The sequence below is a fragment of the Halomonas campaniensis genome, assembly GCF_002211105.1.
GTDB lineage: Bacteria > Pseudomonadota > Gammaproteobacteria > Pseudomonadales > Halomonadaceae > Vreelandella > Vreelandella campaniensis_A.
Window position 1 is genome coordinate 71629 of record NZ_JPUA01000022.1, and the last position, 47198, is coordinate 118826.

General features: G+C 56.3%; 43 protein-coding genes (1 of these 43 running past the window's edge). 20 read left to right on the forward strand and 23 right to left on the reverse strand.

Going from position 1 to position 47198, the window contains the following annotated elements; translation table 11 throughout:
* Positions 1 to 833 carry the 3' portion of an MFS transporter gene (locus JI62_RS07770; protein ID WP_088699611.1) on the forward strand. The gene continues 334 nt to the left of window position 1, outside the view, so the window shows 833 of its 1167 coding nt (coding positions 335-1167); its start codon lies beyond the left edge, outside the window; the stop codon is at positions 831 to 833.
* 7 nt (positions 834 to 840) lie between these two features.
* Here JI62_RS07770 and JI62_RS07775 read toward each other — a convergent pair whose 3' ends face one another.
* The 8 genes from JI62_RS07775 to JI62_RS07810 all read right to left on the reverse strand — a co-directional run bounded on the left by JI62_RS07775 (position 841) and on the right by JI62_RS07810 (position 7709).
* Entirely contained in the window at positions 841 to 1740 is a 900-nt protein-coding gene (locus JI62_RS07775; RefSeq protein WP_088699612.1) for a LysR substrate-binding domain-containing protein, read from the reverse strand.
* A 127-nt stretch (positions 1741 to 1867) separates the two neighbouring features.
* Positions 1868 to 3151 (reverse strand): MSMEG_0569 family flavin-dependent oxidoreductase, encoded by a 1284-nt coding sequence (locus tag JI62_RS07780; protein ID WP_088699613.1) that lies wholly within the window; start codon positions 3149 to 3151, stop codon positions 1868 to 1870.
* A 53-nt stretch (positions 3152 to 3204) separates the two neighbouring features.
* Positions 3205 to 3492 (reverse strand): MSMEG_0570 family nitrogen starvation response protein, encoded by a 288-nt coding sequence (locus JI62_RS07785; RefSeq protein WP_205737498.1) that lies wholly within the window; start codon positions 3490 to 3492, stop codon positions 3205 to 3207.
* Positions 3492 to 4493 (reverse strand): sll0787 family AIR synthase-like protein, encoded by a 1002-nt coding sequence (locus tag JI62_RS07790; protein WP_088699614.1) that lies wholly within the window; start codon positions 4491 to 4493, stop codon positions 3492 to 3494. The genes JI62_RS07785 and JI62_RS07790 overlap by 1 nt, the downstream gene beginning before the upstream one ends.
* Positions 4490 to 5098, reverse strand: a complete 609-nt coding sequence (locus JI62_RS07795) for an MSMEG_0567/Sll0786 family nitrogen starvation N-acetyltransferase (RefSeq protein WP_088699615.1) — start codon at positions 5096 to 5098, stop codon at positions 4490 to 4492. Before JI62_RS07795 ends, JI62_RS07790 begins: the two co-directional genes overlap by 4 nt.
* 34 nt (positions 5099 to 5132) lie before the next feature.
* On the reverse strand, positions 5133 to 6227 hold the full coding sequence (locus JI62_RS07800) for an MSMEG_0568 family radical SAM protein (protein WP_240513169.1): 1095 nt from the start codon (positions 6225 to 6227) through the stop codon (positions 5133 to 5135).
* Complete coding sequence (locus tag JI62_RS07805) at positions 6220 to 7212, reverse strand: Nit6803 family nitrilase (protein ID WP_240513170.1); 993 nt, start codon at positions 7210 to 7212, stop codon at positions 6220 to 6222. Before JI62_RS07805 ends, JI62_RS07800 begins: the two co-directional genes overlap by 8 nt.
* A gap of 14 nt (positions 7213 to 7226) precedes the next feature.
* Positions 7227 to 7709, reverse strand: a complete 483-nt coding sequence (locus JI62_RS07810; RefSeq protein ID WP_022521498.1) for an MSMEG_0572/Sll0783 family nitrogen starvation response protein — start codon at positions 7707 to 7709, stop codon at positions 7227 to 7229.
* Positions 7710 to 8069: 360 nt separating this feature from the next.
* Here JI62_RS07810 and JI62_RS07815 point away from each other — a divergent pair, with 360 nt between their 5' ends.
* Positions 8070 to 9467, forward strand: a complete 1398-nt coding sequence (locus JI62_RS07815) for a PLP-dependent aminotransferase family protein (protein ID WP_088699617.1) — start codon at positions 8070 to 8072, stop codon at positions 9465 to 9467.
* Between the two features lie 63 nt (positions 9468 to 9530).
* Here JI62_RS07815 and JI62_RS07820 read toward each other — a convergent pair whose 3' ends face one another.
* Complete coding sequence (locus tag JI62_RS07820; protein ID WP_088699618.1) at positions 9531 to 10469, reverse strand: carbon-nitrogen hydrolase family protein; 939 nt, start codon at positions 10467 to 10469, stop codon at positions 9531 to 9533.
* Positions 10470 to 10539: 70 nt separating this feature from the next.
* Between JI62_RS07820 and JI62_RS07825 the strand changes: the two genes are divergently transcribed.
* Together JI62_RS07825 and JI62_RS07830 are read left to right on the forward strand one after the other, a co-directional pair.
* Positions 10540 to 11475, forward strand: a complete 936-nt coding sequence (locus tag JI62_RS07825; protein WP_205737499.1) for a LysR family transcriptional regulator — start codon at positions 10540 to 10542, stop codon at positions 11473 to 11475.
* A gap of 185 nt (positions 11476 to 11660) precedes the next feature.
* Positions 11661 to 12317: a hypothetical protein gene (locus JI62_RS07830; RefSeq protein WP_240513171.1), complete on the forward strand. Its 657-nt coding sequence runs from the start codon at positions 11661 to 11663 to the stop codon at positions 12315 to 12317.
* Here the strand turns inward: JI62_RS07830 and JI62_RS07835 are convergent.
* Complete coding sequence (locus JI62_RS07835; RefSeq protein WP_088699620.1) at positions 12314 to 13345, reverse strand: zinc ABC transporter substrate-binding protein; 1032 nt, start codon at positions 13343 to 13345, stop codon at positions 12314 to 12316. The genes JI62_RS07830 and JI62_RS07835 overlap by 4 nt on opposite strands.
* A gap of 102 nt (positions 13346 to 13447) precedes the next feature.
* Here JI62_RS07835 and JI62_RS07840 point away from each other — a divergent pair, with 102 nt between their 5' ends.
* The 6 genes from JI62_RS07840 to JI62_RS07865 all read left to right on the forward strand — a co-directional run bounded on the left by JI62_RS07840 (position 13448) and on the right by JI62_RS07865 (position 19159).
* Positions 13448 to 14200 (forward strand): metal ABC transporter ATP-binding protein, encoded by a 753-nt coding sequence (locus JI62_RS07840; protein ID WP_088699621.1) that lies wholly within the window; start codon positions 13448 to 13450, stop codon positions 14198 to 14200.
* The gene (locus tag JI62_RS07845) at positions 14190 to 15023 is read left to right on the forward strand and encodes a metal ABC transporter permease (RefSeq protein WP_088699622.1); all 834 of its coding nucleotides are present in this window, start codon (positions 14190 to 14192) and stop codon (positions 15021 to 15023) included. The genes JI62_RS07840 and JI62_RS07845 overlap by 11 nt, the downstream gene beginning before the upstream one ends.
* Before the next feature lie 73 nt (positions 15024 to 15096).
* Positions 15097 to 15759: a DUF1826 domain-containing protein gene (locus tag JI62_RS07850; protein ID WP_240513172.1), complete on the forward strand. Its 663-nt coding sequence runs from the start codon at positions 15097 to 15099 to the stop codon at positions 15757 to 15759.
* Positions 15760 to 15918: 159 nt separating this feature from the next.
* The gene (folE2, locus tag JI62_RS07855) at positions 15919 to 16809 is read left to right on the forward strand and encodes a GTP cyclohydrolase FolE2 (RefSeq protein WP_088699623.1); all 891 of its coding nucleotides are present in this window, start codon (positions 15919 to 15921) and stop codon (positions 16807 to 16809) included.
* Between the two features lie 111 nt (positions 16810 to 16920).
* Positions 16921 to 18195: an O-acetylhomoserine aminocarboxypropyltransferase/cysteine synthase family protein gene (locus JI62_RS07860; RefSeq protein WP_088699624.1), complete on the forward strand. Its 1275-nt coding sequence runs from the start codon at positions 16921 to 16923 to the stop codon at positions 18193 to 18195.
* Between the two features lie 340 nt (positions 18196 to 18535).
* Positions 18536 to 19159, forward strand: coding sequence for a hypothetical protein (locus JI62_RS07865; RefSeq protein ID WP_088699625.1), 624 nt, complete (start codon positions 18536 to 18538; stop codon positions 19157 to 19159).
* Between the two features lie 65 nt (positions 19160 to 19224).
* Here the strand turns inward: JI62_RS07865 and speB are convergent, their stop codons facing one another.
* Positions 19225 to 20127, reverse strand: a complete 903-nt coding sequence (gene speB, locus JI62_RS07870) for an agmatinase (protein ID WP_088699649.1) — start codon at positions 20125 to 20127, stop codon at positions 19225 to 19227.
* A gap of 173 nt (positions 20128 to 20300) precedes the next feature.
* Between speB and JI62_RS07875 the strand changes: the two genes are divergently transcribed.
* Together JI62_RS07875 and JI62_RS07880 are read left to right on the forward strand one after the other, a co-directional pair.
* Positions 20301 to 21254, forward strand: coding sequence for a LysR family transcriptional regulator (locus JI62_RS07875; RefSeq protein WP_088699626.1), 954 nt, complete (start codon positions 20301 to 20303; stop codon positions 21252 to 21254).
* A gap of 96 nt (positions 21255 to 21350) precedes the next feature.
* Positions 21351 to 22022 carry a response regulator transcription factor gene (locus JI62_RS07880; RefSeq protein WP_088699627.1) on the forward strand — a complete coding sequence of 224 codons (672 nt, stop codon included), beginning with the start codon at positions 21351 to 21353 and terminating at the stop codon, positions 22020 to 22022.
* A 6-nt stretch (positions 22023 to 22028) separates the two neighbouring features.
* Here JI62_RS07880 and JI62_RS07885 read toward each other — a convergent pair whose 3' ends face one another.
* From JI62_RS07885 to pedF, 7 genes are all read right to left on the reverse strand, one after another.
* The gene (locus tag JI62_RS07885; RefSeq protein ID WP_240513173.1) at positions 22029 to 24197 is read right to left on the reverse strand and encodes an insulinase family protein; all 2169 of its coding nucleotides are present in this window, start codon (positions 24195 to 24197) and stop codon (positions 22029 to 22031) included.
* Entirely contained in the window at positions 24190 to 25887 is a 1698-nt protein-coding gene (locus JI62_RS07890; protein ID WP_088699628.1) for a PAS domain-containing hybrid sensor histidine kinase/response regulator, read from the reverse strand. Before JI62_RS07890 ends, JI62_RS07885 begins: the two co-directional genes overlap by 8 nt.
* The gene (ercA, locus tag JI62_RS07895; protein ID WP_088699629.1) at positions 25884 to 27047 is read right to left on the reverse strand and encodes an alcohol dehydrogenase-like regulatory protein ErcA; all 1164 of its coding nucleotides are present in this window, start codon (positions 27045 to 27047) and stop codon (positions 25884 to 25886) included. The genes JI62_RS07890 and ercA overlap by 4 nt, the downstream gene beginning before the upstream one ends.
* Positions 27048 to 27138: 91 nt before the next feature.
* Complete coding sequence (locus JI62_RS07900; protein ID WP_088699630.1) at positions 27139 to 28920, reverse strand: alpha/beta hydrolase family protein; 1782 nt, start codon at positions 28918 to 28920, stop codon at positions 27139 to 27141.
* 13 nt (positions 28921 to 28933) lie between these two features.
* Positions 28934 to 29878, reverse strand: coding sequence for a quinoprotein relay system zinc metallohydrolase 1 (locus JI62_RS07905; RefSeq protein WP_088699631.1), 945 nt, complete (start codon positions 29876 to 29878; stop codon positions 28934 to 28936).
* Positions 29875 to 30702, reverse strand: coding sequence for a quinoprotein dehydrogenase-associated SoxYZ-like carrier (locus JI62_RS07910; RefSeq protein ID WP_240513174.1), 828 nt, complete (start codon positions 30700 to 30702; stop codon positions 29875 to 29877). Before JI62_RS07910 ends, JI62_RS07905 begins: the two co-directional genes overlap by 4 nt.
* Before the next feature lie 20 nt (positions 30703 to 30722).
* Positions 30723 to 31217, reverse strand: coding sequence for a cytochrome c-550 PedF (gene pedF / locus JI62_RS07915; RefSeq protein ID WP_240513175.1), 495 nt, complete (start codon positions 31215 to 31217; stop codon positions 30723 to 30725).
* Positions 31218 to 31477: 260 nt separating this feature from the next.
* Between pedF and JI62_RS07920 the strand changes: the two genes are divergently transcribed.
* The 3 genes from JI62_RS07920 to JI62_RS07930 all read left to right on the forward strand — a co-directional run bounded on the left by JI62_RS07920 (position 31478) and on the right by JI62_RS07930 (position 34742).
* Complete coding sequence (locus JI62_RS07920; protein WP_240513176.1) at positions 31478 to 33379, forward strand: methanol/ethanol family PQQ-dependent dehydrogenase; 1902 nt, start codon at positions 31478 to 31480, stop codon at positions 33377 to 33379.
* A 72-nt stretch (positions 33380 to 33451) separates the two neighbouring features.
* Positions 33452 to 34138 carry a pentapeptide repeat-containing protein gene (locus JI62_RS07925; RefSeq protein ID WP_088699632.1) on the forward strand — a complete coding sequence of 229 codons (687 nt, stop codon included), beginning with the start codon at positions 33452 to 33454 and terminating at the stop codon, positions 34136 to 34138.
* 7 nt (positions 34139 to 34145) lie between these two features.
* Positions 34146 to 34742, forward strand: coding sequence for a rhodanese-like domain-containing protein (locus JI62_RS07930; protein ID WP_088699633.1), 597 nt, complete (start codon positions 34146 to 34148; stop codon positions 34740 to 34742).
* A gap of 24 nt (positions 34743 to 34766) precedes the next feature.
* On the opposite strand, the gene pqqE is transcribed toward JI62_RS07930, so the two are convergent.
* From pqqE to pqqA, 5 genes are all read right to left on the reverse strand, one after another.
* Positions 34767 to 35999 carry a pyrroloquinoline quinone biosynthesis protein PqqE gene (gene pqqE / locus JI62_RS07935; RefSeq protein WP_088699654.1) on the reverse strand — a complete coding sequence of 411 codons (1233 nt, stop codon included), beginning with the start codon at positions 35997 to 35999 and terminating at the stop codon, positions 34767 to 34769.
* 10 nt (positions 36000 to 36009) lie between these two features.
* The gene (gene pqqD / locus JI62_RS07940) at positions 36010 to 36294 is read right to left on the reverse strand and encodes a pyrroloquinoline quinone biosynthesis peptide chaperone PqqD (RefSeq protein WP_088699634.1); all 285 of its coding nucleotides are present in this window, start codon (positions 36292 to 36294) and stop codon (positions 36010 to 36012) included.
* Positions 36295 to 36326: 32 nt separating this feature from the next.
* The gene (gene pqqC / locus JI62_RS07945; protein WP_088699635.1) at positions 36327 to 37115 is read right to left on the reverse strand and encodes a pyrroloquinoline-quinone synthase PqqC; all 789 of its coding nucleotides are present in this window, start codon (positions 37113 to 37115) and stop codon (positions 36327 to 36329) included.
* Positions 37116 to 37183: 68 nt separating this feature from the next.
* Positions 37184 to 38107 carry a pyrroloquinoline quinone biosynthesis protein PqqB gene (gene pqqB, locus JI62_RS07950; protein ID WP_088699636.1) on the reverse strand — a complete coding sequence of 308 codons (924 nt, stop codon included), beginning with the start codon at positions 38105 to 38107 and terminating at the stop codon, positions 37184 to 37186.
* A 93-nt stretch (positions 38108 to 38200) separates the two neighbouring features.
* Entirely contained in the window at positions 38201 to 38272 is a 72-nt protein-coding gene (gene pqqA / locus JI62_RS07955; RefSeq protein WP_088699655.1) for a pyrroloquinoline quinone precursor peptide PqqA, read from the reverse strand.
* A 395-nt stretch (positions 38273 to 38667) separates the two neighbouring features.
* Between pqqA and JI62_RS07960 the strand changes: the two genes are divergently transcribed.
* The 5 genes from JI62_RS07960 to katG all read left to right on the forward strand — a co-directional run bounded on the left by JI62_RS07960 (position 38668) and on the right by katG (position 47048).
* On the forward strand, positions 38668 to 40239 hold the full coding sequence (locus JI62_RS07960) for a Re/Si-specific NAD(P)(+) transhydrogenase subunit alpha (protein ID WP_088699637.1): 1572 nt from the start codon (positions 38668 to 38670) through the stop codon (positions 40237 to 40239).
* 16 nt (positions 40240 to 40255) lie between these two features.
* On the forward strand, positions 40256 to 41698 hold the full coding sequence (locus tag JI62_RS07965) for an NAD(P)(+) transhydrogenase (Re/Si-specific) subunit beta (protein ID WP_088699638.1): 1443 nt from the start codon (positions 40256 to 40258) through the stop codon (positions 41696 to 41698).
* Between the two features lie 162 nt (positions 41699 to 41860).
* A complete protein-coding gene (locus JI62_RS07970; protein WP_088699639.1) occupies positions 41861 to 43624 on the forward strand; it encodes an ABC transporter transmembrane domain-containing protein in 1764 nt (587 codons plus the stop codon).
* A 31-nt stretch (positions 43625 to 43655) separates the two neighbouring features.
* On the forward strand, positions 43656 to 44663 hold the full coding sequence (locus JI62_RS07975) for an aldo/keto reductase (protein WP_088699640.1): 1008 nt from the start codon (positions 43656 to 43658) through the stop codon (positions 44661 to 44663).
* 231 nt (positions 44664 to 44894) lie between these two features.
* The gene (gene katG / locus JI62_RS07980; RefSeq protein WP_088699641.1) at positions 44895 to 47048 is read left to right on the forward strand and encodes a catalase/peroxidase HPI; all 2154 of its coding nucleotides are present in this window, start codon (positions 44895 to 44897) and stop codon (positions 47046 to 47048) included.
* Positions 47049 to 47198: the final 150 nt, after the last annotated feature.

Below are 47198 nucleotides of genomic sequence, written 5' to 3' on the forward strand. Positions count from 1 at the left end.
CCCAAACGGCAATCACTTACCTGGGCCAGGGCACGGTGCTGGAAAAGTATTTTGGCTGGTACACCACCTATTTATCGATTGGGCAGATGGTGGGGCCGCTACTGGCGGGCTGGATCATCGATTATCGTGGCGGTCCAGGTGCCGCGTTTTACGGCGCTTTTATTTCCTCTTTTGTGGCGCTGGTGGCCTTTTTTATGGCCAACCAGCGCACATCAAGCGGTGATCATAAGGGCGTTGGTTTTCTCATCAGCGTTGGGCAGCAGTGGCAACTGCTGAAAACCTCCCAAGGAGTGAAGCTATCGCTGATTATCTCCCTGGCGGCCATGCTGGCGTTGGGCGCGCATGGCAGCTACTTTCCGGTGTATCTTGAAAGTCTGGCACTTTCGGGAACCACGATAGGGCTGTTGGTCAGCTTGCGTGCACTTGCCTCCATGGCGGTTAGGCCGTTTACCAGTGCCATTGTCGCTCTGCTTCACGGCCGTTACGCCACTATGTCGCTCACCTTGCTGTTTATGGCGCTGGGGCTAATGTTGGTGGGGGTGACGGGGAATGTCTACTGGTTATGCTTGTTTTCCATTCTGGTGGGGCTGGGCGTAGGGCTCTCTCAGCCGCTCTCCATGGTGGTCATCGCAGAATCCGTACCGGAGCGTCAGCGCGCCCATGCCTTAGCGGTGCGCTTGATGGCTAATCGGGCCATGCAGTTTGCCGCACCGCTGCTATTGGGGATTGTGACTCAGCTTGGCGGCTTTACATTGGCGTATTTCGCCTGCGGGGTGCTGCTTCTATTGCACTGGTTGCTTTTTCAGCGCCTTAGAGGGCAGCAAGTTCAGTAAGCGTTCCTTAACTTAGCTGGCCCAAGGGGTGGCCAATCAGATCCTTCATCCACTCTAGAAACTTGATCAGGGCATCAGAAGGGCGGGCATCTTTAGGCCATGTTAGGTAGTACGCCTCGTCGGTGCGGCATACCGTGTCTGATAGCGCTACAAAGCTGCCTTCCTGCAGTTGGCGCTCGACAAACACCTTAATGGCGATGGCGGCGCCAATATTCATTGACGCCGCTTCATAGGCTAGCGCTGAGTTGTCGAACTTCATGCCAGCCTCTTCATCCAGGCCTTCTAAGCCGCTTTTTCCCAGCCATGTCTTCCAGTCGTCTGGGCGCGCCATGGAGTGTAGCCGACGCACCTTAGCGATATCGTTTTTAGCCAACCCCTCGGCTTCCCATAAAGCGGCGGACACAATGGGAATCAGCTCGATATCCACCAGCTTTTCAGCATGTAGTCCTGGCCAGTCACCATGCCCGGAACGGATGGCGGCATCGATGCCCTGTGTTTGGAAATCAACCGGCTTTAGCGAGGATGACAACTTGACCTCAAGCAGCGGATTTCTGTTATGAAAATCGGCCAGCCTGGGAATCAACCAACGCTGCGAGAACGTGGTGTAGGATTGGATCGAGAGCACATCACGCTTATTTCGACGTGATACTTTGCGCGAGGCATTTTCAAGTTCGCGGAAAGCGTTTTTAACCCCCGCGTAGAGCTCCGCACCCTCCTGGGTAAGCTCAATACCGCGATGCAGACGATTAAACAGCGCTACCCCAAGGTAATCCTCTAATACTTTCACTTGGCGGCTAACCGCTACCTGGGATACATGCAGTTCGTCTGCCGCACGGGTTAGGCTGCGTAGACGTGCGGCTACCTCAAACGCTCTGAGCGGATTGAGGGGGAGTAGTGGATGGCTCATAGGGTTACCAATCGTGTCGCTGACAGCTGACGTGTGGGGAGGGCTGCTGCATAACAATACAGTAACACTCTGATAGCAACCCTTTGATAGTAACCCAATGGCTGGTGTGAATCGAGCGAAGCTGGCCCTAGGCTGGTGCCTGCTCCGCTACCTTCGGCAAAGCCATATCATGTGGGAGCCGATAAGCTTTGATGCGTTCAACCAAGTACTCAGCGTCAGCCGCTACCCCAGAGAACCGCCCCGAACCCCAGGTATGCAGCCATGGCAAGCCAATAAAGTAGAGGCCAGGCTGCTGGGTGACGCCGCGCTGGTGTACGGGATGGCCCTGGCCATTAAATACCGGGGCATCCAACCAGTGGAAGTCAGGGCGAAAGCCAATGCACCATATAACGGCGCTAATCCCTGCGTCGGCCAGGTTGAGCTCAGTATGCTCTTGATCAGGCTCCCAGCACGGCGTGTACTCGGGCGCGGGTGGTGCCTCGATACCCTGGGAGTCGATATAGGCATCAATTCGCTGATTGATATTGCAATAAACACTGTCGGCATGATCAAGGTTGGCTTTCAAATTATCGTGAAAGATAAAGTCCCCATTACGGTACTCTTCTAATAGACCGAATAGCTCCATACCTTCGAGAGCGAACTTGCGTAGGTCGATCTCCCGGCCCCCGTCACGACCTGTGACATAGTGGTTGGTGTTATCTCTTACTCCCTCACGTAATGGGTGCTGATCGACCGACATCTCGTAGTAGCCCATTTCATCAAGCCATTCGACAACATCTTTGCCGCGATATTGACGCGCCACGCGCGGGGCATCACCGGTGGCGAGAAAGACTTTTCGCCCAGCAATATGCAGGTCTTCGGCAATCTGGGCGCCAGACTGGCCGGAGCCCACCACCAGCACTGCTCCCTCGGGCAACTGCTCAGAGGTTCGATATTCCGCTGAATGTAGCTGGAATAACCGATCAGGCAGTCGCTCTGCCATACGTGGAATGATAGGGAGGTGATAACCGCCGGAGGCTACCACGACTTGGTCTGCGCTAAACTCGCCGGAAGACGTCTTAACTTCATATTTTCCGTTGCTATTCAGGCTGACGCGATTCACCGCAACGCCTTCGAGGGCGGGAGGCTGAACCTTGGCTGCAAAGCGGTCAAGGTAAGCAACGACCTCGTCTCGTTTCATAAAGCCTTTAGGGTCATCCCCGTCATAGGGGTGATCGGGTAGCCGGCATTGCCAGTTCGGTGTCACCAAGGTGAAGGAGTCCCAGCGAGCAGTTTGCCAGCTATGCATCAAGCGATGCTTCTCAATGACGAGGTGATCAACCGCCTGGGCTTGAAGGTAATGGCTGACGGATAGCCCCGCCTGACCGCCGCCGATGATAATGGCAGAGTAGTGTTGACGTAGATCTTTCATATCGCTCTCACTTTGTATCGATTGCTGAAATATTTGATGAGATGGTTGATGCGTTAGTCGATGTGGATAATTTCGACCATGTCCTGGGTGCCATTGCCAAACTGCTGAGCTTTGGCCTTGATGACCGTCGACTGATCCATGGCACTGGAGCAGAAGAAGCCGAATTTTTGTTCGACTCGCTGGCTGGCCGCCTCTAGGGCTATGTCGGCGCGTTCCACAAAAGCAGCGACGCTGAGACGCTCGCCGACCTGGAAGTGCTCCTTTACGACAGTAGAGGGTGAGTAGCATTGGTCTTCGCTGCCGTCTGGCCAGCGAACGTGGAAGTGTGTGGCTGGCATCATCAAAGCTCCTGTTGGGGGGTAGGCATTTGGGGGCGACTCAGCCCGGTTAACGGTGTCGTGGAAAGATCATGGAACAATTGGCGATCATCGTTGGTTGCTACCCAGAGCTGCGGTGAGGAAGCGATCTCTCCGATTTGCGCAGCGGCGATACCGCGGGCATGGAAGCGCTCCAGCAGCATGGGGAGGTGTTCATGATCCGTGGTGAGCAGGTAACCGTAGCTAGGGAAGGTGCATAACCAGTCCTGCCAAGTGACTTTCTCGGGCTTCGGGATGGCGTCAAGCTTAATGTTCACGCCTACATTAGCGCTCTCCATGAGCATTAAGGTGGTGCCGAGGAGACCGGCCTGGCTAATATCTTTGGCGGCGATAGCCAAGCCTGCTTCAGCAATACAGGGGAGTAGTTCGATGTCGCCACGCAAACGTTCAGCGGGCGCCGTTGTGGCCGCGTTCCAATTCAGATAGGGCGCTTGATAGGCGCCGCGCAGGTCAATGGCTGCCACTAATAGCTGCCCTGGCCGTGCCCCAAAACTGCTCAACAGGCATTGGGCACGACCCAATATGCCGACCGCCAATTGCGGCTGATTGGAACGCAGGTTTGTGTGCCCCCCAACGATGGGAATGCGGAAGGTGTCGGCGGCCTCACGCATGCCTTTGACAATGAGTTCAGCGCTTTCTGGGTCATGGCTCCATAGAGCATTGACGATTGCCTGGGGCCGCCCGCCCATGGCGGCGATATCACTGACGTTAACCATCACCGAACACCAGCCCGCAAACCAAGGATCCACGGCGACGAAGGCGGTCAGTAGCCCTTCCATCGCCAGTAGCGTGTAGCCTTCACTGCAGGGAATGGCCGCGGTATCGTCGCCGTTGGGGTGCCAGCCATCGGGCAGGGCTGTCAGGCTGGGAGCGATCCGCGCAATATCGGCCTTATGGGCAAGACCACTGTAGTCGTGCACTTTCTGGAGTAGTTCTGCTAGGTCGAGTCGTTGCTTTTGGCTCATGATGCTTGTCTCAGTGTGGGGGCTGAAAGAATCTTAAGCAGCCCGGGCGCCAACTCAGCGAGAGGCTGGCGTTGACGCCCAGGCACAACAAAGCCGCTAAGAGGGGAGTGGCAAGGCGGGTAGTGGTTAAGGTCGGCCTCCATGACGACATGCGGCCGATCAAGGATTAACTCCTCACCAATGCTTTGCCAGTGCAACTGCTTAAACAGGGCTTCATTCTGGGCCTGTACTCGGGCCAAAAAGCGTTGGCAGCCCAGTGCATGAGCGCTGGAGACGGCCAGCCGAATCAGCGTGGAGCCTAGGCGGCCTTGGGCGCGGAAGGCTGGGTCAACAGCAAGGCGCGAGCCATGCCAGAGGCCAGGGGCTGATTCGTGAATACGCACCGTTCCCACGACTTGTTCATACCAGCCCCCGGTGCACCCTAAAGCGACGAGCAGATGGGCCGAGTCATCGATAGCATCTCGGTCGTCCTGATCGAATATCGCCTGCTCATCGCAGAAAACGCGCCGCCGCAATGCCAGTGCTTCACCGGTTTCCCAAGGTAGGCTCGCCCACTTGATCCGGTAGTCGGAATAGGCCGAATAGGCGTCGGATGTTGACATCATCGGGCACTCCTCTATTAAGCGTGCATGCGCGCTGTTAGCGCTCGTACTCAGACAGCGTTGAACAGGCGCCGCAACGCCCGCAGCCCGCTTTGATATCGCTAGCGCGCAGCGCCGCGAGTTTTAAGCGCCTGCCAAGCGGCGCCAGGATCGACTCCATAAAGTCGGCGCTGGGCGGCTGATGATCTTCTAATGGCGTGCCGTTAATTGGCACGAACGGCACTACAAAAGGGTAAACGCCGATTTCGATTAGGCGTTGGCAGGTTTCCAAAATGGCCTCACGGGTATCCCCGAGCCCGGCAAGAATATAAGTGCTGACTTGTCCGCGACCAAAAACCTCGACGGCATCCTGGAAGGCTTGCATATACGCTTCAATGCCAACTTCGGCTTTGCCTGGCATCAGCGTTTTTCTTAGCGTAGGTGTCACCACTTCGAGATGCATGCCCAGGCTGTCAACGCCAGCTTCTTTCATCCGGGCATACCAAATGGGGTCCTTCGGCGGTTCGCACTGCCCTTGCAGCGGAAGATCCACGGCCGCTTTGATGGCCTTTGCACTTTCGCAAAGGACGCTGGCCCCTCGGTCAGGCGTGGCTGGGGTTCCGGTAGTCATGACCATATGTTTGACGCCGTCGAGCGCGACAGCGGCCTTAGCCACCTCGGCCAGTTGGTCTGGAGACTTATGCGCAATGGTGCGCCCAGCTTGAAGTGATTGACCAATCGAGCAGAATTTACAGGCTTTGCGCCTGCTCTCATAACGGATGCATGTTTGCAGTACCGTCGTGGCCAGTACATCGCGGCTATGCAAAGTGGCGATATGCGTATAGGGGATGCCGTCATCTGTTTGCAGATTATAAAAGCGCGGCGTATCAGCAAAGGTGATATCGGCCATAGGGATGGTATTCTCGGTCAGCTGATCCCCCTCTTCGCAGGAGGCTACGCTGAACGGTGAGCGCCATGCCGATTGGGTATAAACCGGCACCATCACGGTGACGCCATCAATGGTGATCGCTTGGTGGTCAGAGGGGCCGGCGCCACCGCGCCGGCTAACATGCTCCTGTGAGGTATCCTGGAGACGTACCCCTCGGGTTTGAAGCTCGGTGAACAAACGCGAGCGGTCGGCTAGATTATTCATCGTCATCTCCTCGGGTGTTTTCACCCTGGGCGAATGTCGCCAGCGGCTGGCAGCAGTGGGCGGGTCTATCGTTAATGACCAAGCTCAGTAGTTCAGGGCGGGCGTAGTGGCCCACCGAATCCATCATCCGCTTACGCTTGGTAATCAGGGCGAAATCCAGGTCAGCAATAACGATACCTTCGCCTTTGCGCAGCGGTTCGGCCAAATGCTTACCTTCTGGCGAGATAATGGCGGTGTTACAGCCATCTCGCAGAGCACGCTGTAGTGAAGGGTCGGGAGTGATCGATTCGATTTGGGCGTCCGTGAGCCAGCCGGTGGCGTTAACCACGAAACAACCCGCCTCAAGGGCATGGTGCCGGATCGTTACCTCAATTTGATCGGCAAAGACTGGACCGACAAGCGAACCAGGAAACTGGCTACAGTGGATCTGCTCGTGCTGGGTCATCAGTGCGTAGCGAGCCAGCGGGTTATAGTGCTCCCAGCAGGCCAGGGCGCCGACACGACCAACAGCGCTATCCACTACCTTCAAACCTGAGGCATCGCCTTGGCCCCAAATCATCCGCTCATGGTAGGTCGGCGTAAGTTTGCGACGTTTCAGCAACAGACGCCCGTCGCTATCAAAGATCAGTTGGGTGTTGTAGAGGGTGCCATGATCACGCTCATTAACGCCCAGCACGACGACCATGCCCAGGGTGCGAGCGCGCTCAGCGACAGCATCGGTGATCGGGCCGGGTACCACCACGGCCTGTTCATACAGCCGTAAGTGCTCGGCGCCACAGGCCACTGCTGGGTAGACAAATGAAAAGTACGGATAGTAGGGAACGAAGGTTTCTGGAAACACGATCAGCTCGGCCCCCTTGCTGGCCGCCTCGTCGATGGCATCCAGTACCTTGGCCAGCGTGCCGTCAACACTCTCTAAATCAGGAGAAAGCTGAGCGGCAGCGGCCCGCACTATGGTAGTTTCTGTCATGTTGGCTTGTGCCATGGCCGCTGCTCCCCTTAGACCGTCCAGGTATCGATGATCAGTGCATCGTCGCGCACGTGCAGCAGCTTGAGGTCAAGCACATCCAGTGGATTGATCGCACGGATGCCCTCAATGAGTGACGGTTCGCCATGGCCATAGAGTGCTTGAAGAGCAAAGCGGCAGGCGTAGACCTTGCCGCCCTCGGCCATAAACTTGGTCAACTGATTGTTGAAGTTCATGTGGCCGGGAAACGCTTCATCGCCCAAGGTTGGGAAGCCTCGCTGGACACCCAAAGTGACGCCAGGGCCATACAGTAAAATGGAGGTTTCAAAGCCTTTACGCAGCAAGCGTGTTGCTTGCAGCATATTCACGAAGCCGATCGACCCCTCAAAGGCAACCGTATGAAAAGTTACCAGGGCTTTTTCGCCTGGTTTCGCTTTTACGTCTTCAAAAACCTTCTCTTCGTAGTCGACCAGAAAATCGCCTTTCTTGTTGAGTGGTTGCGTCACTGTAGGCATGTCTAAGCTCCGATTATTGCGAGTGGGAGAGTTGTTAACCGCCGTGCTTACACAAGCGGTACGATCAATACGGAGCAATCAACGTGCCAATTGATATGCTTTTTTATGCGATCAATTGTCGATCATATGGATCGCTCTAAGTCTAGAAATTGGCCATATTTTTTATGCTTAAAAAATGATAGGGGTAAATATTCAGATAAAAACTCCGTTTTCACCCAATTTGTGCATTAAAAGTGTGTTTTGCACCATTAAGTGTAAATGCGATCAATTTTTTAATTTATGCAATCTTTAGCCCATCAGTGATAAGTTCTGGGTGAGAACAGGCGTGGGTAACTGAGGCTATTTAACGACGGGGAATATATGCATCCATCTGAGCTGGAGCGCTGGCGCAAACGTCTAGACAAGGAAGGCAGTCAGCCAGCCTATCGTCTGGTCGCTGAATTGATTGCTGAAGACATCGATAGTGGTCGGCTGCAGCCCCGCGAGCGACTACCACCGCTGAGAGAGCTGGCAGGGGGGTTGCGTATCAATTACACGACCGCAGCGCGTGCCTATAACGAAGCCAAGCTGCGCGGCTTGATAGATTCACACCCGGGGTCGGGTACTTTTGTGAAAGGCAGGGCATTGTCGGTGAAGCCGAGTAGCGGTTATGAGATGACCATGAACCTGATGATTGAGCCTGCGATACCGACCTTGATTGAGCGCGTTCGTGATAGCGCTATCTCGGTGTTGGCTCAGCGGGATCTTTACTCGCTACTGCGTTATCAAGCCTTTGGTGGTAGCCATCATGATCGGGTAGCCGCTCTGCAATGGCTGGATCGGCGGTTGGAAAACACAACTTTGGAGCAGGTGTTGATATGCCCAGGCATCCATAGTGCCTTAGTGGGTCTGTTGATGCAGTTGGCAGCGCCGGGCCAACTCATCTGCGTTGAGAGTCTGGTTTACCCTGGCTTAAAGGCGATTGCTGCTCAGCTTGGGTTAACCCTGCACTCGTTGGAGCGGGACTCAGACGGCCCCCTGGTGCGACCTTTTGAGGAGATATGTAAACAGGGGCAGGTCGCTGTTTTGTATATTAATCCCACCATCCAGAATCCTACGACGACGACTATTTCGTTAGGGCGCCGTGAAGCCTTGGCCGATGTCGCCTTACGCTACAGTATCCCGATCATTGAGGATGATGCTTATACCATGCTCAGCGAGGAGAAGATCGTTCCAATTGCCGATTTGGCACCGGAGCTAACGTATTATGTAACCGGCACCGCCAAGTGTTTTGGCCCAGGCTTGCGGTCGGCATTTCTTCACGCCCCAACCAAGCGTCAGGCTCAGAGAAGCGCTGGCGCCCTACGTGCGACGTCAGTGATGTCCAGTCCGCTAATTGATGCTCTTGTCTCTGAATGGATTATCGATGGCACGGCGGATGCCATGCTAAAAGCCATCCGCAATGAGGCCATTGCGCGACTTGCGCTGGCAGAGAAAATTCTTGGCCGACAGCGTATCGACTCTGCCAAGGGCGCTTTCCATCTATGGCTGAAACTGCCTAAACACTCAAATTGGAACCCGTCGGAGCTGGCTGTGCAATTACGCTCCCATGGGGTGAGTGCGGTTGCCAGCGCGGCTTTTAGCACCGACAACCATCCGCCTGAAGCCTTGCGCTTGTGCTTCGGAGGTCAGCTCACCCGAGATGGATGGGAAGAGAGGCTGCACTACGTGGCGGATATCATCGACCAGCCAGCATATCTTTCATCTCTTACAATGTAAGCCTGGCTCAACGCGGCTCGTGACGGTTTGGTCTTGGTTAGCCAGGCAAAGAGCAAAAGTAGGTTACGGCCCATTATCTCCCTTGATAAAACGGACACCCTGCTTTGGCCGCTCATCGACGGTTAGCTCGAATACATCAGGACGGGAGTAGTGTCCGACCACATCAAAATCGTAGCGTGCCTGAACGAGCTGGGCGGTATCTACCTTCGCTGTTAGCAAGCCTGACTGCTCACGCATCGGTCCTGCAAGGACGTCTCCTAATGGGCCTACAATCAGGCTACCGCCGCGAATCAGCGGGCGGTTACTGTCCCAGTCCGGTACTTCAATGCCCAGCTCGGCGGGGGAAGGTTGGATCTGGCAGGCGCTGACGACGAAACAACGCCCTTCGTGGGCGATATGACGCATGGATGCCTGCCACACATCGCGTTCATCCACCGTGGGGGCACACCAGATTTCAACTCCCTTGGCGTACATGGCGGTACGCAGTAACGGCATATGGTTTTCCCAGCAGATGGCGGCACCAGCTGTTCCTGCCTGGGTACTCACTGTGGTGAGGGTGGAGCCGTCGCCTTGGGCCCAAATTAACCGTTCTGTGCCGGTTGGCATCAGCTTGCGGTGCTTGCCGATAAGACCCTGTCCAGGGTCGAAGAACAGCGCGGAGCAGTAGAGCGAGCTACCGTCACGCTCAATGACGCCTACCACGAGGGTTGCCCCGGTGCGTTCCGAGAGCTCAGCAAGGGCTTCTGTCTCGGGGCCAGGAACATCAATAGCGTTGGCAAAGTAAGCAGCGAACGCGTCACGCCCCTCGGGCAGCCGATAACCAAGCCGAGTGCCGAATATCTCCCCTTTGGGATAGCCGCCGAGAACGGCTTCTGGCAGCACCACCAAGGTGGCGCCAGATTCAATAATCGAGGCTTCATAGGAGAGGATAAGGTCGAGTGTAGCGGCTTTGCCGGAAGGGAGTGAGCCGATCTGGAGTGCGGCAACGGTCGTTTGCGCCATGCTGGGTACCTTTGGGAAAGAAGCATCAAAAGTTAATAACAAAGAAATGCTATAAGCTGTAGCGATATTAATGAAGATGGATGTGTTTCTATTTGATATGAATAGAATTGATATAGCGAAGACTGACCTGAATCTGCTCAAGGTGTTTGAAGCCCTCTATGAAGAGGGCAGCGCTAGCCGCGCAGCCACACGGCTGGCTTTGACACAATCCGCGGTGAGTGCAGCACTGAAGCGCTTGAGAGATGTTTATGGCGATCCATTGTTTCAGCGCACCGGGCGCGGGCTGGCGCCGACGCTGCTTGCTCAACAATTGAAGCCCGTTGTTTCAGAGGCGCTGCACAAAATTCGTCAAAGCCTTGCCATGGTGTCGCCCTTCGGGCGCAGTTTTGAGGGGCGCTCTGTGACAATTGGCCTTTCCGATGACTTTGAAATCGCCATTGGGTCACGTCTGATTGAGTTCGCGGCGCGCGCAATGCCAGGCCTGCGTCTGATATTCCGGCAGACCCACAGCCAGGTGGTCGCTGATGCTCTGGCAGGGCGAGACCTGGATCTAGCGATCAGTTCAGGAGGATTGGCAAAAAGTGGGGTAAGCCGATGTCTACTCAGCGAGGCGAGCTACGCCTGTGTGGTGGACCCTGAACGCTGGGCGATAACAGTATTAGATATCGAAGACTTCGTTTCCGCAGAGCATATCCTGGTGTCATCTTGCGGCTTTGTGGGTATTGTCGATGAAGCATTGGCAGAGAGGGAGCTTTCGCGCCGTATTGTGGCTGCCACAACGCACTTTGCAGCCCTGCCGTACTTACTGAAAGGGACGTCAGCCATCGCAACCATACCATCGCACGCCGCTGCTGCTATCGCCGCACTCACCGGTTTGCAAGTGTTACCTTGCCCGCTGGCATTGCGCACTTTTCCCATTGAAATGGGGTGGCGAACCGCTGATGGAAACGATGTGGTAATGCAGGCAATACGGCCGTTGGTAGAGAAGTGTTTTAATCCCGCTTAGCCAAGGTGGTTGGCGCTTGGTACGGCGCTTTTGTGTGAACATGGCTACTCAACTGGAGTTGATCTGATCCGCCTTTTTAGCAGCTTTCTGAGCCTGTACAGATGAACGGTATACAGGCATAGTCGCAATGTTAGTTTGAAGGCTAACAAATATTCCACTTGAACAGCTGCGTTTTCATTTAAAAGGTGTCTATTAATATGTTGATATATTTTGTCTTTTTTATGATTTTTGTGGGTGTGACCGTAGCTTTATATCAGGTGTACGATATTCATTACAATATAAACATCGGCAATGATAAAAAGCTGTCGAAGGCTGATAAAAGCCGCTTAAAAGTGCTTTCTGAGCAAGCCAAAACCGCCCAACAAAACCATGCATGGGCAGATTTCGAGCAATCGGCGGCCAATGCCTTCGGCCCTGAATTCAATCGGGATATCGCCTTGGCCGCGTTTTCTGAAGAGGAAGCGGGCAGCTATGCAATTCCTTTACTGCGGCGTAAAAAAAGATTGAGCTTTAACGGCGTTCGAGAAGGTGCAGAGAGCAACTGCATAAAAGTGCATCACCTGCCGTTCTGGAAAACAACGCTGCCGCGTACCAATATACGCGCAGCGTTGATTATTCTGGTTATTTTGAACTGTTTCCTGGTTCAGCTACTGGCTGCCATGAGTGTTTATACGCTGGGTTATCCAGTCTCGACGCCTTGGCTAGCTTGGCTAAACGACCCCATGGCAGTCATGCTGCTGATTTATGCCTTTATCTTTGCGTCGCTGCTTATTACTAAGTTTGATAGATATATGCACGACCTCTATCAACTCGGCAAGCTGTTTAAGAATAAAGCTGTTTAGCCGTCAGTGCAGCGCGTAATCTCATTAGCCAGCTGTTCCAGTAGCGCATCGTAAAGGCCAGCATCCAGCGTCAGACCCACGCCCAAGGGATCCATGACGCCAATATAAGCCGACGTATCCCCGAAAACGTTATTGACCATCTGCGGATTGAACTGGGGTTCACTAAACACGCACTGGATATTTTCGTCATTCACCAGCGTCTGCAGTTTCTCAATACGTGCAGGGCTAGGTGAAGAGGCATCGCCGAGGGAAATGGCCCCTGCCGCGTGAACGTTAAAGGCCTCCTCGAAATACTGGTAAGCATCATGGAAAACAATAAAGCGTGTGTCGGCGCTGCTGGCCAAACGATCCTGGATATGTGCCTGAAGACTGGTTAACTCCTCTTTCCCCTGGCCTGCGTTATCGCGATAGTACGCGGCGTTGTCAGGGTCGATCTCACTTAGCTGCTCGGCGATGGCATCCAGCCAACGGCGGGCATTGGCAGGATCCAGCCAGGCATGGGGATTCATGCCGGTATGGCTGTGATCATGGTCGTGGTGGTTATGATCGTGCCCACTTTCGTCATGGCTGTCTTCATGATGGTGGTGTTTGTGATCGCCGTGATCATGCTCATGATGATCGTGATCATGGTGCCCGTGACCGTGTTCATCCCCATCGTTGAGCGCAAAAGTCGCGCCTTCGCGATATTCCAATGTGGTGATGCCAGGCACATCCATTAGCTCAAGGTGGTGTGCATCACCCGCTAGGTTGTCAATGGGGCCTGATAGCCAGGGCGTCAGCGCGTCGCTTACCCATACCACCAGATCTGCATCATCGAGGGATTGTGCTTCGGAAGGCCGTAGCGAATAACCATGCGGCGATGCACCGGGCTGAATAAACAGCTCAGGATCGCCGCGCTCCCCCATCACCTTGGAAACAAGCGAATAGACGGGCGGAATATCCACCGCAACACGTGGTACATCAGCGGTGGCCACAAGGGGGAAAGCCGCCAGTAGTGGCCATGATAAACGAGCTAAACGGTTGTTCATGGGTGCTCCTGATAAAAGTGACAGTGAATAAACGTAACAGTGAGCCGAGGCTCGCCTACATTTCTCTTTTATGTTATAACATAACAAATACGTTGAGAGTGAATGTTAACTATGCGGCTTGCTCACCCTCCTGAGAGCGATGCGATCCTGAGCGTTCGCCAACTGAACGTTCGCTTCGGTGGACAGCAGATTCTTAAGAACATAAATCTCGACTTGTATCGAGCACAGGTCGTGACCCTGATTGGCCCCAACGGCTCGGGGAAATCCACGCTGGTAAAAACCCTGATCGGTGCGTTAACGCCCACATCGGGTCAGGTGACGATCGCGCCACAGCAGCGCATCGGCTATGTGCCGCAGCGGCTTCACTTGGATCCCACCTTGCCCATGACGGTCAAGCGCTTTATCAACTTGCCGCGCCGCCATGCAAATCGCGATGTACACAAGGCGCTGGAAGATGCCGGTGCCGAGGCGCTGATTCACGCAGCCATGAGCGAACTGTCGGGTGGCCAGTTTCAGCGCGTGTTGCTCGCCCGGGCGCTGCTGGTAAAGCCCGATATTTTGATTCTCGATGAGGCGACGCAAGGGCTAGACCACCGGGGTACCGCTGCGTTCTATCAGCATATTGAAAGCGTGCGCCACACCTACGGCTGCGCTGTGTTGATGGTCAGTCATGATCTCCACGTGGTGATGCGCACCGCCGATCACGTGCTGTGCCTGAATCGCTTTGTCTGTTGCGAAGGCAAGCCTGAACACGTTGCCTCATCTCCGGATTATCAGTCGCTGTTTGGCGACCAGACCGCCCAGACATTAGCTCTCTACCGCCATCAGCATCAGGAGGCCGCCAATGCTGGATGATTTTATGTGGCGTGCCATGCTCGCCGGGGTGCTGGTGGCGATGGCTGCCGCGCCGTTGGGGTGTTTCGTGGTGTGGCGGCGCATGGCCTACTTTGGTGATGCAACAGCGCATGCCGCCATTCTGGGCGTCGCATTAGCGCTGTTACTGAACGTCTCCATCTTCTTGGGAGTTCTGACGGTTGCCCTGGTGATGGCGAGCTGTGTGTCACTGCTCAGTGGGCGTGGCTATGCCATGGATACCCTGCTGGGTGTGATGGCGCACTCTGCCTTGGCCATCGGCCTGGTGGCGGTGTCGTTTCTTGCCGGGGTGCGCATTGATCTCAATGCTTATCTGTTTGGCGATATTTTGGCCGTCGGCAAAAACGACCTATGGATCATCGGCGGCGGTGTGGCGCTGGTGCTAATACTGCTTTTTTGGCGCTGGTCATCCTTATTGACCGCGACGTTAAGCGACGAGCTTGCCTATGCCAGCGGCATCCAGCCCCGGCGCGAACAGTTGGTGCTCACCTTGGCACTCGCGGTGGTCGTCGCCGTGGCGCTGAAAGTAGTGGGCGTGCTGCTGATTGCCGCCTTGTTGATCATCCCTGCGGCCACCGCCTGGCCTTTTTGCCGTACGCCAGAAGCGATGGCGATTCTGGCCGCGGGGATTGCAATGCTTGCGGTGACGGCAGGGCTTAGAACCGCCTATGTGATGGATACGCCGACCGGCCCGACGATTGTCACGCTAGCCGCTGTGCTGTTCACCATGGCCACGGTTGTGACTCAAGGCTGGCGCTTGTTGCGTCAGCGCCTCCAGCCCGCGTCCTGTCATTCCGATAAATAGCGCGGTGGAAACAGTGGCAACCTCTTTTGCCATATCCCCCGTTAGTTCATGAACATCGCTTATGGAGTCATTGATGTCTTCGTTTATGCCTGCAGTACCTGCTGCTCAATTGACGTTGCCAGACCATGCCGCCGTGGATCACGACATCAGCGTGTTGCCGCGTATTTTTGAAGACGCCATTAGCATCGCGATCTTCCAGCGCCCGTTGCCCGCCGATATTGCCTTTAGCGCCCAGGCGCAATGCCAAACGGATCGCGCCTGGCAATATAGCTGGCTTGGTCACCCCGATGAAGCCTTCATCGCCGACCTGCGCCGTCACATTCCCGCCCCGGACGCGGCTTCCCCGCTGATTGAGGATATGGCGACGATCGCCGAAGCCATCGCCTTTCTGTTTGACACCCAAACCGTCGGTATTCGCTTGCGCCTGCTTAATAGTGCCATGTGCCCGCGTTTTCACTGCGACAACCTCCCGGTGCGCATGGTAACTACCTATTTAGGGCCGGGTAGTGAATGGCTGCCAGAGTACGCCATTAACCGAGAAGGCTTGGGCGCGCCGCACCCTGACCGCCCCGATATCGCAACCGACACCAGCGCTATTCAGCGCCTTGCGCCGGGTGATATCGCGTTAATCAAAGGAAGTGGTTGGGTTGGTTGCGAAGAGCGAGGCCTGGTGCATAGAAGCCCGGCGCTGGAAAACGGTAGCAAACGCCTGCTGATGAGTATTGATCCTGCTTAGGCGTAGCTATAACGAAAAGGGGAAATGATTTCTGACGCGTTTGACTATGTCTTGATCAGATCTTATGTATAACGCTTTGTTTTTATTGGCAAAAAATGTGGCGCCTGAAACTGTGGCTGGGCTCTACAACTTCTTCAACTCCTCTCAAGAGGTAGTCCAATGACCATTTTAACCTTACCTGATATTGCCAGCCAAACCACTCGCTTAACGAGTACCTTGACCTGGGTGGGCATGGAGGGCATTGCGTTACCTATCCAGCTTGGCACTCGCAGCTTGACAGCCAAACTGGATGCGGGGGTAAGCCTTGATGATGCCGACGCGCGAGGTATTCATATGTCGCGTCTTTATTTGGGATTGTCCTCGCTAGAGGACGCAGCGCTCACCTTGCCAACGGTTAAAGATATATTGAGCGCGTTTTTAGCAAGCCAGGAGGGGTTGTCCCAGCATGCGTATCTTAATGTGGAAGGTGAGCTGCCACTCAAGCGGGAAGCGCTAATCAGCCCATTGGCTGGGTGGAAAAGCTATCCCTTCACATTGCGATGCCAATTAACCCCAGAGGGTTTTCAGGCCGAGCTGGGGCTCACAGTGGGCTATTCATCTACTTGCCCCTGCTCGGCAGCGCTGGCGCGGCAGTTGATTCAACAGGCCTTTGAGGAGGACTTCTCGGAAATCCCGCTAACCCAATCGGCGGTATCGGCATGGCTGGGGAGTGAAGAGGGCATTCTGGCGACGCCCCATAGTCAGCGTAGCTTTTTGGAGTGCACGTTACGTTTAGCTGAGGACGATCACGGTGAGCTCCCCATTGAGCGCTTGATTGATCGTATCGAAAGGGCGCTAGGCACCGCACTGCAAACCGCCGTGAAGCGTATCGACGAGCAGGCGTTTGCCCTCGCCAACGGGCAAAACCTGATGTTCTGCGAAGACGCGGCAAGGCGAGTAGATAAAGCCCTGCGGCAAGCATCGGAGGTCACCGGCTTTCAGCTCAAGGTGGTGCATGCAGAAAGCCTACACGCCCACAATGCAGTGGCGTGCAGTGAGTGGAATTGGTGAACGTGCATGGGCTTGCTTGGCGTAGGAGAGGGCGAACGATTATTGGCCTTCCGTGCAGCGCTTGTTTAGGATCAATAGCGGATCCCAATAAAAAAATAGCGAGCCGTTCTCATGAAGCCAGAAACCATTGCTCTTCACCATGGCTATTCGCCTGATTCACAAAACGCCGTGGCGGTGCCGATTCATCAAACCACGTCGTTTTCCTTCGATAACGCGCAGCACGCGGCGGATCTGTTTGATCTTAAAGTGGAAGGAAACATCTACTCGCGCATTATGAACCCGACCTGCGCCGTGTTGGAGCAGCGGGTCGCCGCGCTGGAAGGCGGCATCGCCGGGCTGGCGGTGGCCTCGGGGATGGCGGCGATCACCTATGCGATCCAGACCATTGCTGAAGCGGGCGATAACATTGTCTCGATCAGCGAGCTGTATGGCGGTACTTACAATCTGTTTGCCCATACCTTGCCACGCCAAGGTATCCAGGTGCGCTTTGCCGACAAGGACGATATTGACGGCATCGAAGCGCTGATAGATAAACGAACCAAGGCGGTTTTTTGCGAAAGTATTGGTAACCCCTCCGGTGGCGTGGTTGACCTAACAAAGCTCGCCGAAGCGGCCCATCGTCATGGGGTGCCGGTAATAGTCGATAACACCACGGCGACGCCGTTCTTATGCCGGCCAATAGAGCATGGAGCGGATATTGTCGTTCACTCGGCTACTAAGTATATCGGCGGTCACGGCACCACGGTGGGTGGAGTGATTGTTGATTCGGGTACTTTTCCCTGGGCTAGGCATGCCAATCGCTTTCCGCTCCTCAATGAGCCGGATGTTTCTTACCACGGCGTAAGCTACACCCGTGATGTGGGTGATGCGGCCTTTATTGCACGTGCTCGGGTGGTGCCACTGCGTAATATGGGCGCTGCGCTGTCTGCCCAGGCGGCCTGGAACCTGCTCCAGGGGCTGGAAACGCTGTCACTAAGGATCGAGCGTATCTGTGCCAATGCCTTAGCGGTTGCCAAGCATCTGGAAAGCCATCCATTAGTCACCTGGGTGCATTATGCTGGCTTGGAAAACCATCCGGATCATGCGCTGGCCCAGCGTTATATGAATGGCCATGCTTCGGGGATTCTTAGTTTTGGCATCGAAGGCGGGCAGGGCGCTGGTGAGCGCTTCTACGATGCGCTGGCGCTGATCCTGCGCCTGGTGAATATCGGCGATGCCAAAAGCTGTTCTTCCATTCCCGCCTCAACCACACACCGCCAGCTCAACGAGCAGGAGTTAAAAGCCGCTGGGGTCACGCCGGATATGGTACGCCTGTCGATCGGCATCGAGCATATCGACGATCTACTGGCGGATATTGATCAAGCGCTAGCGGCTTCGCAAGGATAAGCAAGAACTGGCGCTTACACCGCTAGATGGCACATGGCGCTAGGCATCAGCCTAGCGCCTCTTGTTTACGCTATCAGCAGATAATCGTTAGAATCATTAAGCTGGCTTAATTAATCACTGCAACAAACTCTGCTTAGTAAAGACATCTGCTCGACAACTTCCAATAGCTAAGTGATCTCTGCTCGCTTTAAGCATGTGAAAAATGCCTATTGAAAGGTATGAGGGGCTGCAGGTTTTACCGAACCGATACTGGGTGAGCGTGGGTGGTCAGTGCTTTAAGTGCGGCAACTGCAGTGGCAGTGCAGTTTAGTGATGACTGTTCATTGAAAAGGAGAAAAACATGAAGACGCAATCTTCACTCCACAAGGTGCTGTTGGCTAGTGCTTTGATGCTACCCGTAGCGTCTGCTGCGATGGCCGATGAGGTCGTCGAACAGATCGAGTTGGGGCTTGAGCGCTATCAGGAAGAGGACTACGGTAGCGCCCTTACCGAACTAGAGTTCGCGATCAGTGATATTCGCAAATTGCAGTCAGCTCGAATCGCTGAGACCTTTCCCGAGCCGCCAGAAGGTTGGGAGGCCGGTAACGCCGAATCCAGTGACGATGGTGCAGCGGCGATGATGGGCGGTGGCGCTATGCTCGAACGTTACTACAGTGAAAATGGTGGTGATGGTGAGCTGACGGCAAGCATCATGGTCGACAACCCTATGATTCAGGGCATGGCGGCGCTCTTCAACAACCCCGCTATGTTAACGGCCCAACCGAATACCGAGCGGGTGCGCATGGGGCGTGAATCGGCCATCGTGACGTGGGAGCCCTCCTACTCTTCGGCGGAGGTCTCCCTGCTGCTCGATGGTCGGATCTTAATCCAGGTGGAGGGGACGAATTTGGCCTCCCAGGATACGGCAGTAGAGCTAATGCGCAGTTGGGATATCGGCGCGGTGCGTGAACAGGTGGGTCGCTAGCGCTGTCGCTTTGATTGATAACCCCCTGCCCATTGCTAACTAACGGTGCTCTTTATATCCAGCCTCTAATGCCCTTTAGAGGCTGCCAGGGTATACAAAAACTCAAGCCCCAGCGTCGCGGCGGCAAGCGAGGTAATGTCGCCGTGATCGTAGGCGGGGTTCACTTCCACCACGTCCATACCCATTAGCTCCATGCCTACCATGCCACGGATCACTTTCAGCATGAGATCGGTGGACATGCCGCCGCACACCGGCGTGCCGGTGCCTGGGGCGTAGGCCGGGTCGAGGCCGTCGATGTCCAAGCTTACGTAGGCGGAGTGGTAACCCACGCGGGCACGAATGCGCTCAAGCACCGCCGCTGCGCCGTTGTCATTGACCCAGTCCGCATCCAATACCTCGTATGGGTGGTTGTGGCGGTCATAACTGGTGCGAATGCCAATTTGCAGCGAGTGCTCAGGCACTACCAAGCCTTCTTTTAAAGCGTGATGAAAAATAGTGCCGTGGTCGAAGCGTGTGCCTTGCTCATAGGTATCAGTGTGGGCGTCAAAGTGGATCAGCGCCAGGGGGCCGTGTTCACGGGCGTGGGCGCGCAGCAGCGGTAGGCTGATGTAGTGGTCGCCGCCCAGCGTAAGCATCTTTTTACCCGCTTTTAACCAGCGGTTGGCGTGGGTTTCCAGGTTGTCGACCAGGCTCTCCGGCTCGCCATAGGCGTAATTTACATTGCCTGCATCGCACACCTTAAGGCGATCTTCCAAGGCGAAGTCCCATGGCCAGCGCTTGCCTTCCCATATCAGGTTGGCGGTACTTTGGCGAATTGCATTTGGCCCCATACGAGTGCCCGCACGGCCAGAGCAAGCAAGGTCAAAAGGCACACCACTTACTACCACGTCGGCATCGGTTTGTTTAGGATCCGTTGCTTGTGCTACGCCCATAAAAGTAGAAATCACATCGCCATAAAGGCTGGGCATGGTTTGTGCGGACATCGCTTGTGGGTGGGTCACCGGTGTGCTTCTCCTTGAGTACTGGATTATCGCTGATAGTCGCTGGTGAGCGAATGTGCGGCCGACAATAAGCAATTCCTGGCGATAATTTAAATGAATGTTTAGAATTTAATCATTCGTGATATGAATAATGAGAAGCCATGCGTTCGCTACGCCATTTTGATCTGAATTTGCTGCTGGTTTTTGAAGCGCTGATGCGTGAGCGTCATGTCACTCGCGCGGCAGAAACGCTGCATTTAAGCCAGCCAGCCTTGAGCCATGCGCTCAAAAGGCTGCGTGAGGCGCTGGATGACCCATTGCTGGTACGCACCGAAAATGGCATGCAGCCCACGCCCAGGGCGCTGGCGCTGTTGCCTGTCGTACAGCACTCCTTGGCCCTGCTACGGCAAGGCCTGGCACCGCCTGCGCTGTTTTCGCCGGCGACTAGCAAGCGGCGTTTTACGTTGGCGACCACCGACTACTTTGAAGAAGTGATGTACCCCCCCTTTCTTAGCCAACTGTTGAGTTATGCACCGGGCATCAGTTTTTCAATTGAGCTGATTACCCCAGATGTTCTAAGTGAGGGGTTGGAACAGCGCCAAATTGATATGGTGGTGGGGCTGGATAGCCAAAGTGCGCTGCCTGGAGGCGTTATTCAGACTCCCTGGATGGATGAGGAGTTGGTCTGCTTGGCGGCTACCCATAATGATCGCGTAGGCGATGCGCTCAATATTGGTCAGTTTGCTGATGCGCTCCATGTGGAGCTGGCGGATATTAGCGGCCTACGCCCCAGCAATATCGATAGTTGTCTGGTGCAACACGGCTTAACCCGCCGGGTAATTTCAAAAAATCTCAACTATATTGCCGCGGCGCGGGTAGTGGCACTAACGGAAGCGATCATGACGCTGCCACGTCAAATGGCTGAGCGCTTTGTCATGATGCTGCCGGTGCGTATGGTGGAGCCACCCAAAGAGCTCCCCACACTGAAAATGACGTTGATTCAGCATGGGCTGTTTGCCAACGATCCTGCTCTCATCTGGCTAACTCAATCACTGATCGAGTTCGCCGACACATTCCAGCAGCAAGTCTCTTCAGGGGAATTGCGGCCTGGTTGATGGTGGGAAGTTGCTTCAATAAAGGCGTGTGACTTAGTAGAGTGTTAGCAAAGACGCAGTAAGCGGGATGCAGCTAAACCAAAGGCAACCATAATAATGACAGCAATGTATAAACTCCTGATTGCCGACGATCACCCCCTTGTACGTGATGCTATGGCGCGGGTGATCCGTGAAGCTTACGTAGATGCTGAGGTTATCGAGGTGGAAGACTTTGATGCGGCTCTCGCCCATACACAGCAAGATCCTGATCTTGACTTGATATTGCTAGATTTAAATATGCCTGGCATGAACGGGTTAACGGGACTTTTACAGCTGCGTAACGAGCACCCTACGATTCCGGTGGTGATTGTTTCTGCGGAAGAGAATAAGCAGATTATTCTGCAGGCGGTCTCTTGTGGAGCAGCGGGGTTTATCCCCAAATCACTGCCCCGTGATCAGATGCGCCACGCCATTGCCCAGGTATTGGAAGGCAATATCTTTCTACCCGCCGATGCTATGCGCGCACCGGATAGTATTCGTAAGCGTCGCCACCAGGAGCAGGGTTTTACGGCAGAACAGCTGCGCCAATTAACACGCAAACAACTGCAGGTGTTGGAACACATGACCCGCGGTGAATCTAACAAGATGATTGCCTATCACCTCAATATCGCGGAAACCACGGTGAAAGCCCATGTGTCGGCGATCTTGCGCAAGCTGGGGGTGACCAGCCGCGTACAAGCAATTTTATCGGCCAACGATATCGATTTTTCTCAATTCCTCAAGCGCTGACTCGCCTCAATCGTTGACGCGATAGTGGCCAGCGCTATCTAACCAGTGGGTTTGCCAGTGACCGTGGGTGTTTATCTGAGTGAGTAAATCGGTAAGCGCCTGTGAATCGATGCTTTGCTGCCCAAGCCGATGCAGTGGCTGATCGGTGCCTGACAACAGGCTTTGCCACTGAATAATCAGTGCGGCAAGGGGCGTTTCGGGCGGTGTTAGCGAGCGTTTAAGTGAGTTTGGCGCCTGTAGGACATCATCCGCCGTTTTCCACAGGGTATGGGTGATGGAGAGTAGCTTTTCGCCTACTGGTTCAGCGTCTTCGCTGGTTTGCACCACATAGCCAAGTGAGCAGGGTGTGCCGTCGCCTCTGCGTACCGCTGCCACATACCCCAAGTGGTGGTCATACCGCGCCTGCTTAAAAAAGGCCGCGCTGTGGTGCTGCTCAACCAGCGCTAATAGCCAGCGCTGTGTGGGCGTGCCCGGTAAGCTCAGTGTGCGCATGATGGCTGTGCTGGCCGACTCATTGATAGAAGGCGTCTGCACAGAACGTGTTGCTATGCGGCTAGCCAAATCTGCCAGTGCGTGGCAAACAGCGTCTGCATCGGTTGCATGGGAAACCCATACCGCAGGCGTGGCAGGCAGCGGGGTTAAGCGCTGTAACAACCGCTGAGCCAGAAGCCCTTGGAGGGTAATTGTCGTATTAACATTCGCTTCTTTCAGCAAGGTTTGCATGGCAACGGCCGCTCCCTTACCCACGGTTATCACCCAACTGCCTTGCGCTAGCTGCATGTGCTGGCATACCACACCTCTGCGGGCGCACTGCTTGGCAGCCAGTGGGGCGGGGAGAAACATCGCATTGGGAATAAAGCAGGCTGCCCAGGCGGTGTTGGCAAGTGAGGTGAAATCATCGCTGACACCATACTGTCCGCACCAACTCTGCACCTTGGGGGTGGCCGCCAATTGTGCTGCATCGTCAGTATGCTGGAACGTTGTAGGCGCGCTATAAACGAGCCAGAGAGGAGTTGGCCTGCGATCCCTGGTGGGAAAATATGGCCGAGCCGCTGTATTGGCAGCAAGCCGACGTGCCAATGCTTGCTGGCGTGCATAGACAAACCACGCCGACGCCAGTTGCACGGTACCGACAGGGGGCTGCCAAACGGTGCGGTGATCAATTGCGGCCGTCGCGAGCAGGGCTGCCAGGCGTTCACTGAGGGAATCGGCAAGCACTTCCAGTCGTTCCTGCGCCGCGGCGGTACCGATTAGCGTCAAGCTGAAGGTGTCTGTAGCTCCGGTTGGGGCGGCAGTCGCGTGGTAGTCGATAATCGAGTCAGCTAACTGATCCACCAAGTAGCCTTGGTTTAACGAATCGGCAACGTCGCTAAGGGCGTTAAACTGATGACGTGAAACGGACGAGGGTAGCGGCCACAATAGCTCAACGGCGTGGGCCGTCCCGACCAACTTCGCGCGGGGCAGGCTGCCCCAGCGGGGCGTAATAGCAAGTGCCGAAGCGTTGGGCGGTCGCGGGTTAAACAGCGTTGCCATGCGTTGAATAAGGCGGGTCACCGCTTCTGTGGCTCTGGGGCTGATAATTGCAATGTTAACGCGGCCGCCGCGGTGGTAGTGGTCGCGGTGAAACGTGGTCAGCGCCTCATGAAGCAACTCAATGTTATGGCCCAGCGTTTGTGCGTTGCCGTGGCGGCAGCCAGCACCGATATGCTGCGGGTCACTGAGTGTGGCGATGGCTGATAGCCGTTGCATCGCCGAGCTGTGCTGGCGGGCCTGCCATTCGGCGTCAATGGCGGCGACTTCGGTGCGAATGGTCGGCGACGAAAGAGTGGGCGTGGCGAGCTGACTGGCAACAGTGAGAGCCGCCGCTTCTAGGCTGTCTGTCGGTATCGAGAAATGCACATCGGTGACGTAGTCATCGGTGTGGGCGTTCAGGCTGCCCTGACGCTGGGCAAACCAAGTAAGCAGGCTGGTGTTAGAGGAGGTTGTCAGTGGAGCGGTGGTGAGCACGTGCTCCAGTAAGTGGGCCAGGCCTGGCAGGGCGGGCGGTTCATCCAAATAGCCCGCTGCTATAGTAATGCTGACGTGAGCGTGGGTTAAGTGGGGCGCGTGGGCCAGAACGCCTTGCACGCCGCTAGGCAGGGAGATACAGGACTGTGGGAAGCGCAGGTTAGTCATTGAGCAGGCTACGCAGTAGTGCGCGCAGTTTGCCGGGTCGTACCGGCTTGTTTAACTGCGGAACGCCGGCATGGCGTAACCGCCTTAGCCAGTGGTCAGAGCGGTCGGCACTGATAATGGCTGCGGGTAAGTGCGAGTCATGCCAGTGGTGGCGAAGTTGTCGAATAGCCTCCAACCCCGTCACGTTATCGTCTAAGTGCAGGTCGACCAGCAGCATATCCGGCGCCTCCAGGCAGGCTTTGGCGGCCGCCACATCCAGCGCTGTATCGCAACTGATCTGCCATTCACTTAGCAACAGTGCCATGCCTTCAAGAATGGCGGGTTCGTTATCCAGGATCAGGACGCGCACTCCTTCGAACTCGGCGCCAGCAGAAAACGGCGTGCTGGGGGCGGGTGTTTGGCTAAAGGAAATGCTGCTGGCACGGGGCACCCTAACCGCAAAACAGGAGCCTTGGCCGGGTGCAGAGCGCACAGAAAGCGGGTGCTCAAGGCACTGGCTAATCCGCTCCACAATCGCAAGCCCCAGGCCAACGCCCTGGCGATCGCGCGCGCGGGTGGCGTTGAGTTGATGAAACTCGCGGAAAATAAGCTGGTAGTCGCTTTCGGGAATACCAATACCGCTATCGACGACGTGTACGGCCAGACTGTCGTCACTGTGGCGTCGCACACCTAGGCAAATGCCGCCACGCTGGGTATAGCGGCAAGCGTTAGCCAGAAAGTTGCGCACAATACGGCTGAGCAGATGAGGGTCGCTGGTCACCGCTTGATAACAAGGCACATAGCGCAGCGTTAACCCTTTCCGTTGGGCCACGGGGGCAAACTCGCCAGCGAGATGGCTAAGAATATCGTCGAGTTTAAAGTGGCGCAGTTGCGGCTGTACCTGGCCGTGATCCAGTTTTGAAATATCCAATAGATCGGAAAGAATCGCTTCGGCGCCTTCCAGCGAGTTTTGCACCCTCTCAACCAGTGCTAGATTATCGCTGTCGTTCAGCCGCTCCTGTAGTGAGGCCACCAATAAGCGTGCCGCGTTCATGGGTTGCAGCAGGTCATGGCTAGCGGCGGCCAGGTAGCGGTCTTTGCTGTGGTTGGCAAACTCGGCAGCATCGCGCGCGCTTCTAAGCTCCTCGTTGAGTCGTTCAAGTGCCTGGGTGCGGTCAGCTACCCGGGCTTCCAAGTGGGCGTTGAGTGTTTCCAAGTGCTGGCGGGCGCGCTCACGCTCGGTAATATCGGCCACAAAGCCTTCGATCAGGTCTTCGTCTCCGGCAAGTTCGGCGGGCTTTTTGATCAGCGTAATGGCGACGGGAACCTGATGACCAGAGGCTCCCTGCAGCAAGGTGGTTTGGCCTGTTACGTGCCCTTGAATGAGCAGCAGGTCGCGCAGCTGTTGCCCAGTAGTCGCGTTAACAAACAGCGCGTCAAAGCGCGCACAGCGCTCCAGCGTATGCGCCACGCTAGGGTCGTCCAGCATGGCGGCAAGGGCCGGGTTGGCGGCGCGCAGCTTACCGGAGAGCGATGCCTGAAAAATACCGTGTAGCGCGTTTTCAAACAGCCATTTATAGCGGTTGCGTTCAACTTCAAGCTCTTCCAAGCGCACTGATAGCTCGCGATAGTAGCTTTTGCGCGCCGACTGCTGACCCAACCCGAGTAGATCGCTGACCGAAAAGCCCGAGGGATCGTTGGCTTTTTTCATAGCGCCTCTTCGTACACCACCGCTACATCCCGTGAGTTGGAACGGCGCGGGTTAGTCAAAATGCAGGGGTCGCCCAGCGCGTGGTTGGTGAGAAATGGCACGTCGCTGCGTGAGACGCCCATCTTGCCAAGCGTGCCGCCCAGGCCAACCGCATGTTTTAAATCGACTAAATACTGAAACAGCGCTGTTTTAATCTGCTGCTGTGACAGTCCCCGGCACTCGATACCAACGGCTTCGGCGACCCGCTTAAAACGCTCGGGGGCGGCTTCGTAGTTATAGGCCACCACGTGCTCTAACAGCATAGCGTTGCACAAACCGTGGGGAAGATCTAAGAAGCCGCCCAAACTATGCGACATTGCGTGTACTGCGCCCAAAATCGCGTTTGAGAACGCCAAGCCCGCTTGCATGCTGCCCAACATTACCTGAGCACGTAGCTCACCATCGGCGGGGTTCGCCACCAGCGCCTCAAGATGGCTGCTGATCAAACGCATGGCTTCCAGGGCGTGGGTATCGGTGAGCGGGCCGCTGCCGGTTGAAACGAAGGCTTCAATGGCATGCACTAATGCGTCGACCCCGGTACACGCGGTCAGGTAGGGTGACATGGTCATGGTGACTTCAGGATCGATCAGCGACACATCCGGCACTACGGCCTTGCTGATGATCGAGAATTTCATGCGCCGCTGCTGGTCGGAAATAATCGCAAACTGGGAAATATCCGCCGAGGTGCCCGCCGTTGAAGGAATAAAAATCAGCGGAGGAATCGGCACGCGAATCGTATCAACGCCTTCAAAATCGAGAATGTGCCCGCCGTGAGCCGTGACGATACCAATCCCCTTGGCGCAGTCCATCGGGCTGCCACCGCCTATCGCCACAATCGCCTTGCAGCCGGTTTCACGATAGATTTCGGCACCGGCCATAATCTCATCTACCCGTGGGTTGGGGGATACGGCGGTAAAACGCTCAACGGCAATGTTGGCTTCCAGCAGTTTGGCTTCAATATCGCTCACCCAGCCTGCCAGCAGTACGCCCGGGTCAGAGACCAGCAGTACCTTTTCTGCCCCGAAAGTAGTGACGTAGTTGCCTGCAGCGTGGCGCGCCCCGTCGCCAAAAATAATTTCAGGCGCGACAAACTTACGAAGTTGTGTGAGTGGCGAAGTCATGGGGCGGTCTCGTTTATAATTGTTAACCATTATCTTAAGCACCTTAGGAGATTGTTGCGCTACGACCTTGGTGCCGTCGTTAGGGGGCAAGTCATCCTTCTTGATAAAAGGCCAGCTCGCGCGCCAGCATGGTTTGGCGCGCCTGAGGGTGGCGAATGCCGTGGCGTTCGTTATCGAATAGCAGTGTTTGCGCCTGGCCTCCCTGCTGCTTGATATGCCGCGCCATGGCGTGGGTCTGCTCCGGTACTACCACGGCATCTTTGCCACCCTGGATAAACAGTGCCCGCAAAGGGCGCCGGCAATGGGGAACTTTATAGGTAGGGCTGCGCTGGGCGAGCAGAGACTCGTCACCGATTAGCCAGCCCAGGTATCCAGACTCAAAGCGATGTGTTTTTGCTGATAGCGATAACGCATCGGTTACCCCGTACAGGCTAGTGGCTGCAGCAAACAGTGGCGTGGCGGCCAGGGCATTGAGGGCGGTGAACCCGCCAGCGCTTTGACCACGAATAAAGCAGCGCGCTGTATCTATCGCAAAGCGTGCGCAGGCGGCGTTAACCAGGGCGATCACATCGTCAGTATCGCTGATGCCCCACTGGCCCGCTAAACACTCACGGTAGTGGCGGCCAAAGTTGCCGCTGCCGCGTGGGTTGATATCCAGCACATGAAAGCCCTGCTGCTGCCAGTAGGCCACCAGTGGATCGTAAACAGGGTAAGTGGCGGCAGTGGGCCCGCCGTGAACGCGTACAATCAGCGGCGCAGTGTGGTTGGCTGAGGCTGAATAGAAAAAACCGTGAACTGTTTCCCCTTCGTTGCCAACGGGGGCTTCCAGCCATTGCGCAGTGGCGGTATTTTTGGCCGCTAGGCTACCCGCTGCGTTATCCACAACGTTACCCGCTAGGCAGCGGTGTGGACAATTTTCGGTAAAGCGTATCAGCAGGGCGCCGCTGGTAGTATTTTGCACTATGGCGTAATCGCCGTGCCTTGCCAGCGTGATGCTTACCACGCGACCTGGGGACGGTAGCAGTGCTGCCACCTGCTCGCCGGAGCGTTGGTAAAGCTGAGCCGCACCCTGGTGGAGTTGGCAGTAAACCTGCCGATTATCTCGCCAAGCGTGCTGGCGCTCACCTAGCTGCCACGGTGTGGTGATGTGATCCACCGGGGCGCTGCTCAGGCAAAGGGGAGTGGCCAAGCTAACCTGCCAGGGTTGCCACCAACCCGCGTGATCGCTCATGCAAATCAACGCGTTATGGGGGCCAAACTGCGGTTGGCTAAGCGCTGCGCCGAAGTCCCAGCGCTCAAAGGCTTCGAGCCTACCGTTAGCCGCCATCTGTGCGAGATGCAACTGGCTACGCTGCCAGGGCATATGAGGCAGTGACCAGCTCACCCACGCTAGATAGTTACCGTCATCGCTTAATATCGGCGCGCCGTAGAAGTCGGCGCCTTCTGCTAATACCTGCCGATGGCTGTCAGTGAGGGCGATCAGACGCTGACCATGGGTATCTTCCTCAACCGCTAATACACGCTGGCGCTTAGGGTCTGCGCACAGCCCACCGTAGGCTGTTTGTGGTCGCTTCTGCCAGCAGTGGCTGGCGCCGTGGTGGTCGAGGTGCATAATGGCCTGGTCGTGCTGGCGTACCCATACGACGCCGCCTAGCAGTGGCGTATAGCTGCCGCCGCCGTACTGGTTCACCCGGCTGCCCACAGCGTCCTCTATCAAACATTGCGGCGCCTCGTTGCTGTCAGCCGTCCATCGCCAAAGCTGCATGCCGCCCGTTTGCGGGCAGCGAGCCAGCCAGTAAACGGCCTGGGTGTCGCTATGCAGCTCGGCCAGGGTGTCGGTGGGTTCGGCAGCATCTGCCAGGGTAAGCGGCATAGGTGTGTGCTCCTTATTGTGGGGCGCCCCACAGCAGCCGTGCTTCATAGTGAGGATAAAGCTGCATCACGCTACGGGTAAACTCATATTCAGTGAGCGCAATGGTGTTAAAGGCGTCAGGAATCTCGATGGCCAAGGCATGGTTGGCTCCCAGCCCTTCGCTAGCCGCGTTACTGAGATGCTGGTCTAGCCATGCGAGGTAGTGAGCGGTTTGCTCTAAAACCGTGTTGGGCGGCGCGCTGGGGCCATGGCCGGGCACGGCGATTCTGGCGTTGAGGCCACGTAGCTCGTTAAGCTCTGTCTGCCACTGTTGCAAGCCAGGGCTGTGAGCCGTAGCGGCAGCACGTTGGTAGAAGCCCATATCGCCCAAAAACAGCACCTCGGTGGCGTGATCCATAATGACTAGGTCACCCCCGCTGTGGCCGCTCATGGCGTATAGCGTGAGTGGGTAGCTTCCCAGCGTTACCTCGCCTGCCTCAATCGTGTCGGGCAGGCCAATATGCGAGCGCGCCAAGCTGCGCCCGGTCAGCCGCTCTACGTTATTGATCAGTGCTTCTCGATCCCGGGCCATCAGCCTACGAGTGCTGGCTAAGGTGAGGTGCTCTGCCTCGCCGAAGGCGGCATTACCGAAAAAGTGATCGGGATGGTGGTGGGTATTCAAAACCCAGCGTACGTGGTGGGGGGTGTGCTGAGCAATCACTGCTTTTAATGCTTCGCCAAATACCGGACTGCTGCCGCTGTCGATGAGGATGACGCCGTTGGGTGTGGCAATAAATGCTTGGTTGCCGATATGGCCGCAGTTGCTGGTGGAAAGCTCTTCTCTTAAGCCTTCCACCATCCAGGTGTTCTCTGCAATTGGCTGGGCCGTTAGCGGACGTTCGCAGAACATAACCGGCTCGCTGGCCGCTAGCGGTGTGGTCAGCAGAGCCGCTAGGCTCGCTAAAAAGCGCGTTTTCATGGTTGCAGACCCATAGAGAAGCGGTTGCCGTTGTTGTCCCGGGCGCCAATCACATAGCCCTCTGGGGAGGGGCGCATATGCAGCCCTAGGGTAGGGTTGGCGCTCACCGAGGCTTCGATTTCCAGCGTGGCCACTGGCTGACCCTGTTGATCCAGCAGCTCAAACGACTGTACGTAAAAGGCGGGTTGGCTGGGGATTAAGCCGCTGTCCATGGGGTGAGAAAGGCGCACCCGCAGGCGCTGTTCGCTCTCATTGGCAAACAGCCGACCCTGCAGCTCGCCGAAGGTGTTTTCCCAGTCGTTGTCGGCGCCGGCAATACCCGGCGTGGTACAGCCGCCGCCTTCTGCTTCAATGTAGGTGCCGCCCACATGCCAGGTATCCCCCTGCTTCACTGCTACGCGTACCGCGGAAGCTTGTTCCAAGCGAATATTTAACGAAAGCTTGGCTAGGCCATGGCTCATCGGTGCGTAGTGAAACAGGCGGGGAATAGGATTGAGATCCACCCAGGCGATAATGTCGGTTATCGGCTCGCCGCTGGTTTCTAATCCGCTGGCGTCTAACTCAATGGGCACTTGGCCTGAGTCTTCGGCGAAACTTGGCGCGCTAACGATGACCCGCTCATCAAACACCACAGGGGCGTCGCCCAAAAAGCGCTCGCGGTACACAGGCCACATAAAGGAATTAAGCGGATCCTGTTCAGCGGTGTTCACGGCGGCCAATGCGGTGGAGGGCAACATAAATATTAGCCAGATAAACGCTGCGAGGAGTGCCGTGAGAGCCGCGGCGAGCCGTTGTAACGTGATGATGGGCGTTGGGGTTGCCATAGTGCCTCCCAGCTTAGGGATTACTGTCCGGTAGTTTCTATGCTGACCGTTTCTAACCAGGTGCGAATGGCCCATAGCCCTTCTTGGCTGACGTAGTCGGACATGCGCGGCATGAGTACACGGCCGTTGCGCTCGGATCCGTTCGTGACCAGCTCTTTGAACCACTCATCGCCCCATGGGCCGTTCTCCAGCTCGCGCAGGTCGGGGGCGATGCCGCCGGATTTCGCTTCCAGGCCGTGGCAAGCGGCGCAGTTGCTGTTGTAAGCGCGGGCGCCAATATCCACGGCTAGATCATGTTGGGGGTGATCACGGTAAGGGTTCTCTTCCCGCCATTCGTCACCTAGGCGCTCAAGATCTTTAATATCAACGGCTTGAGGGGTCACGCTGCCATGGGGCCATGCCAGTGGTGCAGCCAGCAAAGCCACAAGGGCGATAGCACCTGCTTGGCCTATGGATGTTTTTGTAGAGCCTGTTTTTGAGATTGTTTTTGAGATTGTTTTTGTAAGCGTTGTCATGGATTAGCTCCTCAGGGGATCAATGTATCGTCACTTGAGTGAGCATAGGCAGGCACACATGCCGAACCTATAGCACCTTAGGTATCGCTAGCCTCATCCTTTGGAAGTAGTGCTAATTCAGGATGCGAACGCGACTGGAGGGGTAGATGGGTTTTTGATCTGGGCTTCTAAGCTGAGCTTAGTCTTGCTGGCACCACGCAAGCAGCAGCTTGGCCGCTTTGCAGCCATTGCATTGTGATCATTACTCGGATGGAAAGCCCATGACATACGCTATCAATAACAACACGTCAGCCCGCAAAATTTCGTGGCCCCTTCGCCTGCGTACCCTCACCGCCGCCGTTGCTTATGCCTCTGCCCTAGGTGTTGGAGGCGTTGCACTGACAGCCCACGCCAGCGAGGTGACCTGGGACGATATTCTCAATGACCATAACACCACTGAAACGGTGTTGATGTACGGCATGGGCGTGAAAGCCCAGCGCTACAGCCCGCTTGATCAAATTAACGCAGACAATGTAGAGATGCTGACCCCTGCATGGTCTCACTCATTTGGCGATGAAATGCAGCGTGGCCAGGAGTCACAGGCGCTGATCCATGAAGGCGTTATCTATGTTACCGGCTCCTATTCACGTATTTTTGCCATTGATGCACGTACTGGAAAGAGGCTGTGGTCTTATAATCATCGACTGCCCAGCGATATTCGCCCCTGCTGTGACGTCGTGAACCGCGGCGCGGCCATATACGGCGACAAGGTGTTCTTCGGTACGCTGGATGCGGGGATTGTGGCGCTGAATAAAGATACCGGTGAAGTAGTGTGGCGCGAACGCTTTGGTGACCACCGCGCGGGTTATACCATGACGGGCGCACCAACGATTGTAGAAGATAGCGAAACGGGTCGCGTATTGCTGATTCATGGCTCTTCAGGGGATGAGTTCGGCATTGTGGGTAAGCTCTATGCCCGTGACCCTGATACCGGTGAAGAGATTTGGATGCGCCCCTTTGTTGAAGGCCATATGGGGCGTTTAAACGGTGAGGAGAGCACTCCGACGGGAGATGCCAGCGCGCCCTCCTGGCCCGATGACCCAGACAGCGAAACCGGCAAAGTACAAGCCTGGAGCCAAGGTGGCGGTGCGCCATGGCAGAGCGCCAGCTTTGACCCTGATACCAATACCATTATCATTGGTGCGGGTAACCCGGCCCCCTGGAACGGGTGGGCACGCACCTCTGAAGATGGCGACCCGTCTGACTACGACAGCCTCTATACCTCTGGTCAACTGGGTATCGACCCTTCGACCGGCGAAGTTAAGTGGTTCTATCAGCACACGCCCAACGACACCTGGGACTTCTCGGGCAATAACGAGATCGTGCTGTTCGAATACGAAGATGAAAACGGCCAAACGGTCAACGCCGGTGCCCACGCCGACCGTAATGGCTTCTTCTATGTCACTGACCGCACTAACGGCGAGCTCATCAACGCCTTCCCATTTGTCGATAACATCTCCTGGGCGACCCATATCGATCTGGAAACCGGTCGCCCGGTTGAGGCTGAAGGCCAGCGTCCACCGCGTTTGGAAGAAGGGCAAACCCGCTCTGAACCCGTTGAAGTGTCACCGCCGTTTTTAGGTGGTAAAAACTGGAACCCCATGGCGTATAGCCAGGATACAGGGCTGTTCTATGTGCCTGGCAACCACTGGAAGGAAGACTACTGGACAGAAGAAGTCGAGTACGTGGAAGGCGCCGCTTACTTGGGTATGGGCTTCCGTATTAAGCGTATGTACGACGACCATGTGGGTATTCTGCGCGCCGTAGACCCGGTGACCGGCGAGTACGCTTGGGAGCATAAAGAGCCTATGCCGCTTTGGGCAGGCGTGTTAGCTACTCACGGTGACTTGGTGTTTACCGGTACGGGGGATGGCTACTTCAAAGCCTTCCATGCTGAAACCGGTGAAGAGCTTTGGAAGTTCCAGGTCGGCACCGGCATTATTTCACCACCGGTTACCTGGGAAATGGACGGTGAGCAGTACATCGGTGTCACTGCAGGTTATGGCGGCGCAGTTCCGCTTTGGGGCGGTGATATGGCTGAACTGACGCGACCGATTGCCCAGGGCGGTTCGTTCTGGGTCTTCAAGTTGCCGTCCTTCGTTAAAGAGTTGGCTAACCGTTAAGTTATTAACCCCTCTTGGGCGGCCTTTGCCGCCCTTTTTTGAATCAAGATAACGGTCATGGAGAGAACAATAATGATAGCGCCTAATACTGTGCCTTTATGGCGCCGCCAAATAACGGCGGTTTTTCTCTGCCTTAGCTCTATAGGCAGTGTCGTTGCCGACGATTATGTTGAAGCGTATCAACCGCCAGTACATAACGGCTGCGAGCTGGTACCAGGCGCCCAGTGCGCCAATATGGACTTATCCGGCGGTGACTTTTCTAACCTTGATTTGCAAGGCGCTAACTTTGCGGGCAGCAACTTAGACGGCTCGGATTTCCGCCATAGCAATCTACGCAGCGTCGATTTTGAAGGTGCATCGCTGCGCCACGCTAACCTTAATCGCGCGCGTATGCCCAACACCCACCTGCGTGGTGCCGATCTTTCCCATGCCAGTTTGGTTGGGGTGGATAGCTGGAGTATTTATGCCCAGGGGGCGACGTTTGATCATGCTGACCTGACTGGGGCCAATTTGGAATTTGCCCGGCTGTCTGGGGCCAGTATGCAGGGAGCGAAGCTGATGGGCAGCAACCTGGAAATGGCCTGGATGAATAAGGTCAACCTGATTGGGGCGGATCTGCGCGATGCTAACCTGCAAGAAGTCAAAATGAACATTGCCCGTCTTAACGATGCCGATATGACTGGTGCACGCATCCACTACGGTAACTTCCAAATGGCCCAAATGGAGGGATGTACCGCCTGCCCGTTTGATTGGGAGTGATGTCATCATGTCGACACAACACTCGGCGCACTCTGTGCGCCGCCATATCATTTGCTTGGCGTGGATAAGTGGAATAGTTAGCGGCGTGGCGGGTGCTGACGTGCCTGCAGCGGCGTTTAACCAACAAGGCTATCGGTTACCGCCATTTAAAGCCCCTGTCACTGCACCGCTACCTGGGGTGACCACGTTAGATGACGATACTTTTCAAGCGCTGCTGGACTCGTCGTCGGTCATCCTGGTGGATGTCTACGCGTTAACCTGGCATGACGGCCTTTTTCTGCAGGATACGCCTCACTTAACGATCCCCGGCAGTATTTGGCTGCCTAACGTGGGCGCACCTGCTTTGGAAGATGAGTGGCGTGATTACTTCACGCAAGCACTCGATGCGCAGCGTGAGAACGCTGAGGCAGCGCCGTTGGTGTTCTTTTGCCGCAGCGACTGCTGGCTTTCCTGGAATGCTGCCCGACGCGCTGAGGCAATGGGCTATGAAGAGCTCTATTGGTACCCCAATGGGGTGGATGGCTGGCAAGCGAGCGGCCATTCATTAGCCGCTGTTTGCCCGCAGTTGCCTGCCCATGCTGAGCGAGCCACCTGCGAGCCTTAATGGGGTTATTCCCGATAAATGGATTTATTGCCGATAAATCAGCTCGGGCGTTTGGCGGGGCGAAGGCGCCGCTGAACCACCCTGGCTCTGTAACTGCTTTGTTTGCAACTGCTTTGATTGGCGGGCATTGCGGGGAATCAGGGGGGCTTGCTCTGGCGCGCTTTGGGCGTTTTCTGCGATCAGGCTCTCTAGCAACCCATGCTGGGGAGAGTGCTGGCACACGGGGTCGGTGGCGTTCATATCGCCAGTTAACAAATAAGCTTGGCAACGGCAGCCGCCATGGTCTTTATCGCGCTCGTCGCACTGCTGGCAGAGTGTTGGCATCCACTGGGTGCCGCGAAAACGGTTAAAGGCATCGCTTTGGTACCAAATGTCCTGCAGCGACGTCTCTTTTACGTTGGGAAACGCCATCGGCAGTTCCCTGGCGCTATGGCAGGGCAACACGGCGCCATCCGGGGCAACGGTCATAAAAATGCTGCCCCAGCCGCCCATACATGCCTTAGGCGCTTGTTCAAAGTAGTCCGGCACCACAAATAACAACGACATATCGCGGCCCCTTGCCGCCAGGGTTTCCCGCCAGCGGTTGGTTTCCGCCTCGGCACGTACCAGCTGTTCCCGGGTAGGCATCAATGCTTGGCGGTTTAAAAACGCCCAGCCGTAATACTGGCAGTTGGCCAGCTCAACAGCATCTGCACCGAGTTCATCACAGAGAGCAATCAGTTCGCCAATTTGATCGATATTGTGCCGATGCAGCACCACGTTCAATACCATGGGGTAGCCAGCGGCTTTGACGGCTTTTGCCATAGCCAGCTTGTTGGCGTGGGCCTTGGCAGAACCGGCCAGCACCTGGGCCAGTTCGGGGTCGGCAGCCTGCAGGCTAATCTGAATATGATCCAGGCCTGCTTCTGCCAGAGCGTCTACTCGCTGGGCAGTAAGGCCCACGCCGGAGGTTAGCAGGTTGGTATAAAAGCCCAGCGTGCGTGCTTCGCGTACCAGCGCTTCCAGATCCTGGCGGATCAGCGGCTCGCCGCCGGAAAAGCCCAACTGAGCCGCCCCCATGGCCCGCGCCTGGCGCAGCACGCTAAACCACGCTTCGCTATCCAGCTCGTTTTGGTAGCGGGTAAATGCCAGCGGGTTAGAGCAGTAGGCGCACTGCAGCGGGCAGCGGTAGGTGAGTTCTGCCAGCAGCCATAAAGGCGGTGAAGTGGATTCAGCGCTTGGCTTGAATGTGCTTTGATTAACCGTAGGGTCATTCAACCTGTTTTTATCAGCCACAGTGAACCTCCTTCACGGCTAGCCAGCCGTTGGCGCGTGCTTCCTCGATAAACTGCACGACGTCGTCTGCTAAGGTCTCCGCGTCTGGGTAGCGCCGCTGTAGGGTGGCGATAATGTCGGCGACGGATTGGTGGCCATCGACCTGTTCAAGAATCGCTCCGGCAGTCGTGCTGAGCTTGACCATACCTTCGGGGTAAAGAATGACGTGGCAGCCCTGAATGGCTTCCCACTGTAACCGCCAGCCGCGTCGCAGTTGGTAAATATCTTGCTGTGCCATGTTGAATTCCCCCAACGCTCGTCAATCAAGGTCTAGTAAAGTGAGTGCTCAAGCCCACGGTGATACACCGCTTCACGGGTAACGGTATGGTAAGGCGGACGGCCTAACTGATAGGCCATGGTCATGGCATCCAGCATGCTCCACAGCACATCAAGCTTGAATTGCAGGATGTTCAGCGCACGTTGCTGCAGCGCCACCGTCGTGCACACGCTTATGGCGATTTCCAGGCCGTGCTCGACGTCTCGGCGGGCTTCGCTGAGGCGCTTGCGAAAGTAGCGATAGCCCTGCTCTTTAATCCACGGGTAGTGCTGGGGCCAGGTATCCAGGCGGTTTTGGTGGGCAAGCGGCGCAAACAGCTCGGTAAGCGATGAGATCGCCGCCTCCTGCCAGGGCGCTCGGGCGACAAAGTGGCGGTAGGCATCGACTGCAAAGCGCACGCCGGGTAACACGCGCTCCTGGGAGAGCAGCGTATGGCGGTGTAAGCCCACTGCTTCACCGAGGGCCAGCCAGGCTTCAATCCCACCCTCATCGCCAGCGTGGCCGTCGTGGTCTAGCAGGCGCTGCACCCATCGCCTGCGGGTGGCTGTATCCGGGCAGTTGGCCAGAAGCGCGGCATCTTTTTGGGGAATCATTAGCTGGTAGTAAAAGCGGTTAGCCACCCAGCCCTGCAATTGTTCTTGGCTAAGTTCGCCGTTGGCCATCGCCTGCTGAAAAGGGTGGTTAAGGTGGTAGTACTGCCCTTTATTCATCAGCGCTTCACGGAACGCCTCCCGATTGAGCGGGATGTCAGAAGCACAGGGCGTTATCGCTGTTAGCGCCATGGTCAATCTCCTAATCGTTATAGTGGCTAAACACCGGTTCTGGAAAACAAGAGCTATTGGCGACAGGGTTATAGCGTGAGCTGCATACCGTCGTAGGCTGTTTCGATGCCTGCGTCCTGAAGTGTTTTTGCCGCCTCGCTGGTGCGGTCTAAAATCGGGTTGGTGTTGTTGATATGAATTAAAATGCGCCGCGTGCTGCTGGGTAGGTCGCTAAGTAGCTCACACATGCCGCCGTTGCCATTGAGCGCGAGGTGCCCCATCTGATGGCCTGTTGAGGTGCCAACGCCTAGTGCCTGCATTTCGTCGTCTTCCCACAGGGTGCCGTCCACCATCACCACATCGGCGGCGTGTAAAAAGCGCATAGCCAGTGGCGTGGGGTTGCCAAGCCCAGGGGCGTAGCACAGCGACTTACCGCTGCGGCGGTCGACAATGTACAATCCTAAATTATCGCCACAGGAAGTAGCGCCGCGCCGTGGTGAGTAGGGCGGGGCATTGCTGTGTAGCGCAAAGGCGGTAAGCGCGATGTCCGGCAGGAAGGGAATCGAAAACTCGACAACATCCTGATGATCTTCCAATCCAACCGGCTGCCAGCACAGCCCGCCCCAGTACTCCAGCATCGGGAACAGTGGAAACCCAGTAGATAAATCGTTATGCACATTGGGAGTGCACCATACATCCAGCGGACAGCCCTCTCTTAGGGAAAGTAGTCCGGTGACGTGGTCGATCTGGGCATCTACCAGCAGCACGCCTCGAATACCGCTGCCACGCAGTTCGTTAGGCCATAATTCCGGGGTGGTGTTGAGCTGGGCGCGAATGTCAGGGGAGGCGTTACATAGCAACCACCGTTTGCCATCAACGCTTAACGCAATGGATGACTGAGTGCGCGGTTGATGGTCACTGCTGCCTTGGCGAGCGTGGAAGCAGTTCGGGCAGTTGCAATTCCACTGAGGAAAACCGCCCCCTGCGGCAGCCCCAAGAACTATCACCTGCATAAGCTGGCCTCTTAAGTTGGTGCTGCGGTGAAAGCCCCTGCCTAGTATGAGCGGGTTGATATAGACAGGGGGCACGACTCAATGATGTAGAAGTTAGCGGGTAGAGATATAGAGCGTTACTTCAAAGCCAAGGCGTATATCTTGATAGGTCGGTTTCGTCCACATAAGGAACTCTCCTGCGTTGTTAAGCATATTGTCGTGAGCGGTATTGCAACTGTCGTTACAAGTGTTACTACCTATGTTGGTGTGGGTACCATTAGCGGTTAAGCGTTATTGCCATGCCCGCTTCTTCAGTAAAGCACTGGTAGAGCCAACTGCCTGTGGTACTTTGGAAGTAGTTTTCTCGCGCTTTTGGGTGGGGCTTGAAGCCTCAATCAGCCCATGTTGTAGTTAAACAACCCAGTTGAATCAAAGGTTGAATAGTATCTGGCAGCCGCCCCGTTAGATCCTAGACTGCTAACAGGCGTTATGACGAAGGTCGAAAATGGGCAGTGCCCAACCGCTATGTGGCGGCGCTGTAGGAAGGTAACAGCAGCAGAAAAAAACAAAGGAGAACGCGAGTGAAAATAGGTGCACCGAAAGAGAGTGCCCGGGGGGAAGCGCGTGTTGCGCTAACCCCCGAGAGCGCCAAGCAGATCCAGAAGCTGGGCCACGAGTGCTTGGTAGAGAGCGGCGCAGGCCTGGCGGCGGGCTTTAATGACGACACTTATCGTGAGGCGGGCGTTACCGTGGTGGAAGGAGCGGATGCGCTCTGGAACGACGCCGAGGTGGTCATTAAAGTCCGCGAGCCCTCTGATGCAGAAGCCGAGCGGCTGCGCAAAGGCCAAACCCTGATTGCCTTCTTCTGGCCAGCGCAAAACGAAGCGCTGCTGGAGAAGTGTAAGGCCCAGGGCGCCACCGTGATTGCCATGGATATGGTGCCGCGTATCTCGCGTGCTCAGAAGATGGACGCACTCTCCTCCATGGCCAATATCGCCGGTTACCGGGCGGTGATTGAAGCGGGCAACAATTTTGGCCGCTTCTTTACTGGCCAGGTTACCGCTGCGGGTAAAGTACCGCCTGCCAAGGTGCTGGTGATCGGTGCAGGCGTGGCGGGCTTAGCGGCGATCGGCACCGCCACCAGCCTGGGCGCCGTGGTGCGCGCCTTTGACGTACGCCCCGAGGTTTCTGAGCAGATTGAATCCATGGGCGCGGAATTCCTGTTCCTCGATTTTGACGAGAGCCAGGATGGTTCTGAAAGCGGTGGCTACGCCTCGCCCTCAAGCCCGGAGTTTCGCGAAAAGCAGCTTGAGTGCTTCCGCGAGCAGGCGCCGGATGTGGATATCGTGATTACCACCGCGCTAATTCCTGGTCGTCCCGCGCCCAAGCTGTGGCTGGAAGACATGGTTGCGGCCATGAAGCCCGGCTCGGTGGTTATCGATTTGGCGGCTGAGAAGGGCGGCAACTGCGACCTGACCAAGCCCGATGAGCGCGTGGTATCGGATAACGGCGTTGTGGTGGTCGGCTATACCGACTTCCCTTCGCGCATGGCCACCCAAGCATCGCTGCTTTATGCCACCAATATCCGCCATATGCTGACCGATCTAACCCCCGAGAAAGACGGGGTGATCAATCACAATATGGAAGACGATGTGATCCGTGGCGCCACGGTGACTCACGAGGGTGAAATAACCTTCCCGCCACCGCCGCCCAAAGTCAAAGCGATTGCGGCCGCTAAGCCGAAGAAGAAAGAGAAAGAGCCCACGGCGGAGGAGAAAAAAGCCGCCGAGCTTGCTACCTTCAAAGCACAAACCAAGCGCCAGGTGGGCCTGTTGGCCGTCGGTGGTGCGCTGATGCTGCTGTTGGGGCAAGTGGCTCCGGTGTCGTTTATGCAGCACTTTATTGTCTTTGTGCTGGCCTGCTTTATCGGCTTCCAGGTGATCTGGAACGTCAGTCACTCGCTGCATACACCGCTGATGGCGGTGACTAACGCGATTTCGGGCATCATTATTTTGGGGGCGATTCTGCAGATTGGCTCCGGCAGCGCCATTGTGGGCGTGCTGGCATCAATCTCGGTGCTTATCGCGTCAATCAATATCGTGGGTGGCTTCCTGGTGACACGCCGGATGCTGGCCATGTTCCAAAAATCCTAAGCGGCGGAGAGACGATATGTTAGGTCAAGGATTCGTATCTGCCGCGGCGATCGCGGCAAGCGTACTGTTTATTCTGTCGCTGGGCGGCTTGAGTAACCAGGAGAAAGCCAAGCGGGCCGTGTGGTACGGCATTGTGGGCATGGCGCTGGCGGTGTTCTTCACCTCCTTAGGGCCGGGTATCGGTGGCTACTGGTGGCTGATCCCGATGATGGTCATTGGTGCCGGTATCGGCGTCTACGTGGCGGGCAAGGTCGAGATGACCGAAATGCCGCAACTCGTGGCAGCGCTGCACAGCTTTGTTGGCTTGGCCGCGGTGTTTGTGGCCTGGAGCGCGGATTTAGAGCGCCGCCGGGTACTGGCGGCACAAGCAGCCGATGGCGTTATGCAGGAATTTTCTGCGTTTGCCGCGCTGGTCGCCACCAAGGCGCCTGACGAGCTTACTTTTCTACAGATTGAAGTCGTGTTCGCTATCTTTATCGGTGCAGTGACCTTCACTGGTTCGGTGGTGGCGTTCGGTAAGCTGGCCGGTAAAGTGGATGGTAAACCGCGCCAACTGCCCGGTGGGCATCTGCTTAACGCCGGAGCGGCGGTGCTGTCACTGCTGTTAGCCATTTTGTACCTCAACGGTGCGGGCTTCTGGACGTTGATTGTGCTCGCAGCGCTGTCGTTCTTTATCGGTTACCACCTGATTATGGGCATTGGTGGCGCCGATATGCCGGTGGTGGTTTCAATGCTCAACAGCTACTCCGGCTGGGCGGCTGCCGCTGTCGGCTTCACGCTTTCCAACGATCTGCTGATTGTGACCGGTGCGCTGGTAGGCTCATCCGGTGCGATTCTCTCTTACATCATGTGTAAGGCGATGAACCGTAACTTCGTTAACGTGATTTTAGGTGGCTTTGGCGGTAGCCAAGGGCCCGCGGCGGAGATCGAAGGCGAGCAGGTGGCCATTGATGCCGGCGGCGTGGCAAGTGCGCTGAACGATGCCGATAGCGTGATCATCGTGCCGGGTTACGGTATGGCGGTGGCCCAGGCGCAAACCGCGGTGAGTGATCTGGTGCGCAAACTGCGTGCTTCGGGCAAGACCGTGCGCTTTGGTATTCACCCGGTCGCGGGGCGCTTGCCAGGGCATATGAACGTGCTGCTGGCGGAGGCCAAGGTGCCTTACGATATCGTGCTGGAGATGGATGAGATCAATGATGATTTCGCCACCACCGACGTGGTGATCGTGATTGGCTCCAACGATATCGTGAACCCTGCGGCCGAAGAAGACCCCAACAGCCCTATCGCCGGTATGCCGGTGTTGAAGGTATGGGAAGCCAAGCAGGTGTTTGTCAGCAAACGCGGCCAGGGAACTGGCTACTCCGGTATCGAGAACCCGCTGTTCTTCAAGGACAACACGCGCATGTTCTACGGCGATGCCCGGGATAGCTTAAATGCGCTGCTGCCGCTGATTGATTAGGTGAGGGCAAGCTAACTAGAAACGAATGATTAAGAGAGATTGAGCACTGAGCCCGCGATTATTCGCGGGCTTTTTTTGTCCGGCGCTATATATCCCTAGCTGCATGCTTTCGACACTCCTGCTATGGTCGGATAACGCCTTCACTGTTGAGCAATTGCTACCATGAATCAACGCCCTAACCCCCGGGTACTGCTGCGCCTGTTGGGACTACTTCGCCCTTACAAAACTCGCTTAGCGTTAGCGGGGTTAGCGTTGCTGATGGCCTCGGGTAGCGTACTGCTGCTGGGTAATGGGCTGCGGTTGGTGATTGATCAGGGCTTTTTGGCCTCGGATGAGCAGGCACTGGCCCAATCGCTAGGTTTAATGCTGGCCGTGGTTACGGTGCTGGCGCTGGCCTCTGCACTGCGCTACTACCAAGTTACCTGGATTGGCGAACGCTTGGCCGCCGACCTGCGCCAGCGGGTGTTTGATCATTTACTCACCTTGGAGCCAAGCTTTTTCGAGAGCGCAAGCGCCGGCCGCGCCGCCGGGGAGATCGCCTCACGCCTGACGGCGGACACCAGCGTACTGCAGAGCCTGTTTGGCTCCTCGGTATCGCTGGCGCTGCGTAATCTGGTCATGCTGGTGGGGGCCGTGGTGCTCATGCTGGTCACCCAACCGTGGCTCTCGGCGATGGTATTGATAGGTATCCCCGCCACGCTGCTACCTATCGTGTGGTACGGCCGCCGGGTGCGGCGGCTTTCCCGCACCAGTCAGGATCGCGTGGCCGAATTAGGTCGCTATGCTGAGAAGGCGCTGAGCGGGATTAAAACGCTTCAGGCATTTACCCACGAGGCGGTGGATAAAACCCACTATGGCCAGCGGGTAGAACAGGCCTTTGGCAGCGCCGTAGAGCGCACCCAGCAGCGCGCTTGGTTAACCGGTGTTGCCATGCTAGTGGTGTTTACGGCGGTTGGCTTAATGCTCTGGCAGGGCGGTCAGGCGGTGCTAGACGGCACCATGAGTGCGGGCGAGCTATCGGCGTTTATCTTTTACGCCGTGCTGGCAGCAGGGGCTATTGCCACCCTGGCCGAGGTAGCCGGGGATGTGCAGCGCGCGGCAGGAGCTGCCGAGCGCTTATTGGAGCTGCTCGATACGCAGCCCGCTATCCAGTCGCCGGTAAATCCGCAGAGCTTGCCAAGCCCTTCACGTGGTGAGATTACCCTGGAGAACGTCACGTTTATCTACCCGGGTCGGGAAACCCCAGCGCTGAACGGGTTTGACCTGCATATCAAGCCGGGAGAACGAGTAGCGGTGGTGGGGCCTTCCGGGGCAGGTAAAAGCACGCTGCTGGCGCTGCTGCTACGCTTTTATGACCCCAGCCAGGGGCGCATTACCTTGGATGATAGGGATGTCCGTACGCTAGATCTTGCCGCCTTACGCAATGCTATGGGGTTGGTAGCCCAGGAGCCAGTGCTGTTTAGCGGCTCGGTGGCCGAGAATCTGCGTTACGGAGACGCTGAAGCGGATATCGAGAGATTGCGCACTGCCGCTCAGGACGCCAGTGCCCTCGACTTTATCGACGCGCTGCCCCAAGGTTTTGACACGCCCCTGGGCCCCGGTGGGGTGCAGCTCTCCGGTGGCCAGCGTCAACGGCTCGCCATCGCCCGGGCACTGCTTAAAGATCCCGCCGTGCTGCTGTTGGATGAAGCCACCAGCGCCTTGGATGCGGAGAGCGAGCGGCTGGTACAGCAGGCGCTGGATCGGTTAATGGTCGGGCGCACCAGTATCGTGATCGCCCACCGGCTGGCGACGGTTATTGCTGCTGACCGCTTACTGGTGCTTGATGGCGGCAAGCTAGTCGCGGCGGGCACCCACGCGGAATTGATCACCACCAGCGCGCTCTATCGTCATTTAGCCGCGTTGCAGTTTGGCGGTGAAACGTAATAAAACGGTTCTTTTTACGATGGGAAACCTTATGTCGAGCTTCTTTCAGCGCCTTAATGCCGTAAACGCCCCTTCGATTGGTCTGGGCTGTATGAACCTCTCCCACGGTTACGGCAGTATCGTGCCGGAAAGCGCAGCCCTACGGGCGCTGGATGAGGCCTTCGATATGGGCTATCGCCACTTCGATACCGCCACCCTGTATGGCGCCACGGCCAATGAGAAGGTGGTCGGGCGCGCCCTGGAGGGCAAGCGGCACCAGCTCTTTCTGGCCAGTAAATGTGGCATGGCGATGGACCCTGAGTCGGGCAAACGGGTGATTGATGGCCGCCCGGAAACCCTGCGCAAGCAGTGCGAAGCAAGCCTTGCGCGCCTGCGCACCGACCATTTGGATCTCTACTACCTGCACCGCTTGGATCGCCGAATCCCCATCGAAGAGAGCGTGGGGGCGCTGGGGCGCCTTGTCGAAGAGGGCAAGATAGGTGGTGTGGGGCTATCCGAAATATCAGCGATCACGCTGCGTCGTGCGGTGGCTGAGTACCCTATTGCTGCCGTGCAGTCAGAATACTCGCTGTGGACGCGCAATCCTGAAATTGCGTTGATTCAGGCGTGTCGAGAATTGGATGTTGCTCTGGTAGCGTTTAGCCCGCTGGGGCGTGGTTTCTTAACTGGCGCTATCAAAGACCCGGCGCGCCTAGAAGAGGGCGATATGCGCCGACATATGCCGCGCTTTAGTGCCGACAACTACCCGCAAAATTTAAAACTATTTGAACGCCTGGCGGTGCTGGCGCAGGCCTTGAACGTTACGTCAGGGCAACTGGCGTTGGCGTGGCTGAAGGCTCAGGGGCAGGACATTATCCCCATTCCTGGTACTCGCTCGGCTGATCATATGCGTGAAAACTTAGCGGCAGAGACACTGCACCTTGATGTCACTACCTTGTCTCAGTTGAGTGCCATGATGACTCCAGGCCAAGTGGCAGGTGCGCGCTACAGTGAGGCGCAGCAAGCGGACATCGATACGGAAGAGTTTGAGTCACGGTAGTGCACGCAAAGTAGCGATGTATAAAAGCTATTAGATCGGTCGCTAAAAGTAAATTGTGCCTATGAAGGTTGTGGGCTAAAAATGTACCAAGTGAGTGAAGCGTTCTGTGATCACACGTTGCTGTTTGAGCACGCAGATAAGGACGCTCACCGTCAGTTGACTTGGTAGCTCAAGATGAATGCAACCAAGACAAAAGCAGCTAGCACAAAATGAAGTGAGAGGGAGAGAGCTATGAGTGGTAAATGTCCTGTAATGCATGGTGGCAATACCTCCACGGGCACGTCGAATAAAGACTGGTGGCCGGAAGGGATAAACCTGGATATCCTGCACCAGCAAGACCGCAAATCAAACCCGATGGATGCTGATTTTGACTATCGGGAAGAGGTCAGAAAGCTCGATTTCGACGCGCTCAAGCAGGACGTCCATGCGCTGATGACCGATAGTCAGTCCTGGTGGCCGGCGGATTGGGGCCACTACGGTGGGCTGATGATCCGCATGGCATGGCACTCTGCTGGCACCTACCGTCTTGCTGACGGTCGTGGCGGCGGTGGTACCGGTAACCAGCGTTTTGCACCACTCAACTCCTGGCCGGATAACGTCAGCCTCGATAAGGCGCGTCGTCTACTGTGGCCGATCAAGAAGAAGTACGGCAACAAGATCAGCTGGGCCGACCTCATGATTCTGGCCGGTACCGTTGCCTACGAATCCATGGGCCTACCCGCCTACGGATTCTCATTTGGCCGTGTGGATATCTGGGAACCCGAAAAAGACATCTACTGGGGCGATGAGAAAGAGTGGCTGGCGCCTTCTGATGAGCGCTATGGCGATGTTGAAAAGCCGGAAACCATGGAAAACCCGCTGGCAGCCGTGCAGATGGGCCTTATCTACGTTAACCCCGAAGGTGTTAACGGTGTGCCCGACCCGCTGAAGACCGGCCAACAGATACGCGAAACCTTCGCCCGTATGGCGATGAACGACGAAGAGACTGCAGCGCTTACCGCCGGTGGCCACACCGTAGGTAAGTGCCACGGTAATGGCGATGCGGCAGCACTGTCGGCTGAACCAGAAGCCTCTGACGTTGAAAACCAGGGCTTCGGCTGGGGTAACCCGACCATGGGTGGCAAGGCGAGCAATGCGGTGACATCCGGCATTGAAGGCGCCTGGACCACTCACCCCACCCAGTTCGACATGGGCTATTTCGACCTGCTGTTTGGATACGAGTGGGAACTGCGCAAAAGCCCGGCCGGTGCTCACCAGTGGGAACCGGTGAACATCAAGGAAGAGGACAAACCGGTTGATGCCAGCGACCCCTCTATTCGCCACAATCCGATCATGACCGATGCGGATATGGCCATGAAGATGGATCCGACCTACCGCGCCATTTGCGAAAAATTCATGGCGGATCCGGAGTACTTCAAGCAAACCTTCGCTAAAGCATGGTTCAAACTGACCCACCGTGACCTGGGCCCGAAATCGCGCTACATCGGCCCGGAAGTACCTGCTGAAGACTTGATCTGGCAGGATCCCATCCCGGCTGGCAGCACCGACTACAGTGAAGAAGTCGTTAAGCAGAAAATCGCCGAAGCTGGCCTGAGCATCAGTGACATGGTCAGCACTGCCTGGGACAGCGCACGCACTTACCGTGGTTCTGATATGCGCGGCGGTGCTAATGGTGCCCGCATTCGTTTGGCGCCCCAGAAGGATTGGGAAGGCAACGAGCCTGCGCGCCTCGCCAAAGTGCTGGCGGTGTACGAGAAGATCTCTGCCGATACCGGCGCCAGCCTTGCCGATGTGATTGTGCTAGCGGGTAGTGTAGGTATCGAAAAAGCCGCTAAAGCAGCGGGCTATGATGTCCGTGTGCCGTTCCTGAAAGGTCGTGGCGATGCCTCTGCCGAAATGACTGATGGTGAGTCATTTGAGCCGCTAGAGCCGCTGGCGGATGGTTTCCGCAACTGGCAGAAGAAAGACTATGTAGTGAAGCCGGAAGAACTGCTACTGGATCGCGCCCAACTTATGGGGCTGACAGGGCCCGAAATGGTCGTGCTACTGGGCGGTATGCGTGTGCTCGGCACCAACTACGGCGGCACCAAGCACGGTGTATTTACCGACCGTGAAGGCCAGTTGACCAATGACTTCTTCGTCAACCTGACCGATATGGGCAACAGCTGGAAGCCGGTCGGCAGTAACACCTATGAGATTCGCGACCGCCAAACCGACGCCGTTAAGTGGACTGCTTCTCGCGTTGACCTGGTATTCGGCTCGAACTCGCTGTTGCGCTCCTACGCAGAAGTCTACGCCCAGGACGACAACGACGAGAAGTTCGTTAAAGACTTCGTTGCCGCCTGGACGAAAGTGATGAACGCAGATCGCTTTGACGTCGCGTAACTACCTCGCGCGATAGTGCTAGCAAGTAAACCCGCATCAATGATGCGGGTTTTTTATTAGGCGCTCACTAAAAGGCACCCAAGCTGAACTGCACCCCAAAAGTTGGACGCTCATCCAACGATTGGGGTGTTTTTCATGACGAAACATAAT

Excerpts from the sequence above, each read along its gene's own strand:
- JI62_RS07910 (WP_240513174.1), bottom strand. The coding sequence starts at position 30,702 with ATGGCAACCCCAACGCCCATCATCACGTTACAACGGCTCGCCGCGGCT.
- JI62_RS07790 (WP_088699614.1), bottom strand. The coding sequence starts at position 4,493 with ATGAGCCAAAAGCAACGACTCGACCTAGCAGAACTACTCCAGAAAGTG.
- JI62_RS07825 (WP_205737499.1), top strand. The coding sequence starts at position 10,540 with ATGAAGATGGATGTGTTTCTATTTGATATGAATAGAATTGATATAGCG.
- JI62_RS07785 (WP_205737498.1), bottom strand. The coding sequence starts at position 3,492 with ATGATGCCAGCCACACACTTCCACGTTCGCTGGCCAGACGGCAGCGAA.
- JI62_RS07875 (WP_088699626.1), top strand. The coding sequence starts at position 20,301 with ATGCGTTCGCTACGCCATTTTGATCTGAATTTGCTGCTGGTTTTTGAA.
- JI62_RS07920 (WP_240513176.1), top strand. The coding sequence starts at position 31,478 with ATGACATACGCTATCAATAACAACACGTCAGCCCGCAAAATTTCGTGG.
- pqqC (WP_088699635.1), bottom strand. The coding sequence starts at position 37,115 with ATGGCGCTAACAGCGATAACGCCCTGTGCTTCTGACATCCCGCTCAAT.
- katG (WP_088699641.1), top strand. The coding sequence starts at position 44,895 with ATGAGTGGTAAATGTCCTGTAATGCATGGTGGCAATACCTCCACGGGC.
- JI62_RS07805 (WP_240513170.1), bottom strand. The coding sequence starts at position 7,212 with ATGGCACAAGCCAACATGACAGAAACTACCATAGTGCGGGCCGCTGCC.
- JI62_RS07780 (WP_088699613.1), bottom strand. The coding sequence starts at position 3,151 with ATGAAAGATCTACGTCAACACTACTCTGCCATTATCATCGGCGGCGGT.
- ercA (WP_088699629.1), bottom strand. The coding sequence starts at position 27,047 with ATGACTTCGCCACTCACACAACTTCGTAAGTTTGTCGCGCCTGAAATT.
- JI62_RS07965 (WP_088699638.1), top strand. The coding sequence starts at position 40,256 with ATGTTAGGTCAAGGATTCGTATCTGCCGCGGCGATCGCGGCAAGCGTA.
- JI62_RS07795 (WP_088699615.1), bottom strand. The coding sequence starts at position 5,098 with ATGATGTCAACATCCGACGCCTATTCGGCCTATTCCGACTACCGGATC.
- JI62_RS07930 (WP_088699633.1), top strand. The coding sequence starts at position 34,146 with ATGTCGACACAACACTCGGCGCACTCTGTGCGCCGCCATATCATTTGC.
- speB (WP_088699649.1), bottom strand. The coding sequence starts at position 20,127 with ATGCCCAGCCTTTATGGCGATGTGATTTCTACTTTTATGGGCGTAGCA.
- JI62_RS07775 (WP_088699612.1), bottom strand. The coding sequence starts at position 1,740 with ATGAGCCATCCACTACTCCCCCTCAATCCGCTCAGAGCGTTTGAGGTA.
- JI62_RS07815 (WP_088699617.1), top strand. The coding sequence starts at position 8,070 with ATGCATCCATCTGAGCTGGAGCGCTGGCGCAAACGTCTAGACAAGGAA.
- JI62_RS07970 (WP_088699639.1), top strand. The coding sequence starts at position 41,861 with ATGAATCAACGCCCTAACCCCCGGGTACTGCTGCGCCTGTTGGGACTA.
- JI62_RS07865 (WP_088699625.1), top strand. The coding sequence starts at position 18,536 with ATGAAGACGCAATCTTCACTCCACAAGGTGCTGTTGGCTAGTGCTTTG.
- pedF (WP_240513175.1), bottom strand. The coding sequence starts at position 31,217 with ATGACAACGCTTACAAAAACAATCTCAAAAACAATCTCAAAAACAGGC.
- JI62_RS07880 (WP_088699627.1), top strand. The coding sequence starts at position 21,351 with ATGACAGCAATGTATAAACTCCTGATTGCCGACGATCACCCCCTTGTA.
- JI62_RS07845 (WP_088699622.1), top strand. The coding sequence starts at position 14,190 with ATGCTGGATGATTTTATGTGGCGTGCCATGCTCGCCGGGGTGCTGGTG.
- JI62_RS07925 (WP_088699632.1), top strand. The coding sequence starts at position 33,452 with ATGATAGCGCCTAATACTGTGCCTTTATGGCGCCGCCAAATAACGGCG.
- JI62_RS07890 (WP_088699628.1), bottom strand. The coding sequence starts at position 25,887 with ATGAAAAAAGCCAACGATCCCTCGGGCTTTTCGGTCAGCGATCTACTC.
- JI62_RS07820 (WP_088699618.1), bottom strand. The coding sequence starts at position 10,469 with ATGGCGCAAACGACCGTTGCCGCACTCCAGATCGGCTCACTCCCTTCC.
- JI62_RS07900 (WP_088699630.1), bottom strand. The coding sequence starts at position 28,920 with ATGCCGCTTACCCTGGCAGATGCTGCCGAACCCACCGACACCCTGGCC.
- JI62_RS07840 (WP_088699621.1), top strand. The coding sequence starts at position 13,448 with ATGTTAACTATGCGGCTTGCTCACCCTCCTGAGAGCGATGCGATCCTG.
- pqqD (WP_088699634.1), bottom strand. The coding sequence starts at position 36,294 with ATGGCACAGCAAGATATTTACCAACTGCGACGCGGCTGGCGGTTACAG.
- folE2 (WP_088699623.1), top strand. The coding sequence starts at position 15,919 with ATGACCATTTTAACCTTACCTGATATTGCCAGCCAAACCACTCGCTTA.
- pqqB (WP_088699636.1), bottom strand. The coding sequence starts at position 38,107 with ATGCAGGTGATAGTTCTTGGGGCTGCCGCAGGGGGCGGTTTTCCTCAG.
- JI62_RS07850 (WP_240513172.1), top strand. The coding sequence starts at position 15,097 with ATGTCTTCGTTTATGCCTGCAGTACCTGCTGCTCAATTGACGTTGCCA.
- JI62_RS07835 (WP_088699620.1), bottom strand. The coding sequence starts at position 13,345 with ATGAACAACCGTTTAGCTCGTTTATCATGGCCACTACTGGCGGCTTTC.
- JI62_RS07810 (WP_022521498.1), bottom strand. The coding sequence starts at position 7,709 with ATGCCTACAGTGACGCAACCACTCAACAAGAAAGGCGATTTTCTGGTC.
- JI62_RS07800 (WP_240513169.1), bottom strand. The coding sequence starts at position 6,227 with ATGAATAATCTAGCCGACCGCTCGCGTTTGTTCACCGAGCTTCAAACC.
- JI62_RS07975 (WP_088699640.1), top strand. The coding sequence starts at position 43,656 with ATGTCGAGCTTCTTTCAGCGCCTTAATGCCGTAAACGCCCCTTCGATT.
- JI62_RS07885 (WP_240513173.1), bottom strand. The coding sequence starts at position 24,197 with ATGACTAACCTGCGCTTCCCACAGTCCTGTATCTCCCTGCCTAGCGGC.
- JI62_RS07905 (WP_088699631.1), bottom strand. The coding sequence starts at position 29,878 with ATGAAAACGCGCTTTTTAGCGAGCCTAGCGGCTCTGCTGACCACACCG.
- JI62_RS07860 (WP_088699624.1), top strand. The coding sequence starts at position 16,921 with ATGAAGCCAGAAACCATTGCTCTTCACCATGGCTATTCGCCTGATTCA.